The organism is Gordonibacter faecis, from assembly GCF_030077735.1.
In the GTDB taxonomy this organism is placed as follows: Bacteria; Actinomycetota; Coriobacteriia; order Coriobacteriales; family Eggerthellaceae; genus Gordonibacter; species Gordonibacter faecis.
Genome location: NZ_JASJEU010000025.1, coordinates 1 through 57,671 on the forward strand (window position 1 = coordinate 1; position 57,671 = coordinate 57,671).

A 57,671-nucleotide genomic window follows, 5' to 3' on the forward strand; every position below is an offset into this window, starting at 1 on the left:
GGAGTCGAAGGATCCCGCGCGGCGATAGCTGGGAGATTTCCTACTGACGCCGCACGGGATCCTTCGACTCCGCGCCTACGGCGCTCCGCTCAGGATGACAAGGGATCGCGCTTGCGGCGCTCCGTGCGGATGGCATGGAGTTGCGTTTGCGGAACTCTGCTTGGAATGACAAGCTATGACCAGCCTTTACTTGACAGAGAAAGGTCAACTTTTTACCACAAGCTAAAACTACTCTAGTTCCTCGTCGGGTAAGACATCTAGATCTTCCTCAGTGATACCAAATTCTGCTAAGACTTCATCCATTGACCAGCGAAGCTTGGTGCTTTCCCCTTCACTCTCCGTACGGTGCATTACTTTACTGGGAATAGATTCTTCGTCTTCATCAGGTGATGCAACAATGTTTTCGTCAATCATCGTAATCATTCCCCTTTTGATCGACAACCTTTCATACGTCCAAATTCGCGAAAGATATCAATTCGCGCGAAGCGCGAAAGCTACCGTACAGGTTGGCGTAGTAAGACAGCGAGGAGCCCCTTCGTGCCGATAATCGGGCCGTTTCGCGGCTGAGCGTACTTTGTACGCGAAGGTAAGCGAAAAAGGGCCGAGGATCGGTGCGAAGGGGCTCCGCAGCGTCGAGTCATTCCGTTGGCCGGCAGGCCAACGGAATACATCAGCGTCAAGCAGTTGCGCTGGCCGGTAGGCCAGCGCAACCAATTATTCTCCCAGGACGAAGCGCTTGAAGTCGACGATCTTGATTTCGCCGCCCAGGGTCTTGGCAACCTCAGCGGTGTACTCGCTCACGGTCTGGTCCGGGTTCTTCACGAACGGCTGCTCGGTGAGGGTGTTTTCCTTGAAGAACTTCTCCAGACGGCCGGTGGCCATCTTCTCCTGGATGGCCTCGGGCTTGCCGGACTCGGCGGCCTGCGCCATGTAGATGGACTTCTCATGCTCAATGACGGCCGGGTCAACGGCGTCGCGGTTCGCGGCAACCGGAGCGGCGGCAGCCACCTGCATGGCCACGTCGCGGCCATATGCCTTGAAGCCGTCGGACGTGGGGTCGATGCCCTCCACGTCGAACTGCACGAGCACGCCAATCTTGCCGCCGCCGTGGATGTAGGACGACACCGCGCCACCCTCAACAACGGCGAAGCGGGACAGCTGAATGTTCTCGCCAAGCGTGTGGATGGCATCGGTCACAACAGCCTCCACCGTCTCGCCCTCAGCGTCGGCGGCCTTCAGGGCCTCCAGGTCAGCCGGCTTGGCGGCCAAAGCAGCCTTGGCAATCTTCTCAGCGTAAGCCTTGAACTTGTCGTTCATGCCCACGAAGTCGGTCTCGCAGTTGAGCTCAACCACGGCGCCGGACTTCGCATCGTCGGACACGATAGCCATTACCGTGCCCTCGTTCGTGGCGCGGCCGGCCTTTTTGGCCACCGCGGCAAGACCGCGGGTGCGCAGGACGTCGACGGCCATGTCCAGGTTACCGTCGGCCTCGACGAGCGCCTTCTTGCACTCCATCATGCCAGCGCCGGTCATCTCGCGAAGTTCCTTAACCATGGAAGCGGTGATGTCAGCCACGTTGATCCTTTCTCTCGGCGGCACCGCAACGCGGCACCGGGTAAAAGCGCCCTCAAGCCTGATCGGAGGATGAGGGCGCGTCTCTTCTCTCGTACATCCCGCCCGCTCACCCACTCGGGCGAAGGCGGAATTGTTCGCTTTGTCGCTTATTCAGCGGCAGGAGCAGCGGCGGCCTCGGGGGCAGCAGCCTCAGCCGGAGCGGCCTCGGGGGCAGCCTCAGCGGCAGGAGAGGCAGCCTCAGTTTCGCCAGCAAGTTCAGCGGCGGACACCGGCACGCCCACGCCAGCGGTCACGGCGTCGGCCACGAAGTCGGCCAGCAGGCGCACGGAGCGGATGGCGTCGTCGTTCGCCGGAATGCCGTAATCCACGTCGTCCGGGTCGCAGTTCGTGTCGAGCGTGCCCACCACGGGGATGTTCAGGCGGCGCGCCTCATGGATGGCGATAGCCTCGCGGTTCGTGTCGATGACGAAGATGGCATCGGGTACGCGCTTCATGTTGCGGATGCCGTTGAGGTTCGTCTGGAGTTTGCCCAGCTCCTTGCGCAGCAGGATCTGCTCCTTCTTCGGGAGCACCGCCATGCGGCCGTCGGCCTCCATAGCCTCAAGTTCCTCCATGCGGGTCACGCGGGAGCGAATGGTGACGAAGTTCGTCAGCATACCGCCGAGCCAGCGGGCGTTCACGTAGGGCATGCCACACTTGTTAGCGGCATCGGCCACGGCTTCCTGGGCCTGCTTCTTCGTGCCCACAAACAGCACGGTGCCGCCCTTGCGCGCGGTCTCAGACACAAACGTGTAGGCCGCGTCCAGGCCATAAAGCGTCTGCTTGAGGTCGATGATGTAGATGTCCCCACGGCTGCCGAAGATATACGGCTTCATCTTGGGGTTCCAACGGCGCGTCTGATGGCCGAAGTGGCTGCCTGCATCAAGCAGCGTCTGAATGCTGACTTTCGTCATAACTCTCTCCATTCGTTAGTCCTCTGCTCGCGGTCATCCCCGTGTCCGCAGCCTTTTTCGGTTGGCCACTGGCGGAGCGGGTCGCGCAAGCATGCGTAATTAGAAACTGTAGAAGTATAACCGACCAAACCGATGAGCGCAAGGGTGCGTTTTGATCGTCCGAGGCAGATACTTAATCTCAGCGCCTTGATGACCGAGAAGCAGCAACTACCGCCAGGGCAATAAGCGCAACCAGTACAAGCGGCGCGCTATTCAGCGGATCGCCGGTCTTGGCGAAGGGATGGGCCGGGGAGCCTGGTGCGGGGCCCTTGTTGGTGTCAGTGCCCTCATTGTTGTCGCCAGGACGCTCATCGTTGTCACCAGGTCCCTCATTCTTGTCACCGCCACCTTCGCCGCTGTCTCCCCCACCGCTTCCGCCGCCGCCCTCACCCAGCTCCTCGGCCATGAACTCCCAGCCGATGGTGCCACTGGCATCTTGAAACTCGTTGCCCATGGTGAGGGGAACCTCCAGCACAAGGGTAAGCGTCACGTGCGCACCGGGCGCAAAGGTGCCCAGACACACCCAATCGGCAAGGCTTGCCGTTTGGCTTGGCGGCGCGTCGAAAAGCTTCGAACCTTTCCCGGCATCAACCAGTGTCACAGACAGGTTCAGTAAGGACAGAAAATCGGCTGAGCCCGCCAAGACACCGGTTGATCGCAGGTAGAGTTTCGCAGGAGCAGCGCTCACACTATTATTCGTGATGGTGACTTGCTGTGTGGGGGTATCTCCCGGCATAACGTTTTTGAAGTTGGAGAAGAGGTCATCGACGGGTCGGCCATCTGCGTCTCGCACCGCAAGCACATGCGCGTCGCCCTGATAGGTGACATCAGCATGCGCAGTGCCAGCAGGCAATGCGACACACGCAAACGCAAACACCACTGCTATAAGCAAGCCCACTCGCATAGTATGCATTGCGCTCATGAATTCTTGTTGAACAGAAAACGCGCGCGAAACGCATTGCTCCTTGTCAAGCACCATGAGCGCTCACCCCCTGAAAGAACGCGATCGGCACCAAGGCACTCTTCTGAACAAAAGGCTTGCCCGTATCCTGCAGATCAATAGGTTCACTGGCGTCCGTGGCAAGAGCGTTCTCCTCTTCGCCCTCATCAGCAACACCCTCCTCCGCCACCTCTGCTTCGGCCACAAACTCCTTAGCGATGCCGGTCAAGTAACCTGGCGCGCTCGGAGGGTTGTCGATGCGGGCGTAGGTCGCGTCCGTCACACCAGCGGTGGCAAAGGCTGTTTTTTTGCCACCCACAAGAGCCTGGCAGTTCCCGAACATAGAAGCCGAGGTAGTGGAGGTAACCCCCTTCGTGCTCCATTCTGCACCAGCGTATATGGTGACAAGCTTGGAGCAGTCAAGAAACATGCTGCTCATGCTAGTAACGTTTGAAGTATTGAAGCTTGAAAGATCAAGGGTGGTAAGGGCGGGGCATCTATAGAACATGAAACTCATGTCGACAACGTTTGAAGTGTTGAAGCCGGATAGGTTAAGGGTTTTAAGAACAGGGCAGATAAAGAACATGTAATCCATTCTCTTCACGCTTGACGTATTGAAATGGGAAAGGTCGAGGGTGGTAAGTTTTTTGCAGCCAGAAAACATGAACCTCATGTCACTGACTTTTGAAGTGTTGAAGTTGGACACGTTAAGGGTAGTGAGGGCTTCGCAGGCATTAAACATGTAATACATGGTAGTGACGTTTGAAGTGTCGAATTTGGACACGTCGAGGCCGGTAAGGGCAGAGCATTTACTGAACATGGCTTGCATAGTAGTGACGTTTGAAGTGTTGAAGCTAGAAACGTTAAGGGTGGTAAGCGCACTGCAGCCACCAAACATGGAACTCATGTTTAAGACGCTTGAAGTGTTGAAGCTGGAAAGATTAAGGGTGGTAAGAGATCCGCAACTATTAAACATAGCCTCCATACTAGTGACGCTTGGGGTATTGAAGCCAGAAAGGTTGAGAGCGGTAAGCGCGTTGCAATTGTAGAACATATAACTCATGTTGGTGACGCTTGAGTTGGCAAACTGGGAGAGGTCAAGTGTCCGAAGTTGTTTGCAATTGGCAAACATGTGATCCATTGAAGCGACTTTTGGGGTTTTGAAGTTGGAAATTTTAAGTTCTGTAAGGGCACCACAACTCTCGAACATAGACCTCATGTCAATGACGTTCGAGGTATCAAAATTTGAGAGGTTGAGAGCGGTAAGCGCGGAGCAGATATGGAACATTTTGAACATAGTAGTGACGTTCGAAGTATCAAAATTGGAGAGGTTGAGGGTGGTAAGGGCGTTGCAGTTATTGAACATGGCTTGCATGTTGGTGACACTTGAGGTGTTGAAGCTGGAAAGGTTCAGGGTAGTAAGAACGTTGCAACTCGAAAACATGGAGTTCATGTTGGTGACATTTGAGGTGTTGAAGCTGGAAAGATCAAGAGTGCTCAGCGTGAAGCAGCTCGTAAACAGAGCTTCCATAGTGGTCACGTTTGAAGTATCGAAATTCGAGAAGTCGAACCTCGTGACAGAATTCAGATTGTAAAATGCTTTAGCACAATTCGGGTTTGCATATATCTTGTCAGTTGAGAGAATGTAAACCTTATAGTTAGCGCCCTCTAGCTTGCGATACAAAAGCACAGAGCCGTCGTGCGCCTCACTTACATCCACAGAATTGAGACCCTTGACGGTATCTCCGTATTTTGCACTTGTTCCAAAGGTAACCGAGGTAACAGAAGTGTCAGTTGATTCAGACGAAGAAGCCCCGCCCTTTATTGCAACGTTGAGCGCCTCGCCCGTCACCAAAAGTCCGCCAGTGAGGTAGCCGGGCTGGCCACCTTTGCCGTCGATGCGAGCATACGTTTTATCAGTGGGTTTATCGCTCGACCACGTTGTTCCTGCGACACCTTTAAGAACTCTGCAGGTTCCAAACATTGAGGACGAGGAAGAGACGCCATCCGTATTCCATCCTGCCCCCGCATATATGGTGGCCAGATTGGAGCAGCTATTGAACAGGTAGCTCATGTTGGTGACGTTTGACGTGTTGAAGTTGGAAAGGTTAAGGGCGGTAAACTTGCAGCCTTGGAACATATAACTCATGTTGGTGACACTTGAGGTATCAAAATGCGTTACATCAAGGGTCGACAAGGAGACGCAAAAATTGAACATCATACTCATGTTTTTGACGCTTGAGGTGTCGAAGCCGGAAAGGTCCAGGTTAGCAAGCGGCGAGCAGCTATCGAACATGCCGTGCATGTCGGTGACGTTCGAGGTGTCAAAGCCCGAGAGGTTAACGGTAGCAAGCTTGAAGCAGTGGGCGAACATGTTAGACATGTCAACCACCTGAGAGGTATCAAGACCTGGTACGGCGGTTTTTGTCAGAGTGAGACTCTTCAAAGCAGAGCATTGATAAAACATCTTTTTGAGCGTAGTAGTCCGTGACGTCGTAAAGTTGGATAACGTGACACTGGTAAGATTCTCAAGATAAGCAAACAGCGAAGTGGAATCTGCATTGGTAAAAATAGTACCAGTGGAAAGAATGTAGGCGGTAAAAGTGTCGTCGCCATTGTTCTTATGATACAGATTTACCGAGTGGTTTTGGTCTGCGCTCACGTCAACGATGTCATCGGTTGGAACGTCTTTGACATCCTCTTTACGGTTCTTGTAGGTGTCAAAAATGACCGTTGTCACCTTATAGTGGTCACCCGTGCTTTCCGCCTTGGCGCGTTCAGCTCTCAGGATGCTCGGCCCAATACCAAAAGTCTTGCTACTATCGGCTGCGATACCCTTTATGGCGCTGTTCAGTTTTTCGCCCTGAATAAGGGTGGCCTCTGTCCCCCACACCGCGTAGAGTGTCTTTTTCGGATTGGCGAGGGCAAGTGTTACCGAGTCGCCCGGCCTGTATGCAGCTTGGGTTGCCTGCGCCGTTTCTGCCCAGCCCAAGAAAACACTGTTCTCTTTTTGCGGAAGGGTACGCGGATCTGCGTAAGTGTCCGGAATAGTAAAGGTGGTGGTTTCGCTTTTGACAATCCTCTTTTGCGCTGGGGGCACACTTGATGCGTCGCCGCCGTTTGCGTCAAAGCTCATCTGATAGATGCCGGCGCCGAATACAAATGCGTTAGTAAGAGGATCGGTAGCAGTTTTCAAAAACGACAACGTGCCTGCCGCCACAAGAGAGATAAGCAGCAGAGTGGTTGCCGCAAGAATACGAACGCGCCTGGCGAAGCGGCGCTTACGAGTGGGTGCAGCGACCGATGAGGACACCCCTACTGCGGCTGTCCGGCTCGCATCTTTTGTCTTCTCGAAAGAAGATGGATAGGTTTCCGAATCGCTCATCGGTGCGTCTCTTCCTTTATGCCTTTTCGCTCGGCCAACCGGCAGCCGTCAGCGGACTGTCGGTGTTGTGCGCGCTCTGCACGCCGTAGGCGTGTGTGGCGAGGGTGAACGTTTCCGCCAGATAGCGGTTGTCCACTTTGCCGCCATCAACGGACACTTTCGTGAACAGCGGTATCGTTTGTGTGCCGGGTTGCACTGCCTGCTTGTAGTAGTAATAACCGTCCTTGTACGTCCAATCGGCGGTGTTGATGTTCATAGAAAGACAGTCGGCAGCGGGAAGGCTGACGTTTGAAACGCTTACCTCCAGGCGTACGCGCACATAAAACGGCATGTCACCCGAGTTTTTGACGCTCACCGTTTTTTCCACTGTGTCGCCCGGCATGATTTGGATGGTTTGGCCTGCGTTGCCAGAATAGTTGAGGGTGAGGCGCACGTTCGCGGCCGTAATAACGTTTTCAGTTTTGATGGTGGTGGTGAAGTACGCCAGCGTCATGGCTGCCAAAAGTGCCATGAGTAGGGCGACGACACTTACCAGCAGTATGCGACGCTTTGTTGTTGTGTCGTGCGTACGGTCCGTACGCTTAGGTACGACAGAGGGGTTCGCCGAGTCAACGTACTGCATGTTCACCACCTTCCTTCTCGTTATTCCCAGCAGTTAGCAAACGCTTCACGAGCACTTGTTCCGGTGTTTGCGTACTGGATAGCATCAGCGGAAAACACCAAGTTGAAGCCGCTGAACGACTCCACGTCTTCTGCGTCAAAAGAATCAGGTACGCACACTGCCTCCATCAACTGCGCTTTTGTATCCAACGTTAACGCTGGCATGAAGTAATACGTCACTCTGAGTGTGCCGTCTTGGGCACGGGCTTCACTCACCTCGCCTCGCTGCCACGTGTTTTTATCCATCCCCGCAAACACGTAGGTTTCCAGCACTGAGGCCACCTCTGCCGCACTGGCATTGCTGCTCATGAGGCCGTGCTTGGCAAGTGCTTCCTTCCAAGCAGAGGCTTTGGTGAGTGTGGCGTTCATGCGCAACCATGCTGCGTGCTTGCCGGTGTTGGTAACGCTCGGGTCAATGGTCATACGCAAGCCGGGAACCATGTTGGTGTAATGGACACCCTGCTGCGATGCGTTGCCACTGCCGTCGCTTTGATTGAGGCTGATGGAGAACAAGTCTCCCGGGCTTTCGGGGTTATCCGCGTCGGCCGAAGCCACCATGAAGTGCTGGCTGGAGGCATCGGACGTCGTGAAGTAAGCCAGGGAACCCGTGCCGACAAGCGCACTTATGCACACGATGAGGGCAGCAAGTGCGATACTGCTTCGCCGCGGCGTGGAGCGTGGCGCGCTGGTATCGTCGCTGCACGCCAACTGCACTACTTTGTTGTTTCGTCCAAACATGCGTGGGTTCCCTGAGTGTTTCTACCGGTGAACTCGGCTTACGCAGTCGGGGCAGGAGTAACCGGTGTTGAGAAGCAGGCCTTGTAGGCAGCCGCTTTATCAGCAAAGCCCCCCGCCTGACAGAGATAACTGTGGAAGACGAGGTCGTCATGATTGCCCTCAACTGGCGTATACGTTGCGGCAACTTCGATGGTGTTTTCAGTGACCGTGATAGCGCCAGATTTAGGGTCGGTGACACTGATCTTTTTCAAGATAGGATAGTCTTGCGCCTTGTCCTTCGTGTCTGCAGGCGTAATCGTTTCCTTGTACGCGTACACAACACCGCCGTTTGGTCCCGTTACCTCCTTAAGCTGTTCCCATTTCGTATCATCAAGCGTATATTTCAGCGTATCGCCCCAAACAGACGCATCTGCCTCAGTGCCGTCCTGCTTAAAGCTTCCTGCGTTCACTTCAACGAACAAATACGCAGGCTGCGTCACCTTTTGCAAGGTAATGGTGGGGTCTTTCGGGATGTTGTAACCCGGGAATACTTCGTAGGTCTGTGTAACATCAGTTTTACCGGCTTCTACCTTTGCATCATTTCCTCCAACGGTATACGTTCCGTCGCCGTTTGAAGTCACTTCATGTTCCCAAAGTGTATGGGTACCATCCGTTGCAATGATACCTGTCGCCGAGGCAGTAAAGGTGTTGGTTACTGCCATGGTGCTTTGTTGCAAGTACGCCAGCACGCCTGCTACTGCAATGGAACATATCAGCAGGATGGCGATGATGCCTACTAGGGTCTTTTTTCTTGTTGTGGTCTGCATGATTGCATCCCCCTTTTCTCTTGTGCCCTTACGTTTTCTCTATGGTTAGTCGGGTGGAATGAACCGCTGCCTGTGTCTCTGACCGCTCCCGACGAATTTCTCCTGTGAGTGTTGCTTGCTGTGTGGCAATGCGGTGAGCGTTTTTCTGCACGCTCTTGTGTGTTGGTGCGTACAAGTTCAGGCACCACAAACAGCACGAGCACCAGGGCAAGCACCACCGCTACACCCACCCAACGCCCCGCCTCGCTGGTAAGAAAGGCTGAAACAGAGCCCAGCTTGGGCAGAGAAAACACCACTTTACCCAGCACGTTTTCGGCGGCCACCGGTGCTCCATCCACACTGTCGTTAGCGTCGCCTTTTGTGATAAAGCTGCTGCCACCGGAGCGCACTTCAGCCACGCGATGGGTGATGGTTTGTAAGGCTGAATCAGATACGAAAGCGATAGTGTCGCCCACCTGGATGGTCTGAGGGTCGCTGTGTGCGACATACACCAAGTCGCCCCTCATGTAGGCTGGCTCCATGGAACCGGAGAGCACCGCAAAGGGGGTAAAGCCCGCCACGCGCACGCCCACAAGGGCGATTGCAAGGGCTACCAGGCACGCAATCACAACCGTGGACACCACATTCCACAGTGTGTGTAAGGGGTTTGTCTGCTGGGTTTTAGGTTGAAAGGGAGGTGTTTGAGCAGGCTGTAAGCCTTGTGAGGATGGTGCTACGAACGCGCTATGATGCGTGCACAGGAAGGCGCATAAAAGTGCCCCCCCCCCTGCTAGTTTTTCGCATTATCGAAAGAGCAGCGGCGCAGCTCTGTTCAGGCATGCGTAAGGCATTGGAACCGATAGCCGCAAGTATTTGATGCCACACAGTTCCGCCTCCTCAAGCATTTCGAGTACTGCAGCAGATATCGTATCTTACTAACGATCTCGTGGGGAATATAAGCATACTTTAAAGAAGAATGTAATTAAGTTCAACTTATATTTTGGTTTATGAATAACATTTCTTGGCAACAACGTTCTACGTTCAACGTTCTGCGAGAGATGAAATACGAAACGCGTGCGGAGGAACACGCAGTGCTGTGCCCTGCGCGCATTCCCTGCTGAAACAAGTGTGAATATATCTTCTTTCTTTTTCGAAATTCTATCCTAAATAGGTTCCATTCCTAATAAGAATAGTATATGATTCTACTATCAAATACGCCGGAGATAAGAGGCTCGGGCGTTTGTGAACCGGAGGTTCACGGGGAGGAGGAAGTATCATGTCGACACAGGTATCCAGGAGAAACTTCGTCAAGGGTGCCGCACTCGGCGCCGCCACGCTGACCACGGCAGGGCTGCTTGCCGCATGTGCACCGCAGCAGGAAGCACCCAAGGAGCCAGCCGCTGAGGATGCGGGCGCGAAGGGCGCCGACCAAGCCGCTCCCGCCGCCGACGTGCTGTCGCCCACCAAGGCACGTATGAACGAGCCGGTCAGCAGCTTGGACATCATGCCGGAGAGCACCACCAAGGTGGGCACCACGTACGAAAACCTTCTGTCCGCACTGGCGGGCGAGACTGGCGCTACCACCAAGTATGAGGCGTTTTCGAAGGTGGCAGAGCGTGAGGGCTTTAGCCAGATCGCGCGCCTGTTTGCCTGCACGGCTGACGCCGAAAAAATCCACATTGAACTGGAGTACAACCTGGCCCGCAAGATGGACCCCAGCACCGAGAAGCCCGAGCCGCCGCAGGTGAGCGAATACACCTCCGACATCAACCTTATTATGGGTGCGAACGGCGAGATTTACGAGACCTCCGACATGTATCCCTCGTTCATCAAGGTGGCCCAAGACGAGGGCAACCAGGAAGCCGTCCAGGTGTTCACGCGGGCGAAGCTGGCCGAATCCGTGCACGCCGAGCGCTACCTCGATGCGTACAACACCATTGATGAGCCGAGCGACGACAAGTACTACCTCTGCCCCATCTGCGGCTACATTCACAAGGGCGAGAACTTCACCGCCTGCCCCATCTGCCTGGCACCGAAGAGCTCGTTTACGGCGTACTAGGTTCTATTCTTTCGTTCGCTTATTTGCACCACGACGCTCAGGGGGGAGGCACGCGCCTCCCCCCTTTGTTGTTTTCGCAGGGTGTTGCCGGGCGCTTGGCAGCGTGGAAAATCGCTGACGGCGGAGGTTTTCGGACGCTGCGGCAGCCCGCTTCGGCTACCATGGAGCGACGACGGGCTGTAACTGCCAGATTGCCGAAGGGCAAGGGCTCTGCCCTTGCCGTCAACTACGTTTGACCTGGAAGTTTACCAATGTAGGGCAAGGGTAGAACCCTTGCCCTACGGTCAACCTACAAAGGGAACTTTGTTACAACCCTCACAATACTAAGGAAGGACCTATCGCATGAACTTCAATAACGTGCGCTTTGAACGCTCGTTTGGCACGTCGGCCCAGCTGCCGCCCTCCACGGCGCCCGAAGTGGCGTTTGCAGGGCGCTCGAACGTGGGCAAGTCGTCGCTCTTGAATAAGCTTTTCAACCGTAAAGGCCTGGCGAAGGTGTCGCAGACGCCCGGCAAAACGGCCACCATCAACTTCTTCGACGGCGACGGCGTGCGCTTCGTCGATTTGCCGGGATACGGCTACGCCAAGGTGTCGAAGTCCGAAAAGGAGCGCTGGAGCGAACTCATCGAGGGCTACTTCAACCAGGATCGCGCCTTTGCCCTGGTAGTATCCCTGATCGACATCCGCCATGCCGCGTCGGACTTGGACGTAAACATGGTGAACTTCCTGCGCGAGGCCGACCTACCCTTTGTGGTGGTGCTCACCAAGGCTGACAAGCTTTCGCGCCAGCAGCAGAACAAGCAGAAGGCAGCCCTTAAACGCCAACTGGAACTGGGCGCAGACACCCCGTTGGTAGTCACCTCATCAGCCAAGGGCGACGGCATGGATGAACTGCGCAGCATCATCAAAGAGGCCGTGGCGTAAAACACCACGGCCTCGCACCCCTACGACACGCGGCCGTACTCCACGGAAAACGTGCGGTCGGCGATAGCAGCAGCGGACGCGCGATGGCTCACGAGTACCACCGTCTTGTCGGCGCGATTGTTCGCCAGCGCACGCAGCACCGCCGCCTCGTTCAAGCTGTCGAGGTTACTGGTGGGCTCATCGAGCAACACAAACGGTGCGTCGTGCAGAAACACCCGAGCCAGGCCGATGCGCTGGCGCTCACCTCCCGACAGCAAATCACCCAACTCGCCCACCGGCGTATCAAGACCCTGCGGCAGACGCTCCACCAAACTCGTAAGTGATGCCTTCGCGCAGGCCTCCGTTAATTGAGCGTCGGTGGCATTCGGGCGCGCAAGCATGATATTGTCGCGAATAGTGCCCTCGAACAGATGCGTTTCCTGGGCCATGAAGCCCTGATGTTCGCGCAGACTCTCCGTATTCACGTCTCGCACGTCGCGGCCCGACATTTTCACCACCCCTCGCTCGGTATCCCAGTAGCGCATGAGCAACTTCAGTAAGGTTGATTTACCCGCGCCGCTGCGACCCGCTACGCGCACAACTTCTCCCGGCTGAATGTCAACGTTCACCTGTTCAAGCACGCGCACGCCGCCGTAGGAGAAGTCCACCTCCTGCGCGGTTGCTCCTTCAAACTGAGCAAGGTCTTCGCCGTCGGTCACTTCATCGGTCTGTGGACGTTCGTCCAACAGATCGAGCACGCGCTCACCTGAGGCCAGGGTCTGCTGCAGCGTAGAGCCCAGGTTCGCCACGGCGATGACCGGGCCAAATGACGACATGAGCGCCGAAGTAGCCACCACAGCAGCACCCGCGTCAAGAGTGCCCTGCCCCACCAGCGCCGCGGACACCACCAGCATAACCACATCACACGCCATCACCACCGTGCCGGTCAGCGCCATAAAGAACGCCGTGCGGCCCTTGAGGCGCCGCTCTACGGCGACCAGCTGCCCCATGCGCTCATCCAGTTCGCGCACACGGTCGGCGGCACGGCCGTACTGCAAAGTCTCAGCCAAGCCGCGCAGGCTATCCAGCACAAACGCATTCATGTCGCCAATGCGGTCGCGCACGGCGCGTCCCAAATCTCCGCTGGCCTTCGAGGCTACAAGGGGCACCACCACGCCTACCAGCACGTATGAGGCCAACGCCAACGCCCCCAGTACAGGCGACTGAAAGCCGATGAACACCGTCATACCCACCGACACTACAAGCGCGATGACTGCTGGCGAGAGGGTATGCGCGTAAAACACTTCAAGAAGCTCCACGTCAGAGGTAACCAACGACACGAGATCGCCCTTGTCACGGCCCTCCAACTTCGCAGGCGCCAACCGGCGCAGCGCCGCAAACACGCGGTCACGCACGAGCGCCAGCACCCGAAAGGCCAGGTAGTGGTTGCACAGCTGTTCGCCATAGCGCAACGGGCCGCGCGCGAACCCGCACAGGCCAATGCCCGCCACAACCACGGCGTACGGCACGGCTGAGCCAAGTCCCGCTACGTCAAGCAGGGCAAGGGCACCAAGCACCGTGAGGAAAATGGCCGCCGCGAAACCCGCAACACCCAGCAGCACGGCAAGTGCCATCACCGGCAGAAGCGGACGTGTAAGTCCCACAAGGCGCACCATGACCGACAGGTGAGAGCGACGCGGGGCGGCGCTCGGGGAGACACGCGGGCCGGCACTTGGGGTAGCGCTCGCCGGCGTATCCGACTCACCCGAATCCGCCGCGCGGATATGCGGCGCGCGAGCATCTTCAGACGAGACAACCACGGTGGTGTTTGCAGCCGCGGACGATTCATCGGCGGTTACGTGCGCAAAAGCCTCCAGTTCGACCTGCTGAGCCCACAGGCACGCATAGGGACCACCCGCAACAACCAGTTCGTCATGGGCACCGCTTTCAGCCACGCGACCCTCTTCCAACACGTAAATACGGTCGGCCTCGCGCAGAGCGGACAGGCGATGCGAAATCATGATGACCGTTTTGGTGTGCGCCAGTTCGTGCGCCAGGTTGATGAGCGCATTCTCACTTTCGGCATCGATATTCGACGTGGCTTCATCCAGCACGTACACGGGCGCATCGTGCAGAAGGGCGCGCGCCATGGCAAGGCGCTGACGCTGGCCGCCTGACAGATTCCGCCCCGCCTCGGTGACGGGCGCCTCCAGGCCGCCAGCCTCGCGCACAAACGCATCCAGCCGGCAGCGGGAAAGCGCATCCCATAGTTCGTCATCCGTGGCTGTGGGTTTCGCCAACAGCAGGTTCGAACGCACGGTGCCCTTAAAGAGGTAGCTGTCAAACGACACCACCGTCACCGTTTCGCGCAGCGACGCGTGCGAGACCTCGCGCAGATCGATACCGCCCACGCGCACCGTACCCTCAAAGGCAGCGTTTGTTCCCGCAATGATGCCCGCCAGGGTGGATTTACCCGAGCCACTTTCGCCCGTCACACCCACAAAACTGCCGGCCGGAGCTTCGAAATCAACCTCATCGAGCACCTTCCGCTCACCGTCAAACGAGTAGCTCACCTGGCGGCACACGATGTCGGCACGGGAGGGGTCGACGCAGCGCGTCCCGTCGGAGTCCTCCGGCGTATCAAGAATGGCGAACATCTTGTCGGCTGCCGCCATGCCGCTCATGGCCGTGTGAAAGTAGGAGCCCAGGGTGCGCAAAGGCAGGAAAAACTCGGCCGAGAGAAACACGATGGCGAAAGCCGCGCCCAGCGCCACGGCACCTTCCGCATACTGCCCAAGCGTTACCACAATGCCCACCGCCGCGCCGCCGAAGGCACAGATATCCATCACGGTGATGGAGTTAAGCTGCATGCGCAATAGGCGCATGGTAGCCCGGCGGAAGCCCTCGGCCTGTTCGTTCATGCGCTCGTGAGCGTGCTCGTCGGCCCGGTATACCTTGAGGGTGGAAAGTCCCTGGATGTCTTCAAGAAAGAGGCTCCCTAAATCGGTGTAGGACCCCCAATAGCGCTGCATGGTGCGCTTCGCGATCTTCTGAACAGCCATGATGGAAGCGGGGATGAGAGGAACGCAGGCGAGCAGTGCCGCAGCTGGCGGCAGCGACAGCGGCGCAATGCACACGAACAGCGTCAGGGGAGCCAAGAGTGCGTAGAAGAGTTGCGGCAGGTAAGAGCCGAAGTAGCTCTCCAACTGCTCGGCTCCCTCCACGCTGATCTGCACCGCCTCGGCCGTTGCCACCCGCTCGCGATACGACGGCCCCAGGCGCACCAGCTTGTCGTACACCTGCCGGCGCACGGCGCGTTTTGCGGCTTCGCTTGCCGCCAGACCCATGCGCTGCGCGAGCGCCTGACACGCCATGCGCACCGCAGTGGCGAGCACGGCTGCGCCCGCCAGCTGTGCTATCGCGCTCGCATTGGCCGCACCCATAACGAGATCCTGAACGAACGAACCAATAAGCAGGAAAAGCAGTATGTGAGCCAGAAGGCCAACCCACTGAAGCGCGACATCGGCCGCAATGAACTTGGCCGCAGACGGCACAAGGGCAAACAATCGCTTGTCGAACATGGCGCGCTTACGCCCCTTCCCCATCGGTGACCAGCGGCGTGCCAGCGCGGCGTGCGGACTCGGGCATCCCTTGCGTCGTGCTACGAACCTCGGCCGCCGCTTCCGGCTGGACGGTTTTCACCACGAAACCGAAGTACACGAGATGCGCAACCCACACGAGTGCCACCACCACGCGGCCTACCGGCACGGATCCCATGAGCGCAAACGACACCGCCAGCACGGCGGTGATGGGCACCAGCAGGGAAAGCTTTGCGCGCACCGTCATGGCTCGCTTGGACATATAGCCTTCAAGCACGGTGCGGTACAGTCGCGTGCCGCGGAACCACGCGCGTGCGCGCTCGGAACTACGCGCGAAGCAAAAGGCTGCTACCAGGAGAAACGGCGTGGTTGGCACAATGGGCAGCATGGCACCAAGCGCCCCCAATCCAAACGTGGCAAACCCGCCCACAGCCCACAACGCGCGTGCCACCCGGTTGCCGTCACGTGGTGCTTCCGCTTCGATTTCCTTCATCCGTTTTCTCCTGTCCGCGTGGCTTTGAGCAATAGTTTCCTATGGCTAACTTATAGCGCACTATAGCGAACTTTTGGGAAAAAGTAAACCGCGGGTAATTTTTTTGGAAGCAGGGCTTGAGGGTGAAGCGCCCGTCTTACGGGCGGACGATGATCATGCCGCCTTGGACGGGGCCGATGACGACGCCGACGCCGTAGGTGGCTGCGTGGATCATCTGGTTGTTGCCGTAGTAGATGCCGCAGTGGCCCTCGTTCACGCAGATGTCGCCAGGCTGTGGGTCGCTCACCTGCGGGTAACCCATGAACGTATAGGTGCTTCCCAAACGCGAGAAGCTGCCGGTCACGGCGTAGCTCACCAGGCCGGAGCAGTCGAAGGAGCTCGGGCCGCAGGAGCCATAATCGTAATCGAGACCCAAGCAACCAAGCGCGCGGTCAACAATGGCGTTGCCAGTTACCGCGTTATACGAGGGGCCGGGCGCAGGCGTGTATACGTCTTCGCCGCCGCCCGAGGTGTAACCTTCGTCGCCGCTTGTCGCGTTGCCGTTGCCGTTGTCACTCGTGTTGCCCGTGTTGGTGTTGTTGTTGGCGCCCGCCTGCTTGATCGAGTTGGCCACGACGTCCTTCGCCACGGCCGCTTGGGCTGCCACCTGGGCCGCACGCTCCTGCTCAAGCAGGGCGGCTGCCTCGGCGCTCAGGCTGGAATAGGTTGCCTGCATGGAAGCCACCGTTGTCTCGGCTTCCTCGCGAATGCGTTTTGCCTCGGCCGCCTTCTCGGTGGCGATGCGCTGCTGCTCGTCGAGCACGGCTTTCTGTTCCTCCACCTCGGCGCGCAGTTCCTTCGTCTGGCGCACGAGGTCGGCGTCGCTTTCGTTGAGGGAGTTCAGCAGATCCCAGCTGGTGGCGAACGCCTGGAACGTCGTCGCGCCAAACAGCAGGTCAAGCATGGTGGAGTTGCCGGTGCGATACATGCTGCGCGCTCGTATGCTCAAGCGCTCCTGCAAGTCGGTGATCTGGTCGGTGGCTTCAGCGATACGCGCCTCAGCATCGTCGCAGGCCTGCTCGGCCGCCTGCTGGTCTTGCTCGGCCGTGAACTCGTCGGCCGAAGCGCGGTCGAGTTTTTCCTGCAACGCGTTGAGGGAAGCGAGCGCCGCCTGGGCTTCCGCCTGCTTGCTGGCAGAGGCAGGGTCGGCAAACGCGAGCGAAGGAGCCATCAGAGTTGCGGCGAGTACCGCCGCCAAAAGACCTACCAGCGCGCTCTTGGCGCGCCCGAGCTGTGCGCTGTGCTGCATACGGTGACCTTCCACTGACACTCGTTGGTTCGTGCCCATTTGATCAACAGTGTAGCAGAAGGCGGCACGCGGGACACCCCTTCACGGCTGGTTGACTACACGAACAGCACAGAATGTCCAGGTAACGGGGCAGAAACGCCCACCTTACCCCTCAAAGCCCGCGTCTTCGATGCGGCCTTCCCCATCGGCGGCTGCGGTGGCCAACTCGTCACAGCGCTCGTTTTCGGCATGGCCCGCGTGGCCCTTCACCCAGACGAACTCCACCTGGTGAGGCGCCTTCGCCGCCAGAAGCCGCTTCCACAAGTCAACGTTTTTGACGGGTTGCTTGCTGGCGTTTTTCCAGCCGCGCTTGAGCCAGCCCTCCACCCAGTGCTGGTTGAATGCGTTCACGACGTACTGCGAGTCCGAGTAGAGCGTGATTTCGCACGGGCGCTTGAGCGCCTCAAGGCCGGCGATAACCGCCATCAGCTCCATGCGGTTGTTCGTGGTACGCTCGTAGCCCTGGGAGAGTTCCTTTTCGTGCACGCGCCCCGCAGAATCCGTGAAGCGCATGACCGTACCAAAGCCGCCCGGCCCGGGATTGCCCCGGGCCGCTCCGTCGGTAAAAATTTCTACCTGCGTCATTTTTGCAGCTGAGACGGGTGCTTTTCGAAGAAGTCGAAGCGGGGTGGCAGTTCGCGGATGCGGTGCCGGCCTTCGTCGATTTCGCCGGCGCTGCACAGTTCGTCGACATCTTCCAAGTCGTAGTTCCAGCTGAAGAAGTCGTCGAACTCGAAGCTGAGGTAGTCGCAAATGCGCTCGCAGCCAGCCGGCACGATGGGATGCATAAGCAGCGTAGCCACGCGCAAGAGGTAGAACGAGTCCACGAGCACCTGGCGGCGTAGCGCGTCATCTTCGGCCAGTTCAGCTTCGCGAATGCCCTCGGTCCAGTGCTTGTTGGCGAAGCGGATGAAGTCGTCCATGAGCGACATCACCGAGTGTAGTTCCACCTTCTTCATGAGGCGGTCGTACGCGGCCAGCGTCTCGTTGGCGCGATCGACGGCCGCCGCCGTGGGTTTGCCAAGCGGCAGGTAGCCTTCGAAGTTCTTCTGCGCCTCATAGAAGCAGCTGCGGGCCAGGCGGTTGAACACGTTGGTGAGCAGCGTGCCCTCTTTCAGTACCGGGTCGGCCACGCGCGTGTCTGCGAGTTCTTCCGGCGTTGCCAAAAACGGCTTCGGCTTGAAGCCCACCGACTTTTGGCTGAGGCCCAGCGCCAGGAAGTGTGCGCGCAGTTGCTCTACCGTGTAGTGGTTCAGCAGCTCGTCAGCCGTAGGCGGCTTCACCGTGCCCGACGAGGATGCCTTCTTGTTGCCGAAGAGGATGTGGTGGTTTGCCACCAGACGCGTTTGGCGCAGCGGCGTGTCCGTCTCGCCGGGCAGAAGGATGTCGCCCGGGCGCAGAGCCTCGATGAGCGCGGGCTGGGCCACGCCATAGAAGTACAGGTTGTCCTGGCCGATGAACTGGTATACCTCAGCATCCGGCGAGCACCACCAGTCGCGCCAGCTGCCGCGCGGCAGGCCCATCTTGTCGTTCGCTGCCATAGTGAACGACAGGGGCGCCCACAAACTTTCGGGCCAGCACCACACCGTGAGACCTTCCAGCCCGTCGATGACCGGGGCTTTCACCCCCCACTCGATGTTGCCCGTAATGCGGAACGGCACGAGCGCCTTGCCCGTGCGGAAGCGGATGCCCGCCCCGCCCAGCACCGAGCGGGCGGCATCGCGCGCGTCGATGTCGGCGAACTCAATTTCGAAACTCTGCTTGCCCTTCTCGGGTTCGCGCAGTTCATGGGGCGGAAGATCGGCGGCGATGGCCTCGTAGGCCTCGCGCTCGTCGTTCTTGATGTAGACAACCGGGGCGCCGAGGAATTCCTTCACCGTTTGCGGCACGATTGCGCGCACGTCGGGGTCTGCCTCTTGCTCCGCCACGCGCTCGCGCAAAAAGCCGGCGAAAGCGGGCAGGTCAAAGTACCAGTTTTCCACCGGGCGCATCTCGGGCACGGTGCCTGTCACGGAAGACTTCGGAGCGATGAGGTCTTCAGGGGCATAGCTGTGGCCGAGGTCACACTCGTCGGCGTAGGCGTGTTCAGACTTGCAGCCCTGCACGGGGCAGCGGCCCACCACCTGGCGGCCGTTCAGGAACATGTCGGCCTCGGTGTCGTAGAACTGCAAGGTGGCGCGGCGCTGAAGGTGGCCGTTCTCGTGCAGCTTCTCGATGAACTTCTCGGTGACGAGTTGGTGCACGTCGCCGCAGCGCCCGATACCCGAACCCTCGTAAATACTGAGGCTAATGTCATAGGCATCCAGCGTGCGCTTCTGTGCGTCGTGGTTCTTCAGCACGTATTCTTCGATAGTGCCCTCAAACTCGCCGGCTTCCACGAGCTTGCGATACCCCTCGTCGATGGGTGAGCCGTAGCAGTCGGTGCCGCTGATGAAGCGCACATTTTCCGCACCGATGCGGTCACGCAAGAAGCGGGCAAAGGCGTCGGCGGGCACAAACACGCCGGCGATGTGGCCGAAGTGCAGCGGCTTGTTGCCGTAGGGCATGCCGGCTGTGACCACAACGCGTTTCGGCCACACGACGCGCTCGTCCTCGGGTGCGGCACTCAAGGTGGGGGCGTTATCGAGCGAGGCTGCCATCGTTATCCAGCTCCTTTAAGGCTTTGGTCACATCGTCGACGGACACGCGGCTCGACGACATCAGGTTCAACAGTTCGGACAGGTTGGACGTTGAGGGGCGCAGGTCAACCGTCTTGGTGGTGGAGGTGCCGGCAAGTTCCGCGGCCTTCGCCACGGCATCTTCCTTCGTGCCAATCTCGTCGGCTAAGCCGTTCTCAACGGCCTCCATGCCGGTGAAGGTGAGGCCCGTGGCCAGCTTACGCACGTCTTCGACGCTCATGTCGCGGCCCTCGGCCACGGTCTGGATGAACGTCTCGTTAATCTGGTCGACCATCTTCTGGTAGTAGGCGCGCTCCTCTTCGGTGAGCGCACGCGTGCCATAGCTGGAATCTTTGCTGTCCGATGACGTGATGTTCTCAACGGAAATGCCCAGCTTTTCCATGAGGCCTGACAGGTCGGTGACCTGCATGGCCGTGCCAATGGAGCCGATGGCGGTGGTTTTCGCCGTGAAGATGTAGTCGGCCTGGCTCGAGATTTCGTAGGCGGCACTCGCGTTGATAGACGCGCTCGACACAACAACCGGCTTGCCGGAGTTCTCGGAGAATTCGCGCACGTAGGCGGCCATTTCCTCGCCCGCCGTTGCCGTGCCGCCACCGGAGTTGATGCGCAGCACGACCGCCTTCACATAGAAGCTCTTCTCCGCGCGGTCGAGCTGGGCTTTCAGGCCCTCGGGGCTGGCGGTGGTACCGTCGTATTGAATGGTGCCGTCAATGTCAATGACAGCAATCGCATCCGAAGAGAGAGAACCAAGATCGACGGAGGTACTCCCAGGCGTGATCGAGTCGAATGACGAGGACACGACCGACGTGCACGACCACATGCTCAAAGCGATGAGTCCGAACAGACACAGCACCACCGCGAGGCCGACAATCCAACCACGGCTCTTTTTCGGCGGTTGCGGCTGAGGTGCACCGTAGTAATAGACGGGCGGCTGCGACGGAGGCGTGGCGGGTTGCTGCCATGCCTGCTGTTGCCAGTTGGTGTCTTGGGACATGTTCCCTCCTTGAGTAGGTTGGGATCATACTACCTCATGAGCCAAGGAACCGCGCCCGTTCAGACGCGGTTCCCACGATGGCTCCATGAAGGCTTCGGGGTCCTGCCGGCTCGCTCTGGCGAAGGCGGGGCTGCTTACGAAGCTAGATCTCGATGGAATCTCCCTTGCTGTGCTGGGCTTTTTTGGCCGTGCGCAGCAGGAATTCCTGGTTGGTGTCGGTTTGCTTGAGCGACTTGATGAGCATATCCATGGCGCGCTCGGTACTATTCATGTTCGACAGAATGCGGCGAACGGCCCAGATGAGCGGCGACTCCTGCGGGTCAAGCAGCAGCTCTTCCTTGCGCGTACCCGACGCCACCGGATCGATGGCCGGGAAGATACGGCGATCGGCCAGGTTGCGGTCGAGCTTGAGTTCCATGTTGCCCGTGCCCTTGAACTCTTCGAAGATGACCTCGTCCATCTTCGAACCCGTGTCAACGAGCGCCGACGCGAGGATGGTAAGGCTGCCGCCGCCTTCAATGTTGCGGGCGGCGCCGAGGAAGCGCTTGGGCGGATAGAGCGCCGTGGAGTCCACGCCGCCGGAGAGGATGCGGCCCGACGCAGGTTGCGCCAGGTTGTAGGCGCGCGCGAGACGCGTAAGCGAGTCTAGCAGTACCACGACATCCCTGCCGCATTCCACGAGGCGCTTGGCGCGCTCGATGACCAACTCGGCCACGGCAATGTGGTTTTCGGTGGGCATGTCGAACGTGGAGGAAATGACCTCGCCTTTGATGGAGCGCTCCATGTCGGTCACTTCTTCGGGGCGCTCGTCCACCAGCAGGCACATGAGGTGAACTTCCGGGTTATTGGCGCTGATGGCAGCCGCGATATCTTTAAGAATGGTGGTCTTGCCGGCCTTCGGCGGGCTCACGATAAGGCCACGCTGGCCCTTGCCGATGGGGCTCACCAGATCAATGACGCGCGCGGTAATGGTATTCTTGCCGTGCTCCATGGTGAGGCACTCGTCGGGATACACCGGCGTGAGATCGCCGAAACGCAGGCGGCTCGTGCACTGATCGATGGGGGTGCCGTTGATGGCCGTGACCTTCTGGATGGCGGCGTACTTTTCGTTCTCGCGCGCCGGACGCGTCTGGCCACTGACCATGTCACCCTTGCGCAGACCATTGCGACGGATGGTGGACAGGCCCACGTAGCAGTCCGTTTCACTGGGCAGATAGCCCTGCGTGCGAAGGAACCCATAGCCATCGGCGAGAATATCGAGAATGCCTGACACCTCGATGAAGCCCTCAGCCTTCACGCTGGCTTCGAACACCGCTTCCACGAGTTCGGCCTTTTTGAGACCGGCCACTTCCACTTCCAGCTCGGCGGCTTTGGCACGCAGATCAGCTACTTTGAGCTTAGCCAGTTCATCGCGCGAGACACTCGGCTGCACTTCGCGAGAACGGTTGCTGTCGTAGGGGCGGCGCTGACGGCGATGGTTGGTGTTATTGCTGCCATTGCTCCCCTGCTTGCCCGCATTATTGTTGTTGCGGTTCTGTCCGCCGTTGTAGCCGTTCTGCTTGCCGGCGTTGTTCTGACGGGCGTTGTTGCTGGTGGCGTTCGCCTTTACGCTTTTGCGCGGGGTGGCCGGGCGGCTCTGCGAAGATTCTTTCTTGGCAGCGGGCTTTGCCTCGGTGGTTTTCGCCTCTGCCTTGGCCTCAGCTTTTGTCTCGTTTTTTGCAGCAGCTTTTCCTGCAGCAGCTTTTCCTGCAGCGGCTTTTCCTGCGGCGGCTTTGCTCGCGTTCGTGGAACGGCGGCGTGTCTGAGCAGGGGTTGCGGTGGTGGTGTTCTCTGTTACGGTAGCTTCTGAACTCATGCGTTCTGCACTTTCTCCCAGTCCTTCATGAAGGCGTCGAGCCCGCGATCGGTCAGCGGGTGCTGCACGCATTTCTTAAGGGCGGCAAAGGGGACGGTTGCGATGTCGGCGCCCATGAGGGCTGCCTGTGCCACGTGGTTCGCGCTGCGCACGGACGCGGCAATGATTTCCACTTCGTGGCCGAAGTCGTAGTTCTTCACAGCCGTGACAACGTCATCGAGCTGGGACAAGCCGTCCTCAGAGATGTCGTCGAAGCGGCCGACGAAGGGGCTGATGTAGCGAGCGCCGGCGCGCGCAGCCATGATGGCCTGCGGCACGCTGAAGCACAGCGTCATGTTCACGGGAATGCCTTCGGCGGCAAGCGCCTTGGTGGCAGCCAAGCCCTCAATGGTGGTGGGCAGCTTCACCACGACGTTCGGCGCGAGCGCGGCCAGTTCGCGGCCGTCACGCACCATCTCGTCACGCGTCATGGCAACGCTCTCGGCAGACACCGGCCCATCGACGAGTTCGCAAATGCGCTTGATGTGATTGTGAAAGTCGGCAAGCTTGCCCCCCGTACGAGCGTACAGCGTGGGGTTGGTGGTCACGCCCGCGAGCACACCCCAACTGGCCGCCTCTTCGATCTCGGCGAGATCAGCGGTGTCGAGAAAAAACTTCACCCAGTCCTCCTTATATAGTGGCTTTTGATTTGAAGCGCACGTGAACGCGCGCATGGGTTCCAGAGGTGAGATTTAATGCAATGTGATGGGTTTTTCTTCCTTAGAAGGTAAAAGAACTGCATTCATGGTATCGCATGTTCCCGCTTCGTTCAAGCGCAAAGCTTCGAGGTTCGTGTATTTGCGGTGAAGGTGGGGCTACGGCGGGTCTACGTTTGGTCGATAGTACGGTAGAAGCACGTGCGCGCGCCGGTGTGGCAGGCGGGGCCGGCGGGGTGCACGAGTGCGAGCAGCGTGTCGGCGTCGCAGTCGTAGCGCAACTCGACCAGTTTTTGCACGTTTCCCGAGGTGGTGCCCTTGTGCCAGAGCTCCTGGCGGCTGCGGCTCCAGAACACCATTTCGCCTTGTTCCAGTGTGAGCGCGAGCGATTCGGCATTCATCCAGGCCATCATGAGCACCTCGCATGTGTCCGCGTCCTGTACGATACAGGGAATGAGGCCGTCGGCATTATAGGTAAGTGTGGGGAGGGCAGACATGGGTGCTACTCCTTGGGTTGATGGTGGCAAAGCGGCGTGATTAGAGCCTGACCGGGATGCCTTGGCTTGCCATATGCTCTTTTACCTGGCGGACGGTGAGTTCGCCGAAGTGGAAAACACTGGCGGCCAGCACGGCATCGGCCTCGCCTTCGAGAATGCCTTGGGCGAAGTGTTCAAGCTTGCCCACGCCGCCACTGGCGATGACCGGGATGTCTACCGCGCGCGCGACGGTGCGGGTGAGTGCGCAGTCAAACCCGTCGCGGCTGCCGTCGCGATCCATGCTGGTGAGCAGGATCTCCCCCGCCCCACGGCGCGCCGCTTCCTGCGCCCACTCGATTGCGTCGATGCCCGTAGCTTTGCGACCTCCCGCCACGTAGACCTCCCACTTGTTCGGGTTGCCGGGTACCTGCTTCGCGTCGATGGCGCAGAGGATGGCTTGGCTACCAAACGCGGCGGCAGCCTCCGTGATGAGCGCAGGGTTCGCCACGGCGGCCGAGTTCACCGACACCTTGTCGGCACCTGCGGCAATCATCGTGCGAATGTCAGCCACACTGCGAAAGCCGCCACCCACGCAGTACGGCAGGTGCAACTGTTCGCTTGCGCGACTGGCGAGGTCCACCGTGGTGGCGCGGTCATCACTGGTGGCCGTAATGTCGAGGAAGATGACCTCGTCGGCGCGCTCTTCGTCGTAGCGTTGCGCGAGCTCAATGGGGTCGCCCGCGTCGCGCAGATTGACAAAGTTCACACCCTTCACCACGCGCCCATCTTTGACATCCATGCACGGGATCACTCGTTTGGCTAGCACTTCCGCGTCCTTTCGCCACGCCTACACACGCTTATTCTTAAACAGTTTGTCGAAGCCTTTTTTTAGCGCATCGTACGCCACACCTGCGGCATCAGCCATGGGTCAACAGGGAGTGATGGGAGCAGGACTTGGCCAGTCCGCGGAAGCCGCCACACCCGCTTCCGCGCGGCGGGTTGCTTCTTCGCAGGCATCTACTCCTTCTTTTACCGAAAGCGAGCCCTCGTAGATGGCGCGGCCTGCGATGACACCTTCGATACTGGCTGCCACCTGGCCTAAGCGCTCGATGTCGGCAACGCCCGCAACACCACCCGAGGCAATGACGGGATGTCCGAAGGCCTCGGCCATGCGCACGTACGCCGTAGGGTCGATGCCCGTCTGCATGCCATCGCGTGCGATGTCAGTGTATACGAGGTGACAGAAGCCCAGCTCGGAGACATGGCGCGCCAACTCTTCGGCTGCCACGCCGGCGCCTTCGCGCCAGCCGGCCACAGCCACTTCCCCGCCCTTGGCGTCGATGCCGGCCGTGAGCAGCTGGCCGTACTGGGCGACAGCCGCCTCGGCGAATGCAGGGTCGGCCACGAGTGAGGTTCCCAACACGACGCGTGACACCCCTGCATCGGCCAGGCGCGCGATGGTGTCGAGTGAGCGGATGCCGCCGCCCACCTCAACCTTGAGCTTGGTCTTTGCGAGAATGTGCTCGATGATAGCGATATTCTCAGGTTCACCGGAGCGCGCGCCGTCAAGGTCGACGACGTGCAACCACGTAGCGCCCTCGTCTTCGAACAGCTGCGCTTGCGCGGCAGGGTCGTCGTTATACACGGTCACCTGGTTGTAGTCGCCTTTGGCCAGGCGAACGGCCTTGCCGCCGAGGATGTCAATGGCAGGTAGCAGATACATGACTCACGCCCCTTTCACGATGCGGACAAAATTGCGCATCATCTGCGCGCCCGCATCCGAGCTTTTCTCAGGATGGAACTGCACGCCGAACGCGGCATCGCCGTACTGAACGGCACACGGGAAGGTGACGCTGTGCGTGGTGGTGGCAATGACGAAAGGGCCCTCGGGGGCGATGTAGCCATGCGTGAAGTAGAAATAGGTGCCCCAGGGGATACCTTCGAACAAGGGACTTAAGTGTTCAACCTGGTCCGTTGAGGGGAGGGGCGGCACCCAGTCGCTCAAACAGTCCTCGCTTCGCTGCGGAACTCGCTTGGTGGGCACCGCCCCTCCCCTCAACTCTTCAACCTGGTCCGCGGCGGTTCTGGCATCCTCCAGTCGCTCGGACAGTCCTGCTCGCACGGAGCGTCCACTGGACGTTTCGGCTCGTGCGGAACTCGCTTGGTGGAGGGCACCAAAGTCGTCGCTCGTTTTAGGCTCTTCTATCGTGTTCCAGCCTACGTGGGGCACCTTATAAGGGTGGCCGTGTTCGTCTTGTTGGGGCATCTTTGTTACGACGCCGGGGAGGATGGCGAGGCCTTGGGCGTTGTGGGTGGATTCTTCGTCATCCTCTTCTGGAGCGCCTTCTATGCCTTCTTCGAACATGAGGTGCATTCCCAGGCAGATGCCGAGGAAGGGGACGCCGGCGGCGATGCGGCGGCGGATGACGTCGGTTTGGCCGAGGGCTTGCATCGTAGCAGCGGCATCGGCAAAAGCACCTACACCGGGCAAAACGATGGCATCCGCGCGAGCAATGGCGGCGGCATCATCGGTGATGAACGCATCTCCACCTGCCGCAGTTAACCCGCGTTCAACGCTTTTCAGGTTGCCCTTATGGTAGTCAACAACAGCGATCATAGTGAACCTTTGGTTGTTGGAAGGACATTGCCCAGGCGGGGGTCGGGCTCGACGGCTTCGCGGAGGGCACGGGCAGCGGCTTTGAAGGCGGCTTCCACGATGTGGTGGGCATTTTCGCCGGCAAGGCTGCGCACGTGCAGCGTGATGCCGGCGTTTGTGGCGAACGCGATGAAAAACTCCTTCGCGAGTGTCGCGTCGAATTCGCCGATCATGACCGGAGGCACAGCCACATCCCAGTGCAGTTGGCCGCGACCTGAGAGGTCGCAGGCAGCCAACACGAGCGCTTCATCCATCGGTAGCGCGACCGAGCCAAAGCGGCGGATGCCCCGCTTCTCACCGAGCGCCTGCGCAAACGCTTGACCAAGCACAATGCCGGCGTCCTCCACGGTGTGATGACCATCCACGTACAGATCGCCCTCCGCACGCACCGTGAGGTCGAACAGGCCATGACGAGCGAACGCGGTAAGCATATGATCAAAGAAACCAATGCCTGTTTCCACGTCCGCCACACCCGTACCGTCAAGGTTGAGGGTAAGCTCAATATCCGTCTCATTCGTCATACGCGAGATGGTTGCAGTTCTATCCATGCTCGAACCTTTCTTGCCGTCAGGCCGACGGAACCTTTAAGTCACACTTTCCCATTACTGCGTCGCGCAGGGCTTTGAGGAATGCGTCGTTTTCTTCGGGTGAGCCTATGCTGACGCGGAGGCAATCCTTCAGATGTGGGGCGCGGGAGAAGTCGCGGACGAGGATGCCGCGGCCGTAGAGCATCTCCCAGAGCTGGGCGGCGTTCTCCACGTGGAAAAGCACGTAGTTCGCATCCGACGGGAACGGCTTCACGCCGGGGATCATACGGAGGCCCTCAATGACGCGCGTGCGCTCTTCGATGATGGTACGAATGCCCGGCTCGAACTTTGCGCGATTTTGGTACACGACACGCGCGATGGCCTGCGACACGGCATCCACCGAGTACGGCTGGCGAACTTTCACAAACTCGCGCACCACCTCGGCGTCGGCGAGCAGGTAGCCCATCCGCACGCCCGCCAAGCTAAACGCCTTCGAGAAGGTGCGCAGAATGGCGAGGTTTTTGTGCTGTGCCAAATACGGACGCATGGTTTGGCGCGAGAACTCGAAGTACGCCTCATCCACCACCACCAGCGCGTCGGTGGCATCGAGCACGCGCAGTATGAATTCCTCATTTGCCAGTTCACCGGTGGGGTTGTTCGGACTGGTCACAATGAGAAAATCAATGTCACCCTCATCCAAGCGCGCAAGCACCGCCTCTTCGTCTATAGAGAAGTCTTCGCGGCGCGGCACGTTCACTACTGTGGTGTTGGTGAGGCGTGCGTTCGCATCGTAGACCGAAAACGTGGGCGGCAGGTTCAAAAACGTGCGCCCTGGACCACCCCAGGCAAGCGCGAGGTTAAACAGCAACTCGTCGCCACCGTTGCCCACAAGCACCTGGTCGCGGTCGAGGCCGTTTGCCTCGGCAATCATATCGCGCAAGTCGTTGGCAAGTGGATCGGGGTAGCGGTTCAAAGGCACGCGCTTCACTTCGCGCATGATCTCGGCACGAATGTCCTGCTCCACGTCGTGGGGGTTTTCGTTCGCGGAGAGGAACGCCTCGGCCGGCAGATACTTCGGGTCATAGGGCTCAAGACCCGCTAACTGAGGCGCAGCAGTACAAACGTTACGCATCGATTTCTCCGTCTCCGCAGCGCGCTCCGTCGCCGCCTTCGATGCCGTACACGTTGCCCCAATCGATGAGGTTCTTGCGCATCTCTACACTCATCGCGTGCGCCCACAGACCTTCGTGACGCGCGATGGTCATGACAGCATCCGCGTCGTTGACAAGCGCAGCCGAACTGTACTGGATGACGGAAGACTTTTTCACGAACTCATCAGTAGACAGCGGTGAGGAAAAACGCGCAGTGCCGCCAGTAGGCAGGGTATGGTTGGGCCCAGCCACGTAGTCGCCCACCGCCTCAGGCGTCCAGGCGCCTAGGAAGATGGCACCCGCGTTGCGGATGGCGCCCAACAGGTCGAAGGCGTGATCGACGTGCAGCTCAAGGTGCTCCGGCGCAATGACGTTCACCGCTTCGACAGCCTGTTCGAGCGTTTCGCACACCACGATAAGGCCCTGATCGGCAAGTGAGGCGGACGTAATCTCGGCGCGAGTGGATGATTGTAGGTGGCGCTCCACCATGCGTTCCACCTCATTGGCATACCCCCCATCGAATGTCACCAAGTAACACGCAGCCAAGGGGTCGTGCTCGGCTTGCGCCATAAGGTCAATGGCTACCAGGGCAGGGTCAGCCGTGGAATCGGCCACCACGCACACCTCAGAGGGGCCAGCAATCATATCAATGCCCACGTCGCCTGACACAATCTTTTTCGCGGCCGCCACGTAAGCATTGCCGGGGCCGGTGATCTTTGCAACGGGGGCGATAGACTCAGTGCCATATGCAAGGGCCGCCACCGCCTGCGCACCACCGACGGCGTAGATTTCAGTGACACCTGCAATGCGGCACGCCTCAATGATAGCTGGGTCGAGCGAGCCGTCTTTCGTTGGCGGCGTCACGCACACGATGCGCGGCACGCCTGCAACGGCAGCAGGAAGCGCGTTCATCAGCACCGACGAGGGGTAGAGCGCACGGCCGCCCGGCACGTAAATACCCACGGAGTCAAGCGGTTCTATCTTACTCCCCACAAGCGCGCCATCTTCGCGCACGGTGAACCAGCTCTGCTGCTTTTGACGCTCGTGAAAGTCGCGAATCTGTGCGGCAGCCTTGCGCAGCGCCGCAGCCGTTTTGTCATCGACACTGGCAACGGCTTCAGCAATGGCCGCTTGGCTCACGCGAAAGTTCTCCACGCGCACGCCGTCGAACTTCTCCGTGAGGTCACGCAGGGCCTCATCGCCCCGTTCGCGCACATCCTCGACAATGGCCGTAGCTGCCGTGAGCGCGGCAGCATTGAACGCGCCAGTCCTCTTGAGGTGGGCGTTTGAGAATTCCTCGCCAGGTTTGAGGGTGATGCGGCGCATGACTTACTTCCTTTCCTCGGTGCTCGCGGACAACCCGTCGCTATCGGAGGTGAGAGCGAGCGTCCGAGCCAATTGTATGATACGCGCGTTGGTGCGAAATGCGCAGGTGTTCGCGAAGAAGCGGGCGGTGGATGAGAGCACTTCATCGACCACTACCAGATCGTTTTCGCGCAGTGTGGTGCCCGTAGCGGTAATGTCCACAATGCGCTCGGCCATCCCCGTGAGCGGTGCCAGCTCAATGTTGCCATGCAGCTTCACAATTTCCACCTGCACGCCTGCTTTTGCATAGTGAGCGGCCGTGATGCGTGGATACTTGGTGGCCACACGAATGGAACCAAGGCGGCGATGGTGCTCACTCGTAGCGCCAGCCGCACCGGCGGGCTCCGCTACCACAAAGCGGCAGGCACCAAAACCGAGATCCACCAACTCCACCACGTCGGTCTCGGCCTCAAGTAAAGAGTCCTTGCCGCAGATGCCGCAATCAGCCGCGCCGGACGCCACAAACACCGGTGCATCAGTGGGACGCACGATGACGTATTCCACGCCGGGATTGCGAATGATGAGTTGCCGCCCCGGATCGGCAAGCCCCGTCACATCAAGCCCCGCTGCCGCAAGCGCAGCCACCGTATCCACATTGAGCGATCCCTTAGGAATGGCGATGCGTAAAGGGCGAGAGTTTTCTAATGCTACCGGTTGGCGAAGTGAGTCAGCGAGGGTTTCTGTGGTGCCCGAGATCGTGGGGATGGCGGAGGCGCCGCGTACTTCGGTACGCAAGCCTTCGGCATCGCTGCGAGATTGGGTGCCACAGAAAGCCGCAGCGTCAACGTATTCCGTCGGCTGACAAGCCGACGGAACCGAAGAAGCAGCCATTGCCTGTTCGAGGAAGAACGCGAAACCGGCGGCGGGACGGCTTTCGCCGTAGGCGGCAATCATGTTGTCGTAGCGGCCACCACTGCCAAGCGGCGAACCAAGACCCGGCGCATAGGCCTCAAACACAAGACCCGTGTAATAGTCAAACGAACTCATTACCGAGAAGTCCACCAAAAGCCTGTCAGCCAAACCGCGCTCAACAAGCGAGTCGAAGGTGGCCGCGAATACGTCAAGACCATCCTCGCACCCCAGCGGCGACACGAGCGCACGCACTTCATCAATAGCTTCACGACCGCCACGTATGCGCGGCAGTGCGCGAATGGCGGCGGCAAACACGGGCGGAGCAGCAGCCTCGCAGGCACCTTCTGCGGTAAGGCGGTCTAGCTCAACAAAGTTTGAGCGGTGGAAGGCATCGAGCACTTGCTCCTTCCACACCTCGGACGCACCGCATGCCGCGAGAAGTGAGCGCAGCACACCCACTGTAGCGAGCGCCAGCTTACAGCCACGCGCACCGGCCAACTCAAGCGCTTCCGCAAAGAGTTCCACCACCTCAGCATCAGCTTGAGCGCCTGCTTCACCAATGCACTCAATACCAATCTGTGTCATCTCGCGCGCTTCGGCCTGCAAACGGCCGTCCACTTCGCGAAACACGCGCTGCATATAGCGGAAGCGAAACGGGCCCGGCTGACCCGTCAAGCGTGTCGCGCACATACGAGCCACCTGTAGCGTCACATCGGGGCGCATAGCTAAAAGGTCACCGCGCGCATCATAGAACTTGAAGGGCGAACCCGGCACACGACCACCTGCACGCATGACGTCCATAACCTCAAGCGTGGGCGTTTCAATAGGCACATAACCACGACTCGCTAAGCATGACTGCACTTCACGGGCAATGCGCTCGCGCTCCAGCGCTTCGTCAGACAGCACATCTCTAAATCCCGCCGGCGTCACCACTTGCATGCCTTGCCTCTTCCTTTTTATCGCTTTTTACTATCCGGATTATCCGGCACTTTGTTCACTTCAATGGGTGCTGAATCACTTTATCACAGTAGAGTGATAAAGCAACAAGAAATCCTACTCGTTGCCTAACGTGCTGTCAACGGCAGCGGCTTTATTCAGATTAAACGGCTTATCAGGTTGTTTACCCTTTGCGGCACAAAACTCCAAATAATCATCTACCGCTTCATGAAATGCCGTTGACACCTCTTTGGCATCGTGAGCTTCAAAGTAAATCACATCACGAATGCCAGAAACGGAGCCATGCAGATACTCCCCCTCAGCATCAAACGATACAAGCGCAGTGTAGCCTTTATACGTTAATGTATTGATCGCATTGCTCACATTATTACTGCACGGTAATTCGTTCATATATTCCTCCTTACTCCGGTGGCGCTACGGGCAAGAAGGTGCGTGAGCACAACGCCTATTCTTTATTAGTATGACGATATCAATACTAGAACGTTTGTTCTTTTATGTCAATGAGTTTGAGCAGAAATATAAAAACAAACACCCGCTTCCCTGTTCGAGAGAAGCGGGTGTTTATTACCAAGCTTCAACCGCAGCCATCAACAACCTGATGATCTGCGCGTCGGCTGCGCCAAGCGTCAGTTCAGCCCCACAAACTCGGGATCAAGCGCCTCATCCAAATACTCTTGTACCGGCGGTTTGCCGAAGTCTTGCACCTCGGGCACGTGCCAGCAGTCGGTCTTCGGCAGCCCGGGGATGTTATCGGCCACAAACACCGGGTCGATGCCCGCTTTGCGCTGTTTCGTGTAATCGTCGAGCGCCGCGAGCGCCCACTTGCCCAGGAACAAAAGGGCAATGAGGTTCACCAGCGCCATGAGACCCATGAAGATGTCCGCCAGGTTCCACGCCAAGTCAAAGCTGTTCACGGCGCCGTAGAACACCACGCACAGGCACACCACGCGGAACACGAACAGCAGCGCCTTGCTGTTACCCTTGATGAAACGCAGGTTGCTCTCGGCGTAGAAGTAGTTACCAATAAGGCTAGAGAACGCGAAGGCGAAAATGGCGAACGTGATAAAGTGGATGCCGAACTCGCCCACCGAGTTGTTCACGGCCATCTGCACAAGCGGCATGCCGTTGAGCGCGGCGGCCGCCTCGGGGTTCTGCACGTAGAACACGAGCACCATCATGGCCGAGCACGTGCAGATGAGCAGCGTGTCAATGTACACGGACAGGCTCTGCACGAGGCCCTGCTTGCACGGATGCGACACGCTTGCCGTGGCGGCCGCGTTCGGCGCGGAACCCATGCCGGCCTCGTTCGAATACAGGCCGCGCTTGATGCCCAGCATAACCACCGAACCCGCAAACCCGCCGAAAATGGCCTGGAAGTCGAACGCCGAAGCAAACACCATGCCAAACACGTTGGGCAACTCGGTAATGTTCGCCACCGTAGTCCACACCGCAATGGCAATGTAGCCAAGCGCCATAATGGGCACGATGATGGAAGTAATCACGCTGATGCGCTTCGCACCGCCGAAGATGACGAACGCCGTCATCACCGCAAGCACGATGCCGCACGCAATGGCCGTGCCATTGGTGGCGTAGTCGGGGATGTAATATTCAAGCGCCGACGTAGCGTTGAAGGCCTGCAGCCCATTGAAGCCAAAGCCAAAGCACAGGATAAGCAGCACGGCGAACACAATACCAAGCCAACGCTTCCCCAGTGCCTGCTCAATATAGTAGGCCGGGCCGCCGCGGAATTCGCCTTCCTTGCCGCGCACCTTCCAAATCTGCGCGAGCGTGGACTCAACAAACGCCGAAGCTGCGCCCACAATAGCCATGAGCCACATCCAGAACACCGCGCCCGGGCCACCCGTGGCAATGGCCGTAGCCACGCCCGCAATGTTGCCCGTGCCCACGCGACTGGCGGTGGACACCATGAGCGCCTGAAACGAAGAGATAGAACGCTCACCTTTTACGTGCTTCTTCTCGGTGAGCTGCGTAAACATATCCTTGATGAAGCGCAGCTGCACGCCTTTCGTACGAATGGTGAAGTATACGCCCACAAACACCAGCAAGATGAGCAGGATATACGTGTACAGAAACCCGCTTGCCTCCCCGGTAAAACCAATAAGCCATGTGTTGAAATCCATCAAAACCCCTCTTCCCTCTCTCCTTGTATCTCAACTCCGAAAACTGCGACTGCATCCACAGAGCCAGCCACAGCTTTGCCCCTGTTCCCCGTATCGACGAACGTAGGTATACCTACTTATAAGGTGTTTTGCGGGCCGCGAGCCGCGGGCCACAAACGTGCGAGCGCGAGGCGCTAGGCGCCCTGTATCTGCAAGACAGCCTGCGACATGGCAAGTGCGAAGTACACAGCCAGCGCCACGAAGACCGAGGCCGCCACCTTCGCAATGATATGCCAGTTACTGCGCCACACCAGCACAATGCCGAAGGGCCAGATGACCACAAGGAAGAAGATAATCCAGAATGTCTGATCGTACCACTTCTTCGGGTTGGGCTCCCCCACCAGGTCGTTCGCATCGCGCCTCAAGTCCTTGCGCTGCCAATCGCCTGGCCGCCTGTTTTCGTCGGCCATGCCGGCCCCCCTTTCCAAACCTTGTCATATGCCTTGCGTATCCTATCACGCCACCGCGCGTTTCCCAATGCAATCAACTTGTTGTTTCGCAATCGAAGACAGCGAAAGCTCACTCGCAACCCGCACCGTCCCAGTGGCGGAGCGCGCTGACGCCTACACTATCCTTCTCGGCGCGCCAGAGTTCCTCGCGGCGGAAGGCTGCCTCATACAGATGACGCTCGTCGCGCGCCGATAGCAGCAGCTGACCACCGCCAACATTGCAGCGCGGGTCGCGAAAGAGCGCCGCTATGCGCTTCATGTGTTCGGGAGGAAGGCGCTCGCCGAGGCCATCTGCCACCACCAACCCACCGGCGCGCAGCGAGGCGAGCACACTCGGCACCAGCCGAAGCGCTGCACGCACGCCTGAAGATTCTTCTTCAAGGGAAAGTTCATGCACGGACGCACCAACACGGCGACGCACCACCACGTTGCCATTCGCAATGCAAACTCCCTCAATGCCAGCATCAAGGTAGCTGACCAGGCGCTGAGCTTCCTTGGGGCTGCCGAGCAGTTCGTCTTGCTCGCACGGTGACAATCCGCACGAATGATAAAAGCACACGCCAACATGGTTAAACCGGCACGACATAAACCAGTGAACAAGCGCGTCTATTTCTGCATTGTCGCACCACGCCGCTAAGCAGGCGAGCAAGGGAATTCTTCGCGGAAGAACTCTATCTTCCGGAATACGCAGGTCAGCGGGCATATTGCCCAGCAACGCTTCATTCCCCCGCCGCTCAAACAAAAGCGTTTGCCTCCCCGCCGCGCCTGACTCACCGCGAAACAGCGCCTCGCGCGCAATACTTCCGTCCGACCACGCAAGTTCGTAGCGATACTCAATTCCCTCGCAACGCAGCACCAGCCCCAACTCCGTCGGTTGATGCTTCGACTGTTCGTCGAACGCAAACGGCCTGATGGGCAGCACGGGAAGCGACCCTCTGCGCCGCAGTTCTTCTCCATCCAGTGCAAGAAGCGGCTTCACCACCAACAAGATGAGAGCACTCAGCGCCTCAAGCGCCGCCGACGTACCCGCGCCGCTTGGCCCACACACGGCAACCACCGCACCGGGCACCTCGGACACTTCCGCTCCGTCCCTTAACAAGCACTCACCACGAGCAGCATCACTGAAGGTAAGGGTTGTTTCACCCCGATAGGAGGTTACGTTTTTGAAGGTGAATTGACAGAGCATGACAGCGACTCCCCACACACAGACACTACGGGCGAATGCGAATTACGAGTGTGCTTGGTCTAACCGAGCTTCTTGCCCAACAGCTCATTGATGAGTTTCGGGTTACCCTGGCCGCGCATCTCCTTCATGCATTGTCCCACGAAAAAGCCCATGAGGCCCGTCTTGCCGCCACGGTACTGTTCTACTTTGTCGGGGTTGGCCGCGAGCACGGCATCGACCACGGCTTCAATGGCGCCGGTGTCGCTCACCTGCTCCATGCCGCGCTCCTTAACGATGGCCGCCGGGTCCTTATCCTCGTCGAGCACGGCTGCGAACACCTCTTTAGCCTGCTTGGACGAAATGGTGTCGTCCGCCACGAGGCGCACCAGCTCCACGGCGCGCGCGGGCGTGAGCGGCGAATCCTCCAGGTCGAAGTCGTCATGCGCGTTCATGTGCGCGGTCACATCGTTAATGGCGAGGTTCGCCACGGGCTTTGCCAGCTTCGCAGCGTCGGCACCCGCCAGCTCCATGCAGGCCTCGAAGAAGTTCGCCGTGGCGCGGTGTTCCACCAGATGACGCGCATCGTAGGCCGACAGGCCAAACGCCTTGGCGAAGCGCGCCGCCTTCTGGTCGGGTAGCTCGGGCAGCTTCGCACGCACGCTTTCGATGAACTCATCGGACAAGTCATAGGGCGCCAAGTCCGGCTCCGGAAACAGGCGATAGTCGTCAGCCGTTTCCTTCACGCGCATAACAATGGTGCGCTTGGCCGAGGGATCCCAGTGACGTGTCTCCTGGAAAATCTGCCCGCCTTCTTCGAGCACCTCCGCCTGGCGGCAGATCTCGTAGGCCAAGCCGTCGTGGAGGTTCTTGAAACTGTTCATGTTCTTCAGCTCGGTTTTTACGCCCAGCTTCTTGTCGCCGCGACGGCGCAGGCTCACGTTGCCGTCGCAACGCAGGCTTCCCTCTTCCATGGAGCAGTCGGAGATGCCCAGCGCCAAATAAATCTGGCGCAACTTCTGCATGAAGAGGCGCGCCTCTTCCGGCGTGCGCAGATCGGGCTCGGTCACCAACTCGATGAGCGGCGTGCCGCAGCGGTTGTAGTCCACAAGCGAGTGCGTGGCACCCGCGATGCGGCCCTCGGAGCCGCCCACGTGATTCATCTTGCCGGCATCTTCCTCCATGTGAATGCGCGTGATGCCCACATGCGCAGTGTAGCCCTCGGCCGTGCGCACAGCGTTGCCGTCCTCTTCGCCCTCGGCAAGCTTCGCGGCGGTGATGCGCTCCTTCGCGGCTGGGCCGTCCACGTCCAAGTCCAGGTGGCCGCGCATGCAGAAGGCCACGGGGCCCTGCGTGGTTTGGAAGTTCTTCGACATGTCAGGATACATGTAGTTCTTGCGGTAGAACATCGAGCGCTTCTCGATGTCGCAGTTCGTGGCCAAGCCGGCCAGCACAATAGACTCGATGGCGGCCTTGTTCGGCACGGGCAGCGCGCCCGGAAGGCCCAGGCACACAGGACACGTGTGCGTGTTCGGATCGGCGCCGAACTCCAGCTTGCAGCCGCAGAACATCTTGGTTTCCAGCGTCGTGAGCTCGGCGTGCACCTCAAGGCCGATGACGGCTTCCCAGTCTTGCAGGACTTCTTCGAGTTTCCGCATTATTCGGCCTCCCCTTCTACCTGCGCCGCAACGACCTCGGCAGCGCCCAGTCGCTCGGATAGTTCTCGCTCAGTCGCGGAACTCGCTTGGTGAACGCCGCCAGGAACGTCGCTTTCCGTGGCAAGTCCGGGCAGGTCAACGCCCGGCACCGCGTCAGCAGCATCGGGAATGGTCGCGGGAGCCTTGAAGTCCGCACCCTCACGGAAGAGCGGGGCGACGGGAGCCGGACCGTACACCGTTTCCAGCGCGGCGGCCACGCGCAGCATGCTCTCGTCCTTGAACTGGGGTGAGATAAGCTGCACACCCACGGGAAGATTCGTGTCGGCACCAAGACCCACCGGCAGGCTCATACCACCGTTGCCCGCAATGTTGATGGAAATGGTGAACATGTCGGACAGGTACATGTCGGTGGGGTCGCTCACTTCGCCAAACTTGAACGACGTGCGCGGTGCCACCGGCGCGAGGATGCAATCCACCTGCTCGTAGGCGCGCGCGTAGTCCTGCGTGATAAGCGTGCGCACCTGCTGCGCGGGATAGTAATAGGTGTCGTACACGCCGGCGCTCAGCAGATAGCTGCCCAGCATGATGCGGCGGCGCGCCTCAGCGCCAAAACCCTTGGCGCGGCTGGCCTCGTACTGGCCGCCAAGGTCCTTGTGCCCGGGGTCGCAGTAGCCGTAGCGCACCGAGTCGAAGCGCGCGAGGTTAGAAAACGCCTCGCATGGGCCCAGCACGTAGTAGGCGCTCATGGCAGCCTGTGCGTTCGGCAGGTCAACTTCTACCAGCTCAGCACCCAGTTCGCGCAAATGCTCGGCCGCTTCTTCCACCTTCGCCTTAACTTCCGCCGTGAGGCCCTTCGCCTCCATGAACGCGGGCACAATACCAATGCGCATGCCGCGCACGCCCGCGTCGAGGTTTGCCGTGTAGTCGGTGCGAATGTCCTGGCTCGTGCAGTCGAGCGGGTCGCGTCCCGCGATGGCATTCATGGCGAGTGCCGCGTCCGCAACCGAGCGGGTGAAGGGACCCACCTGGTCAAGCGAGCTACCGAACGCCACCACGCCATAGCGGCTGACCACGCCATACGTGGGCTTCACCGCCACCGCGCCGCAGAAGCTGCCGGGCTGGCGAATGGAGCCGCCCGTGTCAGAGCCCAGCGTCATCGTGGCCAAACCCGCACCCACCGCCGCCGCGCTGCCGCCCGACGAGCCGCCGGGCACGCGCTCGAGGTCCCACGGGTTCTTACTGGGGCCAAACGCGCTCGTTTCCGTGGAAGAGCCGAACGCGAACTCGTCCATGTTCAGCTTGCCCAGCGGAATGCCGCCCGCCTCGATGGCGCGCGCGACGCACGTGGCCGTGTAGGGCGACACGTAGTTCGCCAGCATGGCCGACGAACACGTAGTGTGCGTGCCAGCCAGATTCATGTTGTCCTTGAACGCCACCGGCACGCCGGCGAGCGCCCCGAGGCCATCCGCCTCACCCGACGCCACGGCGGCGTCTAGCTTCGCGGCCTGTTCAAGCGCAAGCGCTTCGGTGGTCTCAAGAAACGCGTGAGTGGCGCCGTCAAGCGCACGCACGCGAGCAAGCGAAGACTCGGCAATTTCGCGCGCCGAGAACTCCTTCGCGGCCAGGCCCGCACGAATATCGCTCGCGCTCATGCAGGCAAACGCATGATCAAGTGCGCTCATTAGCGGTCGCCCCCTTCGCCCAAAATTGACGGAATGAGAAAGCAACCGTCCTGCTGCTTCGGCGCATTCTCAAGCGCCACGTCCTGCGTGAAGCCGGGTTCTTCCACGTCATCGCGCATGACGTTCGACAAGCCGCCGATGGGATGGAACGTGGGCTCAACGCCCTCCAGGTCGTACTCGGTGATAGGACGCAGGCTGTCGATGATGGCGTTCAAGTCAACCGTCATCTGCGCAACCTCTTCGTCCGTGAGGCCAATGCGCGTGTATTCCGCAATATCACGCACATCGTGTTCAGTAACATGTTGGGTCATAGGATTCGCTCTTCCCTTCTCTCGTTTTCACACAACGACTCCGCGAGCGCAACAGGAGCCGAAGGTGGAGCAGGTGAAAACATAACGCCGCCCATGATACCAAAGGTATCTCCCTCTCAGTGCGTCATCACCCGCTTTGGCCACAGACTTAACAACCACAGCGGTGAGAGAAGAAGTTATCAATATGAGGTAACACCGCGAAACACATTCTTGTCATGAGCGCGCAACGCAAACGACCCCCTTTTCAGGCGGATTAGTACCGCTCAAAAGGGGGTCGTTTCATCAATTTCTTGCTCACTCCCGCCACGGCAAGAAAAGACAACCGAGTAAGCAAAAGAAGTGTTTACGCCTGCTTGTAGACAACGTAGGTTTCTTTTACTTGGCCGTTGGCGTCGAAGGCGGCGATGTCGGCGGTGCTTTTGAACTCCAGATCCTCGCCTTTGTAGCCGTAATTGCTGTTGTTCATGGTGTACATGTAGCCGTAGATGATGCCACCCTCATCGGCGCTTTTGTCCTGCGCGTCCACAAGTTCCTGCGCGGCAGCCTTGCACTTGTCAAGTTCTTTCGGGTTCCACAGACGGTCCCCACCGAGCGGTCCAAGCATGTTGTCCTCCTTCAAAACGGTTTGCACGTGGTTGTGATAGTAAGCGCCTCACTGCGAAAAAGCGTCCGGATCAGGACAACGAAAACGGGAGCCGCTTCAGCAAATGCAGGAGGGCATGCCGCACTTTGGTTCCATCTGAGGGCCTATGCTGTGCAAAACAGTAGACGCACCGTTTTCGGAAAGGGGACTCGCATGAACGTGACCGTTCGCGCGCGCACAGGAGACGTCCAAACCATTGCAGTGGAACTCGAAGCGGCCGAGGTGACTGACTACCTGCGGGGTTTCTACCTGATGACAGCTCAGCAGGCAGGACTGCACCCTGAACCGGGGCTGACCTCAAAGCAGCTGGTGGAACGCGAGTGCAACCTCGACGAAGTAGGCCGCGCGGCGAGCGAAACCGTAGCCGTGCGAGCAACGCCAGCCGTGCTCGATCGAGCGGGCATTGATGCCGTGGGAGCGCCAGACTACGGCTGCCACGGCTACGCACAAGAGGGCCAGCCGTTCGCGTTCGACCTGACGATAGTGCCCAAGCCCCAGATGGAGCTAACCTCCTACGACCCCGTTGAGGTACCCCATCAAACTCACGAAGTGACCGAAGAGGAAGTGGATGCCTTCCTGGCGCAAGTGGCCGCTGTCCGCAATCTGTCGGAGTTGGGAACACCCGAGCAGCTGCGCCAACGAGCCCGCGAAGACTTGCAGGCAGAAGCCGACGAGCGTACGCGCGCCTACCAGCGCTTCATCGCCGCCGATGCCTTGGCAAGCCGCCTTACCAACCCGGTGCCCGACGCGGTATTCGCCGCCCACTATGCGGAGATCACGCAAGACTTCCGCGCTTCGCTCGCCGAACAGGAAATGACCGAAGAAGACTACCTGCGCGAGCGTGGCTTACAAGCCGATGAACTGAAGCATCGCCTGATGAGCCAGGCCCGCGAACAACTGCGTCAGGGCTTGGCGCTTGACGCCCTCGCGCGCCACGAGAACCTGAAACTCACCACTGCCGAGCTTAAGGAATTCCTCGCAAGTATGTCCGAAGGCCGTCCCGACGAATTGCTTCACACCTTGAAAGAACAGGGCGGCCTGCGCAAGGTTGAAGAAACCGCTTTGCGCGCCAAGACGAACGACTGGCTCGTTCGCACCGCGCGCGTCGCCTGAGTCCGGTTGCCGAAGCGCTCTCGCTCCCAGAAGCGCAGCGTCTTGATGGGGGTTCTTCAACAAAACCAGTGACCCTCGCTTTCGTTGAAGAACCTCAATACCTGGCTGCTGTTACCGTCTTCGGCGCTCCCCTATTCTTTTGGTTGTAAGGCAAACCGAATGGAGGAGAAAACCATGTGCTTCAGACCAGCAGCTGTGAGTAACGGCACCATCGCCTGCCCCATGTGTGGCCACGAGAACCCAGCATCGGCCGAGGTGTGCGAGGAATGCGGCTTTGCTGCGAGCGCCGCACCCGGAACCCCGAAGGCTCCCGGTGCTCCCAAAGCGCCTGGCGCCCCCAAGGCTCCGGGAGCCCCCAAAGCCCCAAGCGCGCCCAAGGCTCCCGTCGCGTAACAACGACACCGCAGCAGGAGGGCCGCCTCATAAGGCGACCCTCATTGCATCCCACTCAGAACAAGCAGATTCCCTCCTCTAGTCGCACAGCACATACAACCCGGATTCCAAATGCGCACGATAGAACTCATCCAGAATGTCCATGAGCCCCATAAAACACTCGGACTTCAGATCGGCCTCCATGCCTACAAAGCCAATCTCCACTTCATAGGGCCGCTCCATCTTTCGCAGCACAAACCCCGGCTCTTCCGGCATAGTGAGCGAAGCAAACGCAGGCAAAAACGACAAGGCAGCATCGCGTTCCACCAAACGCTTGCGCAAGGAGAATTCGGAACTGGACAGCGAAATGGCATCGCGTCCGAAGCGTCGGGACAAAAAGCCGTAGAGATGCGTATTCGTGGTAACCAGTGGCCGGGAGATAATATCCTCGTCGCTCAGCACGTCCTTCTCCGCCAGGGGCGAAGACGAGCACACCATCACCTTGTCGTACGCTTTGAGGTAAGGCCTATACTGATAGCCTTTTTCCTCCAAATCGTCGATGCCACCCTGCTCTGAGCTGCGCTCCTGATTGAAGAAACACATAAGGCCAATCGTGGGCGAACTTGGTGCGCCCTCTCCCGCTCTGCCCGCCAGCAACACTTGGCGGATCTGCGGGTTTTGCGATTCGTGAAAACGGATTTTGCGCGACTCAAAAATATAGTCCTTCGCATCCTGCGTGAGGAAGGCCAGTAGCGCCACATTCTGGCACTCCAGGTTAATGCAACCCGTGTCCTTGTGTTGAGGCTGCGATTGCGAGGCGGCAAATTCCAGCAACTCTGAATAATTCTCAATGATGGCTGCGGCTCGGGGAACCAGCTCTTCCCCCACAGGCGAAAGATCTAGCTTGTTGGAGTAGCGAACGAGCAGCTTACAACCCAGCTCCTTCTCCAACTCGTTCATCGCGCGACTCATGCCCTGAGGCGAGATGAAGTTCAACTTCGCCGCCCGGGTGATGGATTTGGTTTTCGCCACATCCAGATAATAGTGCAGATACTCGATGTTCATTGCGCGTCCCCCTTGCCCTTCGGTGTGAGCCCCTCCATTGTAGAGCACTTTCCTTGACACCGCGCGGTCGATCTTCGGACACTCGTCTCAAGCACCCGAGCAACGCCCCTGTTCAAGCGCCACATTCGCTTCTCTTCGAACCCACAACATGCCGCCCCAACGAAACGTGGACGAAGCCCCAACGAATCGCGGGAGCAAAGCCAGCCCCTCAGAATCGGGGGCTAGCTCAACGGGCTGCTTGTTTTCGTTTCGGCGCGCGCTTCATACACTTCTTGGCGGGGGGATCGGGTGTTCATCCTCGCGCACGGACGCACACCCTCGATCGCTCCCCCGGCACCAAACGCGCTTTCCGCACGCACGCCGCCGGGGACGGAGCAGAAGACGAAGAAAGTAGGAGGAGCATGAAGACGTCCGACAAAACGATCTATAAGAACATGTCGCTGTGTTCTTTCGGCAACGGCGCAAACCTCACCGCGGTCGATTCCAAAGACGGCAAGATCGTTCGTATGCGCCCCGTGCACTACGACGAGCACTACACCAAGGAGGACTTGAACTACTGGACCATCAACGCAAAGGGCCACTCGTTCGAGCCGGGTATGAAAACCCTGAACTCCCCGTTCACCTTTATCTACAAGACCCGCACGTATTCGCCGAACCGCATCCCCTTCCCGCTAAAGCGCGTGGACTGGGATCCCAAGGGCGAGCGCAATCCGCAAAACCGCGGCAAAAGCAAGTACGAGCGCATCAGCTGGGATGAAGCCACCGACATCATCGCCTCCGAGATTGTGCGCATCGACGAGACGTACGGACGCAACTCCATCTTCTGCCAGGGCGATGGCCACGGCGAAACGGGCTCCATCCACGGGCCCCACGGCACCATGGCGAACCTGCTGGATATGACCGGCGGCCTCACCATGCAGGCCCGCCAGCCCGACAGCTGGGAAGGCTGGTACTGGGGCGCCAAGCACGCCTGGGGCAACGAGCCGCTCGGCCAAAACACCCACCAACACAACCTGTTCAAGGACATCTCCGAGAACTCCGACGCGGTGCTGTTCTGGGGCTGCGACCCCGAAACCACGCCGTGGGGCTGGTCGGGGCAGCAGGCAAGCCGCCTCTGCTTCTGGTTCACCGAAATTGGTGTGGAGCAGATTCACATTGCGCCCGACGTGAACTACGCGAACGCCGTGCACTCCGATAGGTGGATTCCGGTACTTCCGAACACCGACGCCGCCATGCAGCTGGCCATTGCGTACGTATGGATGACCGAGGGCACCTACGACAAAGAGTACCTGGAAACCCACACGGAGGGCTTCGACTGGTTTGAGTACTACGTGCTGGGCAACGAAGACGGCATTCCGAAGACACCCGAATGGGCCGAAGAGAAGTGCCACGTGCCCGCGTACCGCATTAAGGCGCTTGCGCGTTACTGGGCCTCACACAACGTGTCCATCGGCCACTGCAACGGCGGCTCCTACATTCGCTCCTGCTATTCGCATGAGCCCGCCCGCCTTGAGGTGTACCTGCTGGCCATGCAGGCCGTGGGCAAGCCGGGCCGCAACCAGGTGAAATTCATCGAGTGGGCCCTCATTGGCATGGACTCCTTCAATCCCCTGCCTCCGGGACACTTCCTGCCCGAGGTGCGCGCATGTTACCACGGCTCCGTGCTGGGCGAGTTGCCCGCGTCCTTCATCCCCAAGACGCTCGTGCCGCAGTGCATCACGGTGAAGGAAGGCGAGAAGGTGGAGTGGTACGGCCACACCACAAGTCGCCACCATCGCACCGACCAGTTCAAGAAGTTCCAGTTCCCGCAGGACGGCGACCATGGCATCAAGATGATCTGGTCCGACTCACCGTGCTGGTCTACCTGCTGGAACGGTGGCAACGAATTCCAGGACGCCCTGCTCAGCCCCAGCCTTGAGTTCTTCTTGGTGCAGCACCCTTGGATGGAAAATGACACTCAGTTCGCCGATCTCATTTTGCCGGTGTCCACCACGCTGGAACTGGACGACTTCGGTGTTGACACGTACTCCGGCCAGTTCAACTCCATCATTTGGGAGCAGCATGCGTGCGACCGTCAGCACGAGTCGCTCTCCGATTACGAGGCGGTTGTTGAGGTTGCCAAGAAGCTGGAGAAGTACGGCGGTGTGTATGAAGACTGCGCCGCGCACCTCACGGGTGAAATGACCGTGGAGGAGTGGCAGGAAGTTGGCTATCAGGGCTCTGGCCTGCCCGAAGAGGAACAGGACCTGGAACTTATCAAGAAGCAGGGCTACCAGATGCTGCCCACCCGCGAGGGCTGGGACCAGGAACCGGCCGGCATGATTGAGTTCTACGAAGACCCCGAGAACAACCCCATGGAAACGCCGACGGGCAAGATTGAGTTCTACTCCACCGGCCTGGCCAACTTCTTCCCCGACGACCAAGAGCGCCAGCCCGTGGCTAAGTGGATAGAAGAATCCGAGACGCATCACGAGCGCATCAGCTGCGAACGCGCCAAGGATTACCCCTTCCTGCTGGTGTCAAACCACCCACGTTGGCGCATTCACGCCAACTTCGACGACTGCCCGTGGACGCGTGAAATTGAGACGTGCAAGGTGGTGGGCGAAGACGGCTACGCCTACGAGCCCGTGTGGATTCACCCGACCGATGCCGAGAAGCTGGGCATTAAGAGCGGCGACATCGTTGAACTCTTTAACGAGCGCGGCACGGTACTGGGCGGCGCATACGTCACCGAGCGCATCATGCCAGGTGCGGTGCTGCAGGACCACGGCGCGGAAACCGACCCCATCGTCAGCGGTGTGGGTGGCATCGACCGCGGCGGCGCCAACAACCTCATCTGCCCCAGCAACACTTCTTCGAAGAATGCGGCAGGCGAAGTGACCGGCGGCTTCTTGGTGGGCGTGCGCAAGTGCGACATTAACGCGCTGATGGAGCAGTACCCCGAGGCGTTTGAGACCGAGCATTACACCATTGAGACGGGCACCAACGTCTACGACTATCTGCAGGAGGCTTAAAAGATGAAGACTATTCTGTTCGACGCAAGCCTGTGCAACGGCTGCTACGGGTGCCAGATGGCCTGCAAGGACGAGCATTGCGGCAACGACTGGAGCCCCATCGCCGCCGAGCAGCCTTTGACCGGCCAGTTCTGGTGCAAGGTGGAGCAGGAAACGCGCGGCAAAGTGCCCGAGGTGAAGGTACAATACACGCCCGTCATGTGCGGCCACTGCGACAACGCTGCCTGCATGGCCGCTGCAACTGACGGTGCGGTGTATCGCCGCGACGACGGCCTCATTATTATCGACCCGGTAAAGGCCAAGGGTCAGAAGGCCATCGTGGAGGCGTGCCCCGCTGGTGCCGTGTACTGGAACGAAGCGCTGGAACTTCCCCAGAAGTGCACGGGCTGCGCACACTTGCTGGATGACGGTTGGTCGGTTCCCCGCTGCGTCGATGTGTGCGCGACGGGCGCCCTCACCTACGTCGATGAGGCAGACGTGCCCGCCGATGCCGTGCCCATGCCAGCCGTGGCTGAAAACCATCCGCACGTGTACTACCGCAACATCCCCAAGCGCTGGGTGTATGGCGTGCTGGTGGATCGCGGTGCCAACGAGGTGATCATCGGTACGAAGGTGAGCCTCGTGGACGCCGAGGGCACCACGGTGGCCGAGGTAGACACCGACGAGTTTGGTGAGTTCCGCTTCAAGGAATTGGATGAGAATGCCTACACCGTGCGCGCACAAGTGGCTGGCTTTGAGGAAGTGGTACTGACCGCCGACACGTCCGAGGGGGACGTGGTGTTGGGCGACATCTTCTTGAAGGCCGTCGCCTAGGACACAGTGGGTTTCTCCCCTGCGGCGCTGGGGAAACGAGAGCGCCGCAGGGGTTTTCTACAAGGAACACAGGAAGGGGTAACAATGGCTGAAGCAGCCAAGAGCAACAAGGTTCTCTTCAAGTGGATATGGATCGCTGTTGCCGCTCTACTTATTATCATTGGCCAGTTTGGCCCGCTGTGGTCGCCCGACCTGACGCGCGAGGGACAAGCCGCCATCATGGTGCTGTTGGCCGCCGTTGTCATGTGGGCGACCGAAGCGCTCCCTTTGCCCATCACGTCGCTTGTCATGGTGGCCATGTGTGGCTTTTTGGCCATCGCACCTTATAACGACATTTGGGCCGCCACGTTCACCGGATCGCTCTGGATGTTCATTGGCATCTTTGGCTTCACGACGTTTTTGGGGGTATCCACCTTCCCTCAACGCCTCATTGCAATGGTGGTGCGCCTGGTGAAAGGCAAGATCAACCTTGTCATTTTGGGCTTCATGATCATCTGCTGCGTCATTTCGGTGGTCATGTCCAACATCGCACTGACTGCCATCATGATGGGCTTCGCCGCTTCGCTTCTGCGTGCGGCTGACGCCGAGCCTGGCAAGTCCAACCTGGGCCGCTGCCTGGCGCTGGCCATTCCGTTCGCCGTTATGTTCGGCGGCTGCCTTCTGCCTTCCGGCACGCCCATCAACGTGGTGGTGCTCGGTCTGGCCGAAACGGCGTGCGGTGTGACCATCAGCTTCGCCGAGTGGTTCGGCTACACCATTATCCCGGTGACGCTGAGCCTTCTGGCCTGCTGGATCATTCTCATCAAGGTGTACAAGCCCGAACCGCTGAGCCAGGAAACCGTAGATAAGTTCCTGAACGAGGTATCCTCGCTACCCCCGATGGATTTCAAGGAGAAGTTCAACATCGGCGTGCTTCTGGTGGCGCTCGTGTGCTGGATTGCCAGCTCCTGGATTCCGGCGCTCAACACCACGTTTGTAGCGCTGGTGGCCCTGGGTCTTCTGTTCCTGCCCGGCACCTCCATGATTACCACGAAGCAGTACCGCTCCGAGAGCCCTTGGGACATCCTGCTTATGATGGCCTCCATCAATGGCATTGTGGCCGCTATGTCGGCCGCCGGTTCCGTCGCCTGGATTGTGAACCTGCTTCTGGGCGTGACCTCTGGCATGAGCTTCGTGATGCTGTTTTTGGTTATTAGCGTGGTGCTGGCTATCGTGCACAACTTCTTCCCCTCGGGCCCGGGTCTGGCTGCCCTCGTCACCGCTCCGGTGCTGGGTCTGGTGGCTGCCGTGGGTGGCAACTTTACCGCCACCATTCTTATGCTGGCTCTGTGGTGCGCCCTCTGCTTCCTCGTGCCGCTGGACTCCGTACTATTGGTGTCGTATGCCGGCGGGTATTACAAGTTTAATGAGATGTGGAAGGGTGGCCTTCCCGTCACGCTTGCCACCATGGTGTTCTTCAGCGCGTTTCTGCTGATAGTTCCACCACTTTTGGGCGCCGCATAAGCGCTTCTGCATGGTTCTACATGAGCGTGAGCCCCTTTCTGCGGGAGGGCGGGAAGGGGCTTGTCTATAAGGGGACGTTACTGTAATCTCGGGGGGATACATCGTGTCTGGAGCCGTTTTGCAATCCTCATTGCGACCGCGCGCTATAATCTGCATCCTTATTGCCGCCGCCCTCGTGGCCGCAACCGCACTTGCCCCATCCACACCCGGCCTCTCGTACGAGGGACGCATGGTGCTGGGTATTCTCGGCGCAGGCATCCTCCTGTGGGTGACCGAGTCGCTGCCACTTCCCGCCACGGCGCTCTTGGTGCTGGTAATGATGCCCCTCATGGGCGCCTGTTCCTTCGAGGAAGCATACGCCAACGCCATTGGCTCAACGGTGTTTTTCCTCATGGGCACGTTCGCCTTCACCGTGGCACTTGACGCCACGTCCATCCCCACCCGCATTGCCGCGCGCGTGCTGAAGTGGTCGGGCACCAACACCAACAAGATGCTGCTCGGCTTCATGTGTGCCACAGCATTTCTGTCGTTTTTCATGTCCGATGTCGCCGCGTGCGGCGTGTTTATCTCGGTGGGCAAACGACTACTGGAGTTGAACGAAGCTGAGAAGTTGAAGTCGCCCATGGGCAAGGCGCTCATGATAGCCATTCCCTGGGCGTCGTATGCTGGCGGTTGTGCCGTCATGACGGGCAACGGCTGCAACGTGGTGACGGTGGGGCTGTTCTCGTCGCTGTTTGGCGTGAACATGAACTTCATCGAATGGTCGATGCTGGGCTTTCCTTTCTGCCTCATTATGCTTGCGGTCTCGTGGTTTGTCATTACGCGGCGCTTTAAGCCCGAGCCCATCTCGCAGGCATCCATTGATGCCACCGCGTCCGAGGTGTCGAACATGGGCCGCCTCACCCGCCCTGAGATTCTCACGATGGTTATTATTGCGCTGGCTATGGTGTTCTGGATTCTCAGTTCGTGGTTTAGCTTTTTGAACACCGCTATGATTGCCGTGTTCGCCGTGGTACTGCTGTCGGTGCCCGGCTGCTCAACGCTGGAGTTTAAGACGCTCGTGTCGCGCATGAACTGGGGCGTACTCATCATGATCATGTGCATTCTGTCCGTCTCACACTTCGTGGTGACCACGGGTGCCGGTGACTGGATGGTGACCACCGTGATGGGAGCGCTCCCCGAAAGTTGGAAGACACCGTTCGCCGTGTTGGTGGTGCTGTCAACTATCGGCGCGGTCGTACATAACGTTGTGCCGGTTGGGCCCGCTGTGGCAGGCATCCTCGCCTACCCGTTCGGCGTGATAGCGGGCGACTTCGGCATTAGTATGTACTGCATGCTGATGGTAGTTGCCTGGCAGGCTTCGCTCGCCTACATTCTGCCGCTCGACTGCGTACCCATTCTCACATACTCCACGGGCTATTATCGTATGTCTGACATGGCGCGCATCGGCTGGATCCCCACCGTGGTGCTTATCGCACTCACCGCCACGTTACTGCCAGCCCTGTGCGCAGTGTTTGGGTTTGCGTAAGAGAAAGGTGCGCCTTCAGGTGTTTCGAATGCGTCTCAGGTTGAGAAGCAAAAGAGGAACTTCTAAGTTATAAGTATGATTTTCACAATAATAAATACCTGATGAAAATACCCCTAGCGAAGCGTCGGCATGCATCCCCGTCCCCCGGCGCTTCGTTTTTTCATTCTTTAATTCAGTAGTCTTTAAATCAATATTCCTTTTTTCATGCCTCAATTTTTCATGCCTCGTTTTTTATTCCCTTTTTGATCCAAAAAGGGTGAGCAGATGTTTCACGTGAAACAATGCCATTCGTTTTTTCGTGTCACTCGTTTTTTGTGTTGGTAGTTTTACGTGCTGTTCTTCCTTTCGTTCGTGTCATTCATTTTCATGTCGCTCGTTTTTTCGTTTTTGCGTGCTGTTGTTTTCGCTTTTTTGATACTCGTTTTTTCGTGTGCGGAAAGTTTTCCTTTGGGAACTTTTCTTGCAGTCATTGATCCACTCTCATAAAAGTTATTTATACCTCTTGACGCCCGATACTATGCAACGTATAGTATCGGGCGAAAGGAGGTATACGATGGACGCTCAAATGAAGCGCGGCTTTTTGGAAGTCTGCGTGCTCGCCTCAATCAATCGGCAGGATTCGTATGGCTACCAGATAGTCAAAGACGTGCCTTCCATTCTGAATTTGACTGAGTCGACGCTGTATCCCCTGCTCAAGCGCTTGGAATCAGCAGGGCTGCTCACCACGTACGCGGTGGAGCACAACGGGCGTTTGCGCAAGTACTACCGCATCACCGACGCGGGCGTGCGCCACATCGATGAGTTTCTGCGCGAGCAGGACGACATCGTCTCCATCTACGAATACGTGAAACGAGGTGCAAACCGATGAACAAGACCGAGTTTACTGAAGCGCTGCGACGCGCACTCGGCAAGTTGCCGTCGTATGAAGTTGAGCAATCGATTTCGTTTTATGCCGAAATGATTGACGACCGCATGGAAGACGGCATGACCGAAGCGGAAGCCGTGGCCGCGCTGGGGCCCGTCGATACTATTGCAGCGCAGATCATCGCCGAGACGCCGCCCATCCCGAAGGCCATCGCAAAGGCGAACACTGGCAGCCGCACTTTAAACATTGTGCTTCTGGCGGTGTTCTCTCCTCTTTGGGTGCCTATCGTACTGGCGTTGGCTATGGCGGTGTTTGCCGTGTATCTGTCCATTTGGATGGTGGTGGTGGCACTGTGGACTGTCGTGGTCATGCTGCTTCTGTGTGCACCCATTGGCATCTGGGGCTTGGTGTATAGCCTCTCCACCGGCTTTCCGCTGACGGGCCTGTGGCTTTTGGGCTGCGGGTTGGCCGGCGCGGGGCTGGGACTGTTTGCCTGGTTCGGCGTGCTGGCTGCCAGCAAGGGACTAGTGCAGCTCACGCACACGTTCGCCTGCTGGATTAAGAGTTTGTTCGTGAAACGGCGCACCAAGGGCGAAGAGGCTGGTGTGACAGGAATGCCCGGTGCTTTCCCCGGCGGCTATCCGCCTGCGCCGCCCGCACCCCCTACACCAACTGGATACAACGGGGCACCAGCAGGTTTTGCCACCTGCCCTCCACCCTCCCCCTACCCCTATCCGCCCACCTCTCCCCTGCCCACTGCGCCGCTGGCCGGGCAGCCGAACTCGGAAGGAGCGCCGAGCCATGACCACCGCGCGTAAAGTTGTTCTTATCATCGCCACCGCCCTTGTTATCGGCGGGTGTGCGATCTCCTTCGGAGCGTTCGCGGCCGCCGACTTCCGCCTGGAGAACTTGTCGAACATGCCGCGCGATTGGACCGAAGTCACCGAGACGCTTGATGCCGAGAGTGTTGCGGCACACAACGCCATCATTGTTGACAGCGAAGCGGGTGATGTCCGCTTCGAGGCTTCCTCTTCCGATGCCATTGAGGTCACCTATTGGAAGGGTGAGCTGCGGAATACCGAGATTACCGACACGAACGGCGAACTGCACATTACGTGCACGTCCAAGCCTCGCATCGGCGTCATGATCATGGACTTCGACTTCACCGACCGCTCCACCGTGGTGAAGGTGCCTGCGTCGTTCGCCGGCTCCGTGACGGTACGCTCCCACGAGGGCAGTACCACCATCGACGACATGCCGTCGCTCAGCGCCGTGAGCGTGACCACCAACAATGGCCACGCGCATATCGGCCGCTCCACAGCGGATTCCGTGGAGTTGAGGACTGAAAACGGCGTGGTTGATATCAGCGATGTTACGGCGAACAGTGTGGAGGCTTTCACCCGCAACGGCAGCGTACAGATGGCTTTCATTGAGGCGGCTGGCGCGGTAACGGCGCAGGGCGGCAATGGCACCATTTCCGTGAATGACCTGCGTGCTGCCACCCTGAGCGTCTTTGCGGAAAGCGGTAGTATTGAGCTGCGCGGCATCGACGCAGATACGGTGGAAACCCGCAGTCAGACCGGCAACCAGCACCTCAACGACGTGACGACTGGTCGCCTGACCGCACAGAGTATGCAGGGCAGCATTGACGGTACTGCACTGGTCGCCCGCGATGGCGCCTCGATCCAAGCTGATACGGGTGAGGTGAGCCTCTCGTTCACAGGGTCGGCCGAAGACTACGCCATCGATGCCTCATCGGCATCCGGCAACGTCCACGCGCCGCAGGGGTCGCCGAGTGCGACGAAGCGCATCGTGGTTCGCACCACCATTGGCAACATCGACCTGTACTTGAGCGAATCGCCCTCCGCGTTGCGGGATGAGCAAGCCCCGGGTGGCGGAAACGGCACGGGGGTGCCCTCAGCGCCAGTTCCTCCGACAGCACCTGAAGCACCCAAAGCGCCCTCAGCGCCAACAGCTTAAATAGGTTGCATTAGGCACTGTGTTTCAGCAGGCCGACCTGGACGAGGGATCCCTCCCCTTCGTTCTTGGTCGGCCTGTTGTATTCGCGCCTGTTGGGCTGTTGATCAGCCTCTTTCCTCCTGCGCATACACGGCGAGTTCGGCGAGGAAGGCCTCGCCGTAACGCGCGAGCTTGGTGGCGCCCACGCCGGATACGTCAAGGAATTCGTCTTCGGAAGCGGGGAGCTTCGCACACATATCACGCAGCGTGGCGTCCGAAAACACGATGTAGGGAGGTACACCTGCCTCGTCGGCCAGACGCTTGCGCAACGTACGAAGGCGTTCGAACAACTCCTCGTCTGCATCTGCCCCGCCAGCAGCCGTGCCCGAAGCACCAAACGCGCGTCCTCCCTTCACTCCCGCTGCGGCGCGCGTGCGATCGGCCTTATGCACCACCTTTTTCATGGTGAGCACAAACCCTTCTTCCGCCACCTCGCGAGCACGGGGACCCAGACCTACGGTGGGATAGGAACCTTCGGTAATACTCAGGAAGTCGCCGGCGACAAGCAACTCGATGATCTCTTTTATCTGGGCAGTTGATGCACGTGAAGCGCCATAGGTGGCCGTTTCATCCAGGTGCATTTCCAGCACTTTCGCGCTCTTCGACCCGCGCAGCACATCCACCACAAGCCCCTTGCCGAAACGCCCACGCAACTCCTGCACACACCGCATAATCGCCCGCGCATCAGCGGTAACGTCCACGGCTTCAAAGTCGCCACTGCAATTAGAACAACAAGTTCCGACTGCCTGTCGGCAGTCGGAACTACTCGACGCTGCGGAGGGTTCTGGTACCGAATCTTGCGGCTCCAAGCCTTCCTCACGGCCAAAGGGCCGCTTCGTCAGGCTTTCACCGCAATCTTCAGCACCAGAACCCTCTTCGCTGACGCTACGAACGCTCCCTAATCCTTGACCAAAATAATCCAAGATGTAGCGTCTCAGGCACGTGGTGGTGTTGCAGTAACCGGTCATGGCGGCAAGCAGGCGGCGGCGCGAGGCGCGAACAGCCTCGGCTTCTTCGGGCGTGAGTTCTTCGTTGCCCGACTCTTGCTCAATGAAGAAACGGCAGGTGGACACGTCGCCGTCGCTCCACAGCAGCATGCAGGTGGAGGGTTCACCATCGCGGCCCGCGCGGCCTGCCTCCTGATAGTACGCTTCAAGCGAGCCCGGCATGTTGTGGTGAATCACGTAGCGCACGTTCGACTTGTCAATGCCCATGCCGAAAGCGTTCGTCGCCACCATGACAGGGGCGTCATCGGCAATGAAGGCGCGCTGGCTCTCGATGCGCTGAGCGGTGGGCATGCCGGCGTGGTAGCGCGTAGCGCGCACACCCGCCTCAATAAGCGCGGCGTGCACCTTGTCGGTGTCCTTACGCGTGGAGCAGTACACAATGCCCGAGTCGGCCGGGTGCTCAAGCACCCACGCGGCAATCCACGCGAGTTTGCGTTTCGGGTCTTTGCGCTCCACGCCGAAGTAGAGGTTTGGCCGGTCAAACCCCGTGACCACCTCGTAGGGTTCGCGCAAATCGAGCAGGCGCACAATGTCGCGACGCACACGTTCGGTAGCCGTGGCTGTGAACGCCGCCACAACGGGACGCGTGGGAAGTTGCGCGATGAAGTCACCAATGGTGAGATACGATGGGCGGAAGTCCTGGCCCCACTGGGACACACAGTGCGCTTCATCCACCGCCACCAGCGAAATGGTCGCCTCGCGGGCAAAGTCGAGAAAGCGCTGGTCGGCGAGGCGTTCGGGCGCCACGTACATGATCTGGTACGCACCCGCGAGCGCGCGACGCAGCACGGTGGCCTGCTGACCAGGCGTCAGGGAGGAATTGAGATAGGCACCGCGCACGCCCGCGTCCAAAAGCGCGCGCACCTGGTCGCCCATGAGGGACACGAGCGGACTCACCACCAGGGTCAGACCTTCGAACACAATGCCCGGCACCTGGTAGCACACCGATTTGCCCGCGCCCGTCGGCATAACCGCCAACGCATCGCGCCCGGCAAGGATGGCCTCGACCACGCCCTCCTGCCCCGGCCGAAAGGCTTCGTAGCCAAAATGCTCCCGCAACGCCGCCCGCGCCGCCGCCCCATCAACCATGAATCGTCCTCTCCGGCGGCCCACCGCCCAACCCTCGTTCGTTAGGCCCCATCATAGCGTATTCGCCCCTTTAGCGGCGGACCGCCATCCTGAATTGAGGGGTTGCAAGGCGGAGCGCGGCGTGTATAATGCGGGGTGTCGGCGATGCCCGTTTGGTTAGAGTTGGGCGGGTGACGCAGGACATGTGCTAGGCGGTTCGGGTGCCAGCCCTACCGCCTTTTTTGTGCTCTTTTCGCCTTATGCCTCGCCTTTCGCCTTCGCCGCAACGCATCATGTACTGCCATAAGAAACGACAGTATGGAGCAAAGCCCCGCAATCAGGTTGAAACTATCCATGGGGATCCCCCTCTCTCTCGAGGCGTCACCCACCCGGGCGCGAACACCGCCGACAGGGGGCATTCTAGCACTCAACATTCTGCCAAGCTAGTACAAATTATGCGTCTGATCAGGCGTTAGGTTTCTGTTAGATTCTGGCAAGGTTTCGGTAGAAGATACGGCGAATACACGGCGAAACCGCGCCGTATCCGCGATGGAACTGCGGCATAAGGTGTGCGGTTCGCACGCATATCTGACAAGAATCAAGTGGCTACCCGAGCGGAAACACGCACAGTTCAAAAAACGCGTCACGTGCGCACTGTGCGATAATGAGCCGAACAATACTCTCCTCGAAGGAGCCACTATGACCGTCATGTCTGCACCGTTCGAATGCCTTACCTTCGCCGTGTCGAAACCGAGCTGGGGAACCAGTTCTCTGGTGGCTGCGCTTGTTGCGCCTGATGCCTATGAGTTGCGCCTGAAGCGTATCGAGAACGGTACGGCTACCGCAGATGAGGTGCGACCCTATACGCTTGAGGACGCGCACGCCCTTGACAAGTGGATTCGCGCACTCGGGTTCTACGACAAAGGCGCGTCGAGCGAACGGGTTGAGGGTGCGGGATCATGGACGCTCACGATAGCTTTTGCCAATGCCGATGGCCTGGTGCAAGGCGGTACCGCCTATCCCGATTCGTTCCCCGATTTGCTGGCCACCATGAAGGGGCTGGGGCTTCCGGGCTTTCGCCACCTGGACGAGGCGGCGTTTCTTGCAGATTTCAACACGCCGCAACAAGTGCGCGCCGCCGCACCCACGGCAATACCCGCAGGTCTTGGCATTCCCGGGCTTGAAGGTGCCTTGAGCGACCTGTTGAAAAATCCTGCTCGCGCCGAGTCCGCCCTGCGCGAGCAGTGCCGGAACCTCCCCGTGTCAACCAAGCAAGAGATGCTTGAGTTCATCAGGAAAACCAACCCCGAACACTACGACTGGTGGAAACGCATCCTGCTAGGATAGTGACGTCTTACGAAACCTTCGCCTTCGGAAGGAAGCCATCGAGTTCGGCGTCCAGTTCGGATAGGTGTTTGACTTGCGGGTGGTCGTTCAGTTGCCCGCGCGCCATCACGAGGCGTACCTGACGCAGTGCTTCCAGGTTCTCTAGCGGGTTTGCATCCATCACTATAAGGTCGGCGGCTTTGCCCGGCTCAATGGAACCTGTCTCGTCGCCGAGTCCCAGGATGCGCGCGTTCCCCAACGTGGCCGTGTGCAGGGCAAACGCGGGCGACACGCGCACGAGGCGCTCGAAATACACCACTTCGCGCCACATGTCGTACTGCGTGATGTAGGGGCACGACGAGTCGGTGCCGAGGCCCACGGAAATGCCCGCCGCGAGCGCCTGCTTCGCCGCGTCCACGATGCCCTCGAACACGATGCGGCCGTTCACCTGCTGCACGTGCGTGGACTTCGTCTTTTCGGGCGGCAGTTCCACGAACGGCAACGCAGGCGAGATGGTGCAGGTGAGCGACGAGGTGCGTCCAGCACCATTCTTCTTGAAGAGCGCGATGATCTCGTCGTCGAGGGGCCCACCGTGCTCGATAGTGTCCACGCCGGCTTCAAGCCCCACACGCACGCCTTCGGTACTTTCGATGTGAGCGGCTGTGGACATGCCCAGCTTGTGCGCCTCTTCGCAGGTGGCGCGCGCTATCTCGGGCGACATACGCAACACGCCAGGTTCACCTTCCACCTCGGCGTCAAACACGCCGCCCGTGATGAACAGCTTCACCAGGTCGCACTTGCGCGCGAAGCAGGCGCGCACGGCCTCGCGAGCCTCTTCCGGCGTGGAGACCACCTTCGCGAACAGGCCCGCACCGTGGCCGCCCGGCACCGTGACGCCCGTGCCCGAGGTAACCAACCGCGGCCCCGGATACTTGCCCGCGTTGATGGCGTCGCGCACGTCCACGTCGGCAAACGCCGGGTCGCCCACCGAGCGCACGGTAGTCACGCCGCTCACCAACTGCTGCTGCGCGCTCTTTCGCAGCATGCGACGCAGATACCACATGCCAAGAGGGTTGCCCGTCACCTTGTCAATGAGGTCGCCCGCACCGCCCGCACTCATCGGCTTGCCGGTGCCGCACAGGTGCACATGCGCGTTGATCAGGCCCGGCATGAGATACGCGCCACCCAAGTCCACCTCGCGCGCACCCGCAGGACACACCGTCGTAGCCGCCGTCCCCACCGCCTCAATGCGGCCATCGTTTACCACCACAGTCATATTCGACTGCGGCTCCATACCCTCCGTGCCATCAAGCACCGTCGCATGAGTAAACACAAACGCAGCCACAAGCCCCCCTTTCGCTTCGCCACGCGCCCCCATTCCCGAACGCGCCGCAGGTGTAATGAGGCCAGTATACGCCTCCGCCCGATCACATGCACTCACCAGCGAAAACTACGAAAACACGAAATGTTTTAGGCCGATTTTCCCCGAAAACACGAAATGATTATTGAAATAACGCAAGGGGCGCGTGCTTATTGAGCTGAGTGAGCGTCCCTCTCCTCGCGAGTAAGAGAGAAGGCAATGTGAGGCATGGCCACGCCGCGGTAGTGTTTTGTGAAGGTGAGACGCGGTGTCATGCCGTTGCGGCGGGCGACGTTTTGGGAGGCGGTGTTGGTGTCGCGAATGATTGAGAATACCTCGCACGCGCCCAACGTGTCGAATGCGTAGTCGCAGCACGCGCGGGCGGCCTCCGTGGCATAGCCTTGGTGCCAGAACGCGCGCTGGAAGAGATAGCCCACTTCAAGCACCTGCCGGCCGTCGCAGTCCTGCCAGGTGAGGCCGCACTGACCAATCATGGCGCTGGTTTCTTTCAGCACGACCGCCCAAAGACCTCTGCCGTCCGCGCGATAGCGAGCGCGCTGGCGGTCAAGCCACGCCTGCGCTTCTGCGTCCGAAAACGGACCCTCGTAAGCGTACATGACATCGGGGTCCTGCAGCATGGCGCAGAGCGCCGGAAAGTCATCCTGCGTCATTTCGCGCAGGACAAGGCGCTCGGTCTTAAGGATGGGGCGAGCGGGACAAGTTTGCGGGACGCCGGCCGCACAAGTGGCGAGCGGCGGCGTTGTTCTAGACATGGAATTCCTCGACGAAGTGTTTGATGAGGGCGGCGCTGGTGGGGGTGCAGCGTTCGCCTTCTTGGAGGGTTTCGCAGGTGGGGATACCCTTGGCCAGG

Annotated in this window: 50 protein-coding genes (1 of these 50 running past the window's edge); 12 read left to right on the forward strand and 38 right to left on the reverse strand. The window is 59.4% G+C overall.

The window, feature by feature from the left end; all coding sequences use genetic code 11:
* Positions 1-228: 228 nt before the first annotated feature.
* From QNJ86_RS13065 to QNJ86_RS13105, 9 genes are all read right to left on the reverse strand, one after another.
* Positions 229-414, reverse strand: coding sequence for a hypothetical protein (locus tag QNJ86_RS13065; protein ID WP_283833086.1), 186 nt, complete (start codon positions 412-414; stop codon positions 229-231).
* A 300-nt stretch (positions 415-714) separates the two neighbouring features.
* Positions 715-1,575, reverse strand: a complete 861-nt coding sequence (gene tsf / locus QNJ86_RS13070) for a translation elongation factor Ts (protein WP_283833087.1) — start codon at positions 1,573-1,575, stop codon at positions 715-717.
* Positions 1,576-1,721: 146 nt separating this feature from the next.
* Complete coding sequence (gene rpsB / locus QNJ86_RS13075; RefSeq protein ID WP_283833088.1) at positions 1,722-2,528, reverse strand: 30S ribosomal protein S2; 807 nt, start codon at positions 2,526-2,528, stop codon at positions 1,722-1,724.
* Between the two features lie 178 nt (positions 2,529-2,706).
* Positions 2,707-3,480 carry a hypothetical protein gene (locus tag QNJ86_RS13080; protein WP_283833089.1) on the reverse strand — a complete coding sequence of 258 codons (774 nt, stop codon included), beginning with the start codon at positions 3,478-3,480 and terminating at the stop codon, positions 2,707-2,709.
* A 55-nt stretch (positions 3,481-3,535) separates the two neighbouring features.
* Positions 3,536-6,892 carry a BspA family leucine-rich repeat surface protein gene (locus tag QNJ86_RS13085; protein WP_283833090.1) on the reverse strand — a complete coding sequence of 1,119 codons (3,357 nt, stop codon included), beginning with the start codon at positions 6,890-6,892 and terminating at the stop codon, positions 3,536-3,538.
* A gap of 16 nt (positions 6,893-6,908) precedes the next feature.
* A complete protein-coding gene (locus tag QNJ86_RS13090) occupies positions 6,909-7,514 on the reverse strand; it encodes a TasA family protein (RefSeq protein ID WP_283833091.1) in 606 nt (201 codons plus the stop codon).
* Between the two features lie 20 nt (positions 7,515-7,534).
* The gene (locus QNJ86_RS13095) at positions 7,535-8,290 is read right to left on the reverse strand and encodes a hypothetical protein (RefSeq protein ID WP_283833092.1); all 756 of its coding nucleotides are present in this window, start codon (positions 8,288-8,290) and stop codon (positions 7,535-7,537) included.
* A 38-nt stretch (positions 8,291-8,328) separates the two neighbouring features.
* Entirely contained in the window at positions 8,329-9,096 is a 768-nt protein-coding gene (locus QNJ86_RS13100) for a hypothetical protein (protein WP_283833093.1), read from the reverse strand.
* A complete protein-coding gene (locus tag QNJ86_RS13105; protein ID WP_283833094.1) occupies positions 9,066-9,716 on the reverse strand; it encodes a signal peptidase I in 651 nt (216 codons plus the stop codon). Before QNJ86_RS13105 ends, QNJ86_RS13100 begins: the two co-directional genes overlap by 31 nt.
* A gap of 635 nt (positions 9,717-10,351) precedes the next feature.
* Here QNJ86_RS13105 and ngr point away from each other — a divergent pair.
* Positions 10,352-11,134, forward strand: a complete 783-nt coding sequence (gene ngr, locus QNJ86_RS13110) for a nigerythrin (RefSeq protein ID WP_283833095.1) — start codon at positions 10,352-10,354, stop codon at positions 11,132-11,134.
* A 342-nt stretch (positions 11,135-11,476) separates the two neighbouring features.
* Positions 11,477-12,058 (forward strand): ribosome biogenesis GTP-binding protein YihA/YsxC, encoded by a 582-nt coding sequence (gene yihA, locus QNJ86_RS13115; protein ID WP_283833096.1) that lies wholly within the window; start codon positions 11,477-11,479, stop codon positions 12,056-12,058.
* A 20-nt stretch (positions 12,059-12,078) separates the two neighbouring features.
* Here the strand turns inward: yihA and cydC are convergent, their stop codons facing one another.
* From cydC to QNJ86_RS13235, 24 genes are all read right to left on the reverse strand, one after another.
* The gene (gene cydC, locus QNJ86_RS13120; RefSeq protein WP_283833097.1) at positions 12,079-15,618 is read right to left on the reverse strand and encodes a thiol reductant ABC exporter subunit CydC; all 3,540 of its coding nucleotides are present in this window, start codon (positions 15,616-15,618) and stop codon (positions 12,079-12,081) included.
* 7 nt (positions 15,619-15,625) lie between these two features.
* The gene (locus QNJ86_RS13125) at positions 15,626-16,129 is read right to left on the reverse strand and encodes a YbaN family protein (RefSeq protein WP_283833098.1); all 504 of its coding nucleotides are present in this window, start codon (positions 16,127-16,129) and stop codon (positions 15,626-15,628) included.
* 136 nt (positions 16,130-16,265) lie between these two features.
* On the reverse strand, positions 16,266-17,417 hold the full coding sequence (locus tag QNJ86_RS13130) for a coiled-coil domain-containing protein (RefSeq protein ID WP_283833099.1): 1,152 nt from the start codon (positions 17,415-17,417) through the stop codon (positions 16,266-16,268).
* Between the two features lie 144 nt (positions 17,418-17,561).
* Positions 17,562-18,041 carry a ribonuclease HI gene (gene rnhA / locus QNJ86_RS13135; RefSeq protein ID WP_283833100.1) on the reverse strand — a complete coding sequence of 160 codons (480 nt, stop codon included), beginning with the start codon at positions 18,039-18,041 and terminating at the stop codon, positions 17,562-17,564.
* Positions 18,038-20,095 (reverse strand): methionine--tRNA ligase, encoded by a 2,058-nt coding sequence (locus QNJ86_RS13140; RefSeq protein ID WP_283833101.1) that lies wholly within the window; start codon positions 20,093-20,095, stop codon positions 18,038-18,040. Before QNJ86_RS13140 ends, rnhA begins: the two co-directional genes overlap by 4 nt.
* Positions 20,076-21,128: a signal peptide peptidase SppA gene (sppA, locus tag QNJ86_RS13145; RefSeq protein WP_283833102.1), complete on the reverse strand. Its 1,053-nt coding sequence runs from the start codon at positions 21,126-21,128 to the stop codon at positions 20,076-20,078. Before sppA ends, QNJ86_RS13140 begins: the two co-directional genes overlap by 20 nt.
* Before the next feature lie 142 nt (positions 21,129-21,270).
* Entirely contained in the window at positions 21,271-22,983 is a 1,713-nt protein-coding gene (gene rho, locus QNJ86_RS13150; protein WP_283833103.1) for a transcription termination factor Rho, read from the reverse strand.
* Positions 22,980-23,642: a fructose-6-phosphate aldolase gene (gene fsa, locus QNJ86_RS13155; RefSeq protein ID WP_283833104.1), complete on the reverse strand. Its 663-nt coding sequence runs from the start codon at positions 23,640-23,642 to the stop codon at positions 22,980-22,982. Before fsa ends, rho begins: the two co-directional genes overlap by 4 nt.
* Positions 23,643-23,848: 206 nt before the next feature.
* Entirely contained in the window at positions 23,849-24,175 is a 327-nt protein-coding gene (hisI, locus tag QNJ86_RS13160) for a phosphoribosyl-AMP cyclohydrolase (protein WP_283833105.1), read from the reverse strand.
* A gap of 40 nt (positions 24,176-24,215) precedes the next feature.
* Positions 24,216-24,980 (reverse strand): imidazole glycerol phosphate synthase subunit HisF, encoded by a 765-nt coding sequence (gene hisF / locus QNJ86_RS13165; RefSeq protein WP_283833106.1) that lies wholly within the window; start codon positions 24,978-24,980, stop codon positions 24,216-24,218.
* Positions 24,981-25,082: 102 nt separating this feature from the next.
* Positions 25,083-25,877: a 1-(5-phosphoribosyl)-5-[(5-phosphoribosylamino)methylideneamino]imidazole-4-carboxamide isomerase gene (gene hisA, locus QNJ86_RS13170; RefSeq protein ID WP_283833107.1), complete on the reverse strand. Its 795-nt coding sequence runs from the start codon at positions 25,875-25,877 to the stop codon at positions 25,083-25,085.
* 3 nt (positions 25,878-25,880) lie between these two features.
* On the reverse strand, positions 25,881-26,771 hold the full coding sequence (hisH, locus tag QNJ86_RS13175) for an imidazole glycerol phosphate synthase subunit HisH (RefSeq protein ID WP_283833108.1): 891 nt from the start codon (positions 26,769-26,771) through the stop codon (positions 25,881-25,883).
* The gene (gene hisB / locus QNJ86_RS13180; RefSeq protein ID WP_283833109.1) at positions 26,768-27,358 is read right to left on the reverse strand and encodes an imidazoleglycerol-phosphate dehydratase HisB; all 591 of its coding nucleotides are present in this window, start codon (positions 27,356-27,358) and stop codon (positions 26,768-26,770) included. The genes hisH and hisB overlap by 4 nt, the downstream gene beginning before the upstream one ends.
* A gap of 19 nt (positions 27,359-27,377) precedes the next feature.
* Complete coding sequence (gene hisC / locus QNJ86_RS13185) at positions 27,378-28,469, reverse strand: histidinol-phosphate transaminase (RefSeq protein WP_283833110.1); 1,092 nt, start codon at positions 28,467-28,469, stop codon at positions 27,378-27,380.
* A complete protein-coding gene (gene hisD, locus QNJ86_RS13190) occupies positions 28,462-29,814 on the reverse strand; it encodes a histidinol dehydrogenase (RefSeq protein ID WP_283833111.1) in 1,353 nt (450 codons plus the stop codon). The genes hisC and hisD overlap by 8 nt, the downstream gene beginning before the upstream one ends.
* A 3-nt stretch (positions 29,815-29,817) precedes the next feature.
* Entirely contained in the window at positions 29,818-31,644 is a 1,827-nt protein-coding gene (gene hisG / locus QNJ86_RS13195; protein WP_283833112.1) for an ATP phosphoribosyltransferase, read from the reverse strand.
* Positions 31,645-31,758: 114 nt separating this feature from the next.
* Complete coding sequence (locus tag QNJ86_RS13200) at positions 31,759-32,052, reverse strand: type II toxin-antitoxin system HicB family antitoxin (protein WP_283833113.1); 294 nt, start codon at positions 32,050-32,052, stop codon at positions 31,759-31,761.
* Between the two features lie 236 nt (positions 32,053-32,288).
* The gene (locus QNJ86_RS13205) at positions 32,289-33,803 is read right to left on the reverse strand and encodes an alanine/glycine:cation symporter family protein (protein ID WP_283833114.1); all 1,515 of its coding nucleotides are present in this window, start codon (positions 33,801-33,803) and stop codon (positions 32,289-32,291) included.
* 173 nt (positions 33,804-33,976) lie between these two features.
* Positions 33,977-34,252 (reverse strand): holotricin-3, encoded by a 276-nt coding sequence (locus QNJ86_RS13210; RefSeq protein WP_283833115.1) that lies wholly within the window; start codon positions 34,250-34,252, stop codon positions 33,977-33,979.
* A 109-nt stretch (positions 34,253-34,361) separates the two neighbouring features.
* Positions 34,362-35,369, reverse strand: coding sequence for an AAA family ATPase (locus tag QNJ86_RS13215; RefSeq protein WP_283833116.1), 1,008 nt, complete (start codon positions 35,367-35,369; stop codon positions 34,362-34,364).
* A 167-nt stretch (positions 35,370-35,536) separates the two neighbouring features.
* Positions 35,537-37,111 (reverse strand): Asp-tRNA(Asn)/Glu-tRNA(Gln) amidotransferase subunit GatB, encoded by a 1,575-nt coding sequence (gene gatB, locus QNJ86_RS13220; RefSeq protein WP_283833117.1) that lies wholly within the window; start codon positions 37,109-37,111, stop codon positions 35,537-35,539.
* On the reverse strand, positions 37,111-38,793 hold the full coding sequence (gene gatA, locus QNJ86_RS13225) for an Asp-tRNA(Asn)/Glu-tRNA(Gln) amidotransferase subunit GatA (RefSeq protein WP_283833118.1): 1,683 nt from the start codon (positions 38,791-38,793) through the stop codon (positions 37,111-37,113). The genes gatB and gatA overlap by 1 nt, the downstream gene beginning before the upstream one ends.
* Positions 38,793-39,104: an Asp-tRNA(Asn)/Glu-tRNA(Gln) amidotransferase subunit GatC gene (gatC, locus tag QNJ86_RS13230; protein WP_283833119.1), complete on the reverse strand. Its 312-nt coding sequence runs from the start codon at positions 39,102-39,104 to the stop codon at positions 38,793-38,795. The genes gatA and gatC overlap by 1 nt, the downstream gene beginning before the upstream one ends.
* Before the next feature lie 343 nt (positions 39,105-39,447).
* Positions 39,448-39,708: a hypothetical protein gene (locus tag QNJ86_RS13235; protein ID WP_283833120.1), complete on the reverse strand. Its 261-nt coding sequence runs from the start codon at positions 39,706-39,708 to the stop codon at positions 39,448-39,450.
* A gap of 192 nt (positions 39,709-39,900) precedes the next feature.
* Between QNJ86_RS13235 and QNJ86_RS13240 the strand changes: the two genes are divergently transcribed.
* Positions 39,901-40,860, forward strand: coding sequence for a trigger factor (locus QNJ86_RS13240; RefSeq protein ID WP_283833121.1), 960 nt, complete (start codon positions 39,901-39,903; stop codon positions 40,858-40,860).
* 174 nt (positions 40,861-41,034) lie between these two features.
* Entirely contained in the window at positions 41,035-41,253 is a 219-nt protein-coding gene (locus QNJ86_RS13245; protein ID WP_283833122.1) for a hypothetical protein, read from the forward strand.
* A 78-nt stretch (positions 41,254-41,331) separates the two neighbouring features.
* Here the strand turns inward: QNJ86_RS13245 and QNJ86_RS13250 are convergent, their stop codons facing one another.
* On the reverse strand, positions 41,332-42,297 hold the full coding sequence (locus QNJ86_RS13250; RefSeq protein WP_283833123.1) for a LysR family transcriptional regulator: 966 nt from the start codon (positions 42,295-42,297) through the stop codon (positions 41,332-41,334).
* A gap of 401 nt (positions 42,298-42,698) precedes the next feature.
* Between QNJ86_RS13250 and QNJ86_RS13255 the strand changes: the two genes are divergently transcribed.
* From QNJ86_RS13255 to QNJ86_RS13285, 7 genes are all read left to right on the forward strand, one after another.
* Positions 42,699-45,311, forward strand: a complete 2,613-nt coding sequence (locus QNJ86_RS13255) for a molybdopterin-dependent oxidoreductase (RefSeq protein WP_283833124.1) — start codon at positions 42,699-42,701, stop codon at positions 45,309-45,311.
* Positions 45,312-45,314: 3 nt separating this feature from the next.
* Complete coding sequence (locus QNJ86_RS13260; RefSeq protein ID WP_283833125.1) at positions 45,315-46,124, forward strand: 4Fe-4S dicluster domain-containing protein; 810 nt, start codon at positions 45,315-45,317, stop codon at positions 46,122-46,124.
* Between the two features lie 84 nt (positions 46,125-46,208).
* The gene (locus QNJ86_RS13265; protein ID WP_283833126.1) at positions 46,209-47,627 is read left to right on the forward strand and encodes an SLC13 family permease; all 1,419 of its coding nucleotides are present in this window, start codon (positions 46,209-46,211) and stop codon (positions 47,625-47,627) included.
* 103 nt (positions 47,628-47,730) lie between these two features.
* Positions 47,731-49,155: an SLC13 family permease gene (locus QNJ86_RS13270; protein WP_283833127.1), complete on the forward strand. Its 1,425-nt coding sequence runs from the start codon at positions 47,731-47,733 to the stop codon at positions 49,153-49,155.
* A gap of 553 nt (positions 49,156-49,708) precedes the next feature.
* Entirely contained in the window at positions 49,709-50,023 is a 315-nt protein-coding gene (locus QNJ86_RS13275) for a PadR family transcriptional regulator (RefSeq protein ID WP_283833128.1), read from the forward strand.
* Positions 50,020-50,838: a DUF1700 domain-containing protein gene (locus QNJ86_RS13280; RefSeq protein WP_283833129.1), complete on the forward strand. Its 819-nt coding sequence runs from the start codon at positions 50,020-50,022 to the stop codon at positions 50,836-50,838. The genes QNJ86_RS13275 and QNJ86_RS13280 overlap by 4 nt, the downstream gene beginning before the upstream one ends.
* Positions 50,822-52,000: a DUF4097 family beta strand repeat-containing protein gene (locus QNJ86_RS13285; RefSeq protein WP_283833130.1), complete on the forward strand. Its 1,179-nt coding sequence runs from the start codon at positions 50,822-50,824 to the stop codon at positions 51,998-52,000. The genes QNJ86_RS13280 and QNJ86_RS13285 overlap by 17 nt, the downstream gene beginning before the upstream one ends.
* A 104-nt stretch (positions 52,001-52,104) precedes the next feature.
* Here the strand turns inward: QNJ86_RS13285 and QNJ86_RS13290 are convergent, their stop codons facing one another.
* Entirely contained in the window at positions 52,105-54,135 is a 2,031-nt protein-coding gene (locus QNJ86_RS13290; protein ID WP_283833131.1) for a RecQ family ATP-dependent DNA helicase, read from the reverse strand.
* A gap of 678 nt (positions 54,136-54,813) precedes the next feature.
* Here QNJ86_RS13290 and QNJ86_RS13295 point away from each other — a divergent pair.
* Positions 54,814-55,461: a hypothetical protein gene (locus QNJ86_RS13295; protein WP_283833132.1), complete on the forward strand. Its 648-nt coding sequence runs from the start codon at positions 54,814-54,816 to the stop codon at positions 55,459-55,461.
* A 7-nt stretch (positions 55,462-55,468) separates the two neighbouring features.
* Here QNJ86_RS13295 and QNJ86_RS13300 read toward each other — a convergent pair whose 3' ends face one another.
* From QNJ86_RS13300 to larC, 3 genes are all read right to left on the reverse strand, one after another.
* Entirely contained in the window at positions 55,469-56,785 is a 1,317-nt protein-coding gene (locus tag QNJ86_RS13300) for an amidohydrolase family protein (protein WP_283833133.1), read from the reverse strand.
* A gap of 185 nt (positions 56,786-56,970) precedes the next feature.
* The gene (locus QNJ86_RS13305) at positions 56,971-57,573 is read right to left on the reverse strand and encodes a GNAT family N-acetyltransferase (RefSeq protein ID WP_283833134.1); all 603 of its coding nucleotides are present in this window, start codon (positions 57,571-57,573) and stop codon (positions 56,971-56,973) included.
* On the reverse strand, positions 57,566-57,671 hold the 3' end of the coding sequence (gene larC / locus QNJ86_RS13310) for a nickel pincer cofactor biosynthesis protein LarC (RefSeq protein ID WP_283833135.1). The gene runs 449 nt beyond the window's last position; only the last 106 of its 555 coding nucleotides appear in the window; its start codon lies off the right edge, out of view; its stop codon occupies positions 57,566-57,568. The genes QNJ86_RS13305 and larC overlap by 8 nt, the downstream gene beginning before the upstream one ends.

Bases quoted from the DNA above. Each gene is read 5' to 3' on its own strand.
- QNJ86_RS13065 (WP_283833086.1), bottom strand. From the start codon at position 414: ATGATTGACGAAAACATTGTTGCATCACCTGATGAAGACGAAGAATCT.
- rpsB (WP_283833088.1), bottom strand. From the start codon at position 2,528: ATGACGAAAGTCAGCATTCAGACGCTGCTTGATGCAGGCAGCCACTTC.
- QNJ86_RS13080 (WP_283833089.1), bottom strand. From the start codon at position 3,480: ATGCATACTATGCGAGTGGGCTTGCTTATAGCAGTGGTGTTTGCGTTT.
- QNJ86_RS13085 (WP_283833090.1), bottom strand. From the start codon at position 6,892: ATGAGCGATTCGGAAACCTATCCATCTTCTTTCGAGAAGACAAAAGAT.
- QNJ86_RS13090 (WP_283833091.1), bottom strand. From the start codon at position 7,514: ATGCAGTACGTTGACTCGGCGAACCCCTCTGTCGTACCTAAGCGTACG.
- QNJ86_RS13095 (WP_283833092.1), bottom strand. From the start codon at position 8,290: ATGTTTGGACGAAACAACAAAGTAGTGCAGTTGGCGTGCAGCGACGAT.
- QNJ86_RS13100 (WP_283833093.1), bottom strand. From the start codon at position 9,096: ATGCAGACCACAACAAGAAAAAAGACCCTAGTAGGCATCATCGCCATC.
- ngr (WP_283833095.1), top strand. From the start codon at position 10,352: ATGTCGACACAGGTATCCAGGAGAAACTTCGTCAAGGGTGCCGCACTC.
- yihA (WP_283833096.1), top strand. From the start codon at position 11,477: ATGAACTTCAATAACGTGCGCTTTGAACGCTCGTTTGGCACGTCGGCC.
- cydC (WP_283833097.1), bottom strand. From the start codon at position 15,618: ATGTTCGACAAGCGATTGTTTGCCCTTGTGCCGTCTGCGGCCAAGTTC.
- QNJ86_RS13125 (WP_283833098.1), bottom strand. From the start codon at position 16,129: ATGAAGGAAATCGAAGCGGAAGCACCACGTGACGGCAACCGGGTGGCA.
- QNJ86_RS13130 (WP_283833099.1), bottom strand. From the start codon at position 17,417: ATGCAGCACAGCGCACAGCTCGGGCGCGCCAAGAGCGCGCTGGTAGGT.
- rnhA (WP_283833100.1), bottom strand. From the start codon at position 18,041: ATGACGCAGGTAGAAATTTTTACCGACGGAGCGGCCCGGGGCAATCCC.
- QNJ86_RS13140 (WP_283833101.1), bottom strand. From the start codon at position 20,095: ATGGCAGCCTCGCTCGATAACGCCCCCACCTTGAGTGCCGCACCCGAG.
- sppA (WP_283833102.1), bottom strand. From the start codon at position 21,128: ATGTCCCAAGACACCAACTGGCAACAGCAGGCATGGCAGCAACCCGCC.
- rho (WP_283833103.1), bottom strand. From the start codon at position 22,983: ATGAGTTCAGAAGCTACCGTAACAGAGAACACCACCACCGCAACCCCT.
- hisI (WP_283833105.1), bottom strand. From the start codon at position 24,175: ATGTCTGCCCTCCCCACACTTACCTATAATGCCGACGGCCTCATTCCC.
- hisA (WP_283833107.1), bottom strand. From the start codon at position 25,877: ATGTATCTGCTACCTGCCATTGACATCCTCGGCGGCAAGGCCGTTCGC.
- hisH (WP_283833108.1), bottom strand. From the start codon at position 26,771: ATGATCGCTGTTGTTGACTACCATAAGGGCAACCTGAAAAGCGTTGAA.
- hisB (WP_283833109.1), bottom strand. From the start codon at position 27,358: ATGGATAGAACTGCAACCATCTCGCGTATGACGAATGAGACGGATATT.
- hisC (WP_283833110.1), bottom strand. From the start codon at position 28,469: ATGCGTAACGTTTGTACTGCTGCGCCTCAGTTAGCGGGTCTTGAGCCC.
- hisD (WP_283833111.1), bottom strand. From the start codon at position 29,814: ATGCGCCGCATCACCCTCAAACCTGGCGAGGAATTCTCAAACGCCCAC.
- hisG (WP_283833112.1), bottom strand. From the start codon at position 31,644: ATGCAAGTGGTGACGCCGGCGGGATTTAGAGATGTGCTGTCTGACGAA.
- QNJ86_RS13200 (WP_283833113.1), bottom strand. From the start codon at position 32,052: ATGAACGAATTACCGTGCAGTAATAATGTGAGCAATGCGATCAATACA.
- QNJ86_RS13205 (WP_283833114.1), bottom strand. From the start codon at position 33,803: ATGGATTTCAACACATGGCTTATTGGTTTTACCGGGGAGGCAAGCGGG.
- QNJ86_RS13210 (WP_283833115.1), bottom strand. From the start codon at position 34,252: ATGGCCGACGAAAACAGGCGGCCAGGCGATTGGCAGCGCAAGGACTTG.
- gatB (WP_283833117.1), bottom strand. From the start codon at position 37,111: ATGCGGAAACTCGAAGAAGTCCTGCAAGACTGGGAAGCCGTCATCGGC.
- gatA (WP_283833118.1), bottom strand. From the start codon at position 38,793: ATGAGCGCACTTGATCATGCGTTTGCCTGCATGAGCGCGAGCGATATT.
- gatC (WP_283833119.1), bottom strand. From the start codon at position 39,104: ATGACCCAACATGTTACTGAACACGATGTGCGTGATATTGCGGAATAC.
- QNJ86_RS13235 (WP_283833120.1), bottom strand. From the start codon at position 39,708: ATGCTTGGACCGCTCGGTGGGGACCGTCTGTGGAACCCGAAAGAACTT.
- QNJ86_RS13240 (WP_283833121.1), top strand. From the start codon at position 39,901: ATGAACGTGACCGTTCGCGCGCGCACAGGAGACGTCCAAACCATTGCA.
- QNJ86_RS13245 (WP_283833122.1), top strand. From the start codon at position 41,035: ATGTGCTTCAGACCAGCAGCTGTGAGTAACGGCACCATCGCCTGCCCC.
- QNJ86_RS13250 (WP_283833123.1), bottom strand. From the start codon at position 42,297: ATGAACATCGAGTATCTGCACTATTATCTGGATGTGGCGAAAACCAAA.
- QNJ86_RS13255 (WP_283833124.1), top strand. From the start codon at position 42,699: ATGAAGACGTCCGACAAAACGATCTATAAGAACATGTCGCTGTGTTCT.
- QNJ86_RS13260 (WP_283833125.1), top strand. From the start codon at position 45,315: ATGAAGACTATTCTGTTCGACGCAAGCCTGTGCAACGGCTGCTACGGG.
- QNJ86_RS13265 (WP_283833126.1), top strand. From the start codon at position 46,209: ATGGCTGAAGCAGCCAAGAGCAACAAGGTTCTCTTCAAGTGGATATGG.
- QNJ86_RS13275 (WP_283833128.1), top strand. From the start codon at position 49,709: ATGGACGCTCAAATGAAGCGCGGCTTTTTGGAAGTCTGCGTGCTCGCC.
- QNJ86_RS13280 (WP_283833129.1), top strand. From the start codon at position 50,020: ATGAACAAGACCGAGTTTACTGAAGCGCTGCGACGCGCACTCGGCAAG.
- QNJ86_RS13285 (WP_283833130.1), top strand. From the start codon at position 50,822: ATGACCACCGCGCGTAAAGTTGTTCTTATCATCGCCACCGCCCTTGTT.
- QNJ86_RS13290 (WP_283833131.1), bottom strand. From the start codon at position 54,135: ATGGTTGATGGGGCGGCGGCGCGGGCGGCGTTGCGGGAGCATTTTGGC.
- QNJ86_RS13295 (WP_283833132.1), top strand. From the start codon at position 54,814: ATGACCGTCATGTCTGCACCGTTCGAATGCCTTACCTTCGCCGTGTCG.
- QNJ86_RS13305 (WP_283833134.1), bottom strand. From the start codon at position 57,573: ATGTCTAGAACAACGCCGCCGCTCGCCACTTGTGCGGCCGGCGTCCCG.